Origin of the sequence: Streptomyces sp. NBC_01707 (assembly GCF_041438805.1) — a bacterium.
Taxonomy (GTDB): domain Bacteria; phylum Actinomycetota; class Actinomycetes; order Streptomycetales; family Streptomycetaceae; genus Streptomyces.
Genome location: NZ_CP109190.1, coordinates 3,442,334 through 3,500,004, shown reverse-complemented (window position 1 = coordinate 3,500,004; position 57,671 = coordinate 3,442,334). Strand labels below are relative to the sequence as shown.

Sequence of the window (57,671 nt, the reverse complement as noted above, 5' to 3'; positions counted from 1 at the left end):
GGGTCACAATTGGCCGCCCACAGTCAGGCAGCACGTCAGGTCCGTAGAGGAAGGTGTCCGAGTGTCCCGCCGCAGAATCGGCTTCTGGTACCGCCTGGCGGCGGTCATCGCAAAACCGCCGCTGGTGGTTCTGTTCAAGCGTGACTGGCGGGGAATGGAACACATCCCGGCCGACGGCGGATTCATCACTGCGGTCAACCACAACTCGTATCTGGACCCGCTTTCCTACGGCCACTTCCAGTACAACACCGGCCGGGTGCCGCGGCTTCTCGCCAAGGCGGGCCTCTTCAAGACCCCCTTTGTCGGAATGATGCTGCGTGGCACCGGACAGATCCCCGTGTACCGCGAGACGACCAACGCGCTGGACGCCTTCCGGGCCGCCGTCGACGCCATCGAGCGCGGTGAATGCGTCGCGTTCTACCCGGAGGGCACCCTCACCCGCGACCCCGACATGTGGCCGATGGCGGGCAAGACCGGTGCCGCCCGCGTCGCGTTGATGACGAAGGCCCCGGTCATCCCCGTCGCGCAGTGGGGCGCCAACCTCGCGATGCCGCCGTACGCCAAGGAGCAGAAGCTCCGGCTCTTCCCTCGCAAGACTCTCCAGGTGCAGGCCGGACCGCCCGTCGACCTCTCCCGGTTCTACGACAAGGAGCCGACGCCCGACGTCCTGCGTGAGGCGACCGAGGTCATCATGGCCGCGGTCACCGCCCAGCTCGAAGTCGTACGCGGCGAGAAGGCCCCCGCCGAGCTCTACGACCACCGCAAGGCGCGTGCCGAACAGCGGCGCAAGGCCGAAGGGAAGGGACCCAAGTGACGCACCCCGTAAAAGCAGCCGTCTTCGGAACCGGCTCATGGGGTACGGCCTTCGGTATGGTCCTCGCCGACGCGGGTGGCGAGGTCACTCTCTGGGGCCGTCGTGCCGAGGCCGTCGAGGCGATCAACACGACGCGTACCAACCCCGACTACCTGCCGGGAATTGAACTCCCCGAGTCCATCAGGGCCACCACCGACGCCGCGGAGGCGCTGCGCGGCGCCGACTTCGCCGTGCTCGCCGTGCCGTCGCAGACGCTGCGCGCCAACCTCGCCGACTGGACCCCGCATCTCGGACCGGACACCGTCCTCGTCTCGCTGATGAAGGGGGTCGAACTCGGCACCGCCGAGCGGATGAGCGAGGTCATCGAGGACGTCACCAAGGTCGGCGCGGACCGCATCGCCGTCATCAGCGGCCCCAACCTGGCCAAGGAGATCGCCGAACGCCGCCCTGCCGCGGCCGTCGTCGCCTGCCAGGACGAGTCGGTGGCCCGTCGCCTCCAGGCCGCCTGCCACACCCCGTACTTCCGCCCGTACACCCTCACCGATGTGGTCGGCTGCGAACTCGGCGGCGCGGTCAAGAACGTGATCGGTCTCGCCGTCGGCATCGCCGACGGGATGGGCCTCGGCGACAACGCCAAGGGCTCGCTCATCACCCGCGGCCTCGCCGAGACCACCCGGCTCGGCCTCGCCATGGGCGCCGACCCGCTGACGTTCTCCGGACTCGCGGGCCTGGGCGACCTGGTGGCGACCTGCTCCTCGCCGCTGTCGCGCAACCACACGTTCGGCACCAACCTCGGCCGCGGCATGACGCTGGAAGAGACCATCGCCGTCACCAAGCAGACCGCCGAGGGCGTCAAGTCCTGTGAATCGGTACTCGATCTGGCACGCCGGCACGGGATCGACATGCCCATCACGGAGACGGTCGTCTCCATCGTCCACGAGGGCAAGCCGCCGATGGTCGCACTCGGCGAGCTGATGTCGCGCAGCGCGAAGGCCGAGCGCCACTGAGCGGCTGCTCCGCACGCGGGTCGGCCCCGGGGACGCTGACGTGGCCAGTACCAGCAGGTACGCTCAACGCGATATGAGCAGCGAGAACCTCCCCCAGAGCCCGGAGCAGCAGCTCCGCAAGCCGCGTGTGGCCGTCGTGTTCGGCGGCCGCAGCTCCGAACACGGCATTTCGGTCGTCACCGCGGGTGCCGTCCTGAACGCCATCGACCGGACGAAGTACGACGTCCTGCCGATCGGCATCACGACGGACGGCCGCTGGGCGCTCACCGCCGACGAGCCCGAGCGGATGGCCATCACCGACCGGAAGATGCCGGACGTGGCACAACTGGCCGAGTCCAGCGAGGGCGGCGTGGTGCTCTCCGTCGACCCCGGCAGCCGCGAGGTGGTCTACAGCGAGCCCGGCTCGGTACCGAAGGCGCTCGGCGAGGTCGACGTCGTCTTCCCCGTCCTGCACGGCCCGTACGGTGAGGACGGCACCCTCCAGGGGCTCCTGGAGCTGTCCGGGGTGCCGTACGTGGGCGCCGGTGTGCTCGCCTCGGCGGTCGGCCAGGACAAGGAGTACATGAAGCGGGTGTTCACCTCGTTCGGGCTGCCCGTCGGTCCGTACGTCGTGATCCGCCCCCGTGAGTGGGACACCGACCGCTCCGGTGCCCGCAAGCGCATCGTGGACTTCGCCGGTGAGCACGGCTGGCCGCTCTTCATCAAGCCCGCCCGGGCAGGTTCGTCCATCGGCATCACCAAGGTCGACGACCTCTCCGGTCTCGACGAGGCGATCGAGGAAGCCCGCCGCCACGACCCCAAATTCCTGGTCGAGTCGCTGCTGCGGGGCCGCGAGATCGAGTGCGGGGTGCTGGAGTTCGAGGACGGACCGCGCGCCAGCGTGCCCGCCGAGATCCCGCCGGTCACGGCGCACGACTTCTACGACTTCGAGGCCAAGTACATCGACTCGGCGTCCGGGATCGTGCCCGCCCCGCTGACCGAGGAGCAGACGGCCGAGGTCCAGCGGCTCGCGGTCGAAGCCTTCGAGGCGGTGTCCTGCGAGGGCCTGGTACGCGCCGACTTCTTCCTCACCGAGGACGGCAGCTTCGTGATCAACGAGGTCAATACGCTGCCGGGCTTCACCCCGATCTCCATGTACCCGCGGATGTGGCAGGAGAGCGGCGTGAGCTACCAGGAGCTGGTGGACCGGCTGATCCAGGCGGCGTTGACCCGCCCGACCGGCCTGCGCTGAGAAGCACCGGGCCGGATGTGCGCACAGGCGCCGGTCCGGACTGCGCGGACACTCGCTAGATGCTGCTGGGAACCGTCTTCTTGACGGCCGCGGCGAACGCCGCCAGCGGGCTGATGTCATGCGCGTACGCCGTCGAGAGCGACACCTCGACATACGCCTTGCGATAGGTGGTGGTGAAGCGCGGACCGGCGTCCTCCGGCTGCTCCAGCAGCCAGTTGACGCCGTCCGCCTCGGCCCCCTTCGCCATCGGATCGTCCATCTTTGCGGGCCGGTCGACCCCGCAGCGCAGTACGATCGCCCCGTCCCCCCAGCCGGCGGTCAGCTCCGACTTCGGCCCGGGGTCGTTGCGCTCCTGTCCGGCGACGGTCTTCGGCAGCTCCTTGTGCAGTGCACGGCAGTAGGCTGCGGCTTCCGGCGTCGGGGTGGGAACCGTGATCGACGCATGGGTGTCCGTGGTGGAGCAGCCCGCCGCGGCCAGCAGCAGTACGGCAGCGGACGGGCCGAGGAACACGGGGCGGCGAAGCCGGGGGCGGATGGACGTCACCGGCCCAGCGTATAAGGGGGCTACAGATGAACGACCGGGCAGGTCAGGGTTCTGGTGATGCCTTCCACCTGCTGCACCTTGGCGACCACCATGCGTCCGAGTTCATCGACTGTGTCGGCCTGCGCGCGCACAATCACGTCGTAGGGGCCGGTGACGTCCTCTGCCTGGATCACTCCCGGGATTTTCGTGATGGTCTCGGCGACGGTCGACGCCTTGCCCACCTCGGTCTGAATAAGGATGTACGCCTGTACCACGGAACCTCCAGGGCGGCCACGAGGATCATGTGGGGGAAAGAGACGCCACGGTATCGCGTTGCCGCGGGCCGCGGGGAGACCTGCGGACCGGATGACCTCCCACCGCGTGGCGTACGGATGGCAGCGGTTGACGTATCTCTTGACAGTACCGACAGCAGTGACGGCTCGCGACCGCAAGTGCAGCGGTCCGGATGGGGGACAGGCATGCCGGCGACGACCGGAGCAGACTGCATCCGACGGCCGGGCCACGGTCCCGGCCCCCGGCCGCCGATCCAGGCCGGACGCCCGTCCGGCGCGATAGATGAGAGGTGAGACTCGGTGAAGGGAACCGTGGGCGAGTTGGGGGAGTTCGGGCTCATCAGGGAGCTCACTTCCCGCCTCACCACCACTCCGGCGGTACGGCTCGGACCCGGCGACGACGCCGCGGTCGTGGCCGCTCCCGACCGCAGGGTCGTGGCCAGTACCGACATCCTGTTGGAGGGACGGCACTTCCGTCGCGACTGGTCGACGGCGTACGACGTCGGACGCAAGGCCGCCGCGCAGAATCTCGCCGACATCGCCGCCATGGGCGCCGTGCCCACCGCGCTGCTGCTCGGCTTGGTCGTCCCCGCCGAACTCCCGGTCACCTGGGCGGGCGAGCTGATGGACGGCATCCGTGACGAATGCCAGGTCGCGGGGGCGGCCGTGGTCGGCGGTGACGTGGTCGGCGGTGAGACGATCACCGTCGCGATCACCGCACTCGGCGATCTGCGCAACCACGAACCGGTCACCCGGGCCGGCGCCCGCCCCGGCGACGTCGTCGCCGTCACCGGCTGGCTCGGCTGGTCCGCCGCCGGGTACGCGGTGCTCTCCCGCGGATTCCGGTCGCCGCGTGCCTTCGTAGAGGCACACCGGCGTCCCGAACCGCCGTACCACGCGGGCCCCGCGGCCGCCGGGCTCGGCGCCACCGCCATGACGGACGTCAGCGACGGACTCGTCGCCGACCTCGGGCACATCGCCGAGGCCAGCAAGGTCCGGATCGATCTGCGCTCCGGACTCATCGACATCCCGTCGCAGATGTCCGACATCGGCCAGGCGGTCGGCGTGGATCCGCTGCAGTGGGTGCTCACCGGGGGAGAGGACCACGCGATCGTCGCCACGTTCCCGGCGGACGTGAAGCTGCCCGCCCGCTGGAAGGTGATCGGCGAGGTCCTCAACCCGTCGGCGCTGCCCCAGGTGACGGTCGACGGAGCGCCCTGGACCAGCAAGGGCGGCTGGGACCACTTCGGTGGCATCGAGGACGCCCACTGAGGGCGGTCCCCCGCCGGGGGTGACGGGACACCTCTCGGGGGGCGCCCGGCAGCTCCGGCGCCCGGAGTAGATTTCGGGGTATGCCCATATCTGCATCCCCCGCCGCACCGCTCGTACCACCCCGTGTACTCACCGTCGCCGGATCCGATTCCGGCGGCGGTGCGGGCATTCAGGCCGATCTGAAGACGATGCTGGCGCACGGCGTGCACGGCATGAGCGTGATCACCGCAGTGACGGCGCAGAATTCGCTGGGTGTCCAGGGCGCGTGGGAGCTGCCCGTGGAGGCTGTCCGGGCCCAGTACCGCAGCGTCGTCGACGACATCGGGGTCCAGGCGGTGAAGACCGGCATGCTGGCGTCGGCCGCACTCGTGGAGACCGTCGCCGCACTTCTCGCGGCCACCGACGCCCCGGTCGTCGTCGACCCGGTCGGGGTCTCCAAGCACGGCGATCCGCTGCTGGCCGCCGAAGCCCTCGATTCCGTACGTCAGAAGCTCCTGCCTGTCGCGACGGTGGCGACCCCCAACCTGGACGAGGTGGCACAGCTCACCGGAGTGACCGTCACGGACGAGTCCGCAATGCGGCGGGCCGCCGGGGAGATCCTCGGATACGGACCGCGCTGGGTCGTCATCAAGGGCGGGCATCTGCCCGGCGAGCCGGTCGACCTGCTCACGGACGGCACCGACGAGCACTGGCTGCGTGCCCCCCGGCACGACAACCGGCACACCCATGGCACGGGTTGCACCCTCGCCTCCGCGATCGCCTGTGGGCTGGCCCGGGGGCAGGACGTACCGACGGCGGTACGGGCCGCGAAGGAGTACGTCACCGGGGCGATCGCGGCAGGCTTTCCGCTGGGCGCCGGGATCGGCCCCGTCGACCACGGGTGGCGGCTGTAGGGGCCCGGCGCACAGCAAAAAGCCGGTCCACCGAGGTGGACCGGCTTTTTGGGCAACCGGAAGGCTGCGCTACGACGGGAACGTCAGCGCGCGACCTTGCCGGCCTTGATGCACGAGGTGCAGACGTTGAGCCGCTTCGGCGTCCGACCGACCACGGCACGCACGCGCTGGATGTTGGGATTCCAGCGACGGGACGTACGGCGGTGCGAGTGCGAAATGTTGTTGCCGAAGCCCGGCCCCTTGCCGCAGACGTCGCAGTTGGCAGCCACGGGTCACTCCAAAGACTTCAGATGCACTTACAGTGAATTCCGGCGCGCCGGAATCATTTGACTGAAGTGGCGGTACCGGAGGAATGGCCCGACTCTCATCGGGCAACCGAAGCAGCATACAACGGCTGCGTCGGTAGAACGAAACTACCATGGGTTTCGCCGCCGTCCGGCCCGCCCCTGTCCCTGCCGGGCCCACCGGGCCGGACTACTCTGCGGTTCAGCCAGCCGCCCACGGTCGCTCTCCAGGAGGAACACCACGTGCCGCAGACCGCCGACGACATGGACGCCGTCGCGGTGCGTACCTGGTGCTCGCTCGCCCTGGAGGCACTGGGACGGGAGCGTGCGGCGATCGACGCGATCAATGTGTATCCCGTCGCGGACGGGGACACCGGGACCAACCTCTATCTGACGGTGGAGTCCGCGGCAGGAGCCGTCGAAGCGGTCTTCGCCGCCCACGAGACCGGCTCGTCCGTGCCCGCCGTCGCCGATGCCGTACGGGCCATGGCCCACGGGGCGCTGATCGGCGCCCGTGGGAACTCCGGCACGATCCTGGCGCAGCTGCTGCGCGGCATGGCAGGGGTGCTGGCGGACGGGCACGACGCGGACCATCTGCGGCTCGCGCTGGCCCGGGCCGCGACCGCAGCCAGGCAGGCCGTCGCCCACCCCGTCGAGGGCACCGTGCTGACGGTGGCCACCGCAGCAGCCGAGGCCGCCGCCCGCACGGCGGGCGACCCGAGTGCGCAGGCGGTCGTGCAGGCGGCGTACGAGGGTGCACGCACGGCACTGGACGAGACCCCCGGACAGCTGGCCGTCCTCGGACGGGCAGGTGTCGTGGACGCCGGAGGGCGGGGCCTGGTGACCGTCCTCGAGGCGCTCGTCGAAGCGGTCTCCGGGGAGACACCCGAACACGGGATCTGGGTGACCCCCGACATCGCCCCCGTGACCACCGCCGCGGCCGAGGACTGCGCGGCGGGCGGACCGCAGGACGGTTCCGCCTTCGAGGTGATCTATCTGCTGGAGGCCGGGGACGACGCGGTCGACCGGCTGCGGACCCGGCTCGACGGGCTCGGTGACTCGCTCGTCGTGGTCGGCGGGGACGGGCTGTGGAACGTCCACGTCCATGTCGACGACGCGGGTGCGGCGGTGGAGGCCGGGGTCGAGGCCGGCCGGCCGTACCGGATCCGCATCACCCACTTCGGCGCCGACCGGGTCCACCTGCCGCACGCCGAACCGGCGCAGCGCGGTGTCGTCGTCGTGGTCCCCGGCCCCGGGCTCTCCGGCCTCTGCTCCGAGGCCGGAGCGACCACCGTGCTCGCCCGGCCCGGGGAGCCGCCGGCCAGCGGCGAACTGGTCGACGCGATCCGCCGCGCGCACGCCCGCGAGGTGGTGTTCCTGCCGAACGACGCCGAGCTGCGCCACACGGCGGCTGCCGCCGCCGAACAGGCCCGTACCGAAGGCATCCGGGTCGCCCTCATCCCGACCCGGGCCGCCGTCCAGGGCATCGCCGCCCTCGCCGTCCACGAACCGGACCGCAGCTTCGACGAGGACGTGGTGGCGATGACCGCGGCGGCCGGTGCCACCCGCTACGGCGAACTGGCCGTCGCCGAACGGCAGTCCTGGACCATGGCGGGCATCTGCCAGGCCGGCGACATCCTCGGCCTGATCGAAGGCGATGTGGCGGTCATCGGCGAGGACGTCCCCGGCACGGCCCGGGCGGTGATCGACCGGATGCTGGCGGCGGGCGGCGAACTCGTCACCCTGGTGCTGGGCGAGGACGTGCCCGACGCCTTGGCCGACGCCCTGGAGGAGCATGTGCGGGAGGGCTATCTGGCGGTGGACACGGTGGTGTATCGCGGCGGCGGTCAGGGAACGCCGCTGTTGATCGGCGTGGAGTAGGGCGGACAAGGGCGGCGCCGCCCGTGGAGCGTCGTCCCGATCGCCGGACGGGCTAGAAGGGGGCGGCCAACTGCCCACCGGGCGTTGCGATCCGGTCCGTCCGCCGACGGCGCGGAGAACGGCCACCGGGCGGGTCCGGTCCCTGCTCGTGCGGCGCCCGGTCCACGTACCCGACCGCCGATTCCGCCTCCGCCCGCCTCGCACCACCGGTACCTGTACGGCCTGTCGCCCGGCGACAGCAGCAGCATGCCGGGCCTGCGGTGCCGTGAGGCGGCGGGACGTGCCGCACCACTCCTTCTTCGACCGGTGGCCACCCGCGGCGGTTCGGTGAAGGCGAGCAGCTTCCGTATTCCCGCTCGGGAGCGGGGAGCGGGGACCACTCCTCGCCGGCGCGAAGGCGTTGGCGGCCAGGGGATTCCGGTGGTGCGGGCGACTTCTGTCAGTGGTGTGGTGTGCAATGGATCGCGTGTCTGCGTTCGACGAACCCCTCAAGAAGCTGCTCGGCGGTGCCACCGCGAAGGTGATGGCCGAACACCTCGACCTGCACACGGTCGGTGATCTGCTGCACCACTACCCGCGGCGCTACGAGGAGCGCGGCAAGCTGACCGCGCTGGCCGACCTCCCGCTGGACGAGCATGTGACCGTCGTCGCCCAGGTCGCCGACGCCCGGATCATGATGTTCAACAACGGCAGGGGCAAACGCCTGGAGGTGACCCTCACCGACGGCAGCGGCCGGCTCCAGCTGGTCTTCTTCGGCCACGGCGTGCACAAGCCGCACAAGGAGCTGCTGCCCGGACGCCGGGCGATGTTCGCGGGGAAGGTGTCCGTCTTCAACCGGAAGATGCAGCTCGCCCACCCCACCTACCAGCTCCTCGACGCCACGGACGCCGACGAGGCCACGGAGGCGGTGGACGCCTTCGCCGGGAAGTTGCTGCCCATCTATCCGGCGTGCAAGCAGCTCGACTCCTGGCGGATCGCCAAGGCCGTCGACACCGTGCTGCCCAGCGCCCGGGACGCCGTCGACCCGCTGCCCTCGTCGCTGCGCGAGGGGCGTGGCTTCACCCCGCTGCCCGAGGCGTTGCTGAAGATCCACCGCCCGCAGACAAAGGCGGACATCGCCGACGCCAGGGACCGGCTGAAGTGGGACGAGGCGTTCGTCCTCCAGGTCGCGCTCGCCCGCCGCCGGTACGCGGACACCCAGCTTCCGGCGGTGGCGCGGATCCCCGCCCACGGCGGACTGCTCGACGCATTCGACGCCGAGCTGCCGTTCACCCTCACCGAGGGCCAGGAGAAGGTCTCCAAGGAGATCTTCGACGACCTGGCGACCGAGCACCCCATGCACCGGTTGCTGCAGGGCGAGGTCGGTTCCGGGAAGACGCTGGTCGCGCTGCGCGCCATGCTCGCCGTCGTCGACGCGGGCGGACAGGCCGCGATGCTCGCGCCCACCGAGGTGCTGGCCCAGCAGCACCACCGGTCCATCACGGAGATGATGGGCGAGCTGGCCGAGGGAGGCATGCTGGGCGGCTCCGACCTCGGTACGAAGGTGGTACTGCTCACCGGCTCCATGGGTACGGCGGCCCGCCGTCAGGCGCTGCTCGACCTGGTCACCGGTGAGGCCGGGATCGTGATCGGCACGCATGCGCTGATCGAGGACAAGGTGCAGTTCCACGACCTGGGACTGGTCGTCGTCGACGAGCAGCACCGCTTCGGTGTCGAGCAGCGCGACGCCCTGCGGTCCAAGGGCAAGCAGCCGCCGCACCTGCTGGTCATGACCGCCACACCCATCCCCCGTACCGTCGCCATGACCGTCTTCGGCGACCTGGAGACGTCCGTGCTCGACCAGCTGCCGGCCGGCCGCTCGCCGATCGCCAGCCATGTCGTCCCGGCCAAGGACAAGCCGCACTTCCTCACCCGGGCCTGGGAGCGGGTCCGCGAGGAGGTCGAGAACGGCCACCAGGCGTATGTCGTATGCCCCCGGATCGGTGACGACGCCGACGACGAGTCCGAGAAGAAGAAGGGCAAGAAGCAGCCGCCCGAGGACGACGGCGACAAGCGCCCGCCGCTCGCCGTGCTGGAGATCGCCGAGCAGCTCACCAAGGGCGCCCTCGCCGGACTGCGCATCGCGGTGCTGCACGGCAGGATGAACCCCGACGACAAGGACGACGTGATGCGTCGCTTCGCCGCGGGCCAGGTCGACGTCCTCGTCGCGACGACCGTCATCGAGGTCGGGGTGAACGTCCCCAACGCCACAGCGATGGTGATCATGGATGCCGACCGGTTCGGCGTCTCCCAGCTCCACCAGTTGCGCGGCCGTGTCGGCCGTGGCTCCGCCGCCGGCCTCTGCCTGCTGGTCAGCGAGGCGCACGAGGCGAGCCCCGCCCGGGCCCGCCTGTCCTCCGTCGCCGCCACCCTCGACGGCTTCGAACTGTCCCGGATCGACCTCGAACAGCGTCGTGAGGGCGATGTCCTCGGCCAGGCCCAGTCCGGTGTCCGCTCGTCCCTGCGGATGCTCACCGTCATCGACGACGAGGAGGTCATCGCCGCCGCCCGCGAGGAGGCCGTCGCCGTCGTCGTCGCCGACCCGGAGCTGACGGACCTGCCCGAGCTGCGCACCGCCCTGGACGCGCTGCTCGACAAGGAGCGCGAGGAGTACCTCGACAAGGGCTGAGAGCAAGGGCTGAACGCAGGGGGGAATCGGCAGCCGGGCACAGGACGGACGTCAACGGCTGAGGACGGGGGAGACCCAGGTGTTCGCCGGGGCCCCCGGGCCCGAACGGGACCGAAGCCATATCGTGGGACGCACGGCGCCCGCCCCACCCCGGCGGGCCACCCCGACCCGAGGATTCAGACACCCATGACCCGCGTGATCGCCGGCTCGGCCGGCGGACGCCGCCTGGCCGTCCCGCCCGGCACCGGCACCCGCCCCACTTCCGACCGCGCGCGCGAGGGCCTCTTCTCCACCTGGGAGGCGCTCCTCGGCACCCTGGAGGGCATCCGTATCGCGGATCTGTACGCGGGCTCCGGCGCCGTCGGCCTCGAAGCGCTCTCCCGCGGAGCGGTCCACGCCCTGCTCGTCGAGGCGGACACCAAGGCCGCCCGCACGGTCCGGGACAACGTCCGTACGCTCGGCCTGCCCGGCGCCGAGGTCCGTACCGGCAAAGCCGAACAGATCGTGACAGGGCCGGCGCCCGCGGACCCGTACGACGTGGTCTTCCTGGATCCGCCGTACGTCGTCACCGACGACGATCTTGGCGAGATACTGCTCACACTCCGTGCCCAGGGCTGGCTCACGGACGATGCCCTCGTCACCGTGGAACGGAGCACCAGAGGCGGAGAATTCAACTGGCCCAAGGGATTCGAGCCACTGCGGGCCCGTCGCTACGGCGAGGGAACGCTTTGGTACGGTCGCGCCGCCTCTACGTGCGAAGACGCACGATGACCGCACCGGAGAGCGAGGGACTCAAGTTGCGCCGCGCCGTCTGTCCGGGGTCGTTCGACCCCATCACCAATGGACACCTCGACATCATTGGCCGCGCCTCGAAGCTGTACGACGTCGTACACGTCGCGGTGATGATCAATCAGTCCAAGAAGGGCCTGTTCACGGTCGACGAGCGGATCGAGCTGATCCGCCAGGTCACCGCCGACTTCGGCAACGTCCAGGTCGAGTCCTTCCACGGCCTCCTGGTCGACTTCTGCAAGCAGCGCGACATCCCGGCCATCGTGAAGGGCCTGCGGGCCGTCAGCGACTTCGACTACGAGCTGCAGATGGCCCAGATGAACAACGGCCTCTCCGGCGTCGAAACGCTCTTCGTGCCGACCAACCCCACCTACAGCTTCCTGTCGTCCTCCCTGGTCAAGGAGGTCGCGACCTGGGGTGGCGACGTCTCCCACCTGCTGCCGCCGCTGGTCCACCGGGCCCTCGTGGACCGGCTCGCCCAGGAGTGAACCACTGACAGCCCGTCACCAGGTGTCGGACGGGCGCCGACTGGCCGTACAGTCGTCCCGTCCGTCTCCAATCAGCAGTAGAGAGTGGCGAGCACACGGTGGACGTGCAGAAGAAGCTCGACGAGATCGTCGAAGCGGTCGGGAACGCCCGGTCCATGCCCATGTCGGCGTCGTGCGTGGTCAACCGCGCCGACCTGCTCGCGATGCTCGAAGAGGTACGTGAGGCCCTCCCCGGCTCGCTCGCCCACGCCCAGGAGCTCCTCGGCGGCCGGGAGCAGCTGGTCGAGCAGGCCCGCCAGGAGGCCGAGCGGATCATCGAGTCCGCCCACGCCCAGCGCGGCTCACTGATCTCCGACACCGAGATCGCCCGGCAGTCCCAGTCCGAGGCGGACCGCATCCTCGACGAGGCCCGCCGGGAGGCCGACGAGGTCCGCGCCGAGGCCGACGAGTACGTCGACAGCAAGCTCGCCAACTTCGAGGTCGTCCTCACCAAGACGATCGGCTCCGTCGACCGTGGCCGCGAGAAGCTCCTCGGCCGCGGCCAGGCCTTCGACGAGCAGGGGTACGAGGACCCGGACTTCGCCGAGGCCCCGGAGCGCAGCACCGACCCGGCAACGCTGCAGCGCCGCGCCGACGAATACGTCGACACCAAGCTCGGCGCCTTCGAGGCCGTGCTGGCCAAGACCCTGGAGGCGGTCGGCCGCGGCCGGCAGAAGCTGCACGGCCGGGTCGCCACCGACGAGCTCGGCGCGCACATGGCAGCCCAGGACGCCGCGGGCAGCCAGGGCCACACCAGCGACGAGGACCACTGGGCCGGTCTCGCCGAACTCGCCACCCCGGAGCCGCAGCCGGTGCCCCAGCAGGTCCAGCCGCACTTCCCGGCGCAGGCGCAGCCGAGCTACGCGGAGACGTACGCGTACCAGGAGCAGCCCCAGCAGGACATGTACGGCTATCAGCAGCAGCCCGACCCGTACGCCGCCTATCAGCAGCAGGGCTACGACCAGGGGCACGCGCAGCTGCAGGCTCAGGGCTACGACCAGGGCCAGACGCAGGGCTACGACCAGGGCCAGACACAGGGGTACGACAGCTGGCAACACCAGCCCCTCCCGCAGCAGGGGCTTCACCAGCAGGGCGAGAGCGCCCTCGACGAGACCAGCCTGTTCGACACCAGCATGATCGACCTCGACCAGCTCCGCCGGTACGAGCAGGAGCGCTGACCGATTCCGCCCGGTTCGGGTCCGGAATCGGACCCGATTGGGAGCAGGGTGACGCGTCCAGTATCCTGGTTCTTCGGTCGCGCGTATGACTGCGATCCAGGCTGCCCGCTTCGACTCCGAACCGGTCGGCCCCTCCCACGGTGCGCGATGCGCCATGCATACGATTTCGAAAGCAGGAAAAGCCCTGAACGGCCACCTCGACCACCGAAACCCTCTCGTGTTCGATACGCACGAGCTGGGTCGGCGTCCCGGTGCCCTCCTGCGGCTGACCCGCTCGGTGGACGCCCCCAGGGACCTCGGTATCGACGGGGTCATCGGTGTGCCGGAGGGCGCACCGGTGGAACTGGACCTCCGCCTCGAATCGGTCATGGAAGGGGTGCTTGTCACAGGCACCGCCCGTGCGTCGGCCGAGGGGGAGTGCGTAAGGTGTCTGGAGCCGCTGCGCCAAGAGGTCGCAGCGGATTTCCAGGAGATGTTCTCGTACCCTGACGCCGATGACCGGGGCCGCGTCAAAGCGGAACCGGCCGACGACGCCGAGGACGACGAGGACAGGCTCTTCATCGAGGACGGCCTGTTCGACCTCGAGCCAGTGCTGCGCGATGCGGTGGTGCTCGCACTGCCGATGCAGCCGGTGTGCCGGGAGTCCTGTGCCGGTCTGTGTTCCGAATGCGGAATCAGGCTGGACGAGAACCCCGGTCACCACCACGATGCCGTCGACATTCGTTGGGCGGCATTGCAAGGACTCGCCGAGACCGTTTCGGACGGCGAGAAGGACAACATGGGCGGCGCCGAAGCGGGCGTCGACGAGAAGCAGGAGAAGTAGCCGTGGCTGTTCCGAAGCGGAAGATGTCGCGCAGCAACACGCGCCACCGCCGGTCGCAGTGGAAGGCTGCGGTCCCCACCCTGGTTTCGTGCGAGCGTTGCCAGGAGCCGAAGCTGCAGCACATCGCGTGCCCGAGCTGCGGCACGTACAACAAGCGCCAGGTCCTCGAGGTCTGAGCGGCTGGTGAGAGGCCCGATGTCTGAGTTGTCCCACGCCAAGAAGCAGGCAGACAACGTCAACACAGCCTCGTCCCACACGCTTCTGGAAGGGCGGCTCGGGTATCACCTCGAGTCCGCCCTTCTGGTGCGTGCGCTGACCCACCGCTCGTACGCATACGAGAACGGCGGTCTGCCCACCAACGAGCGGCTCGAATTCCTCGGGGATTCGGTGCTCGGCCTGGTGGTCACGGACACGCTGTACCGCACCCACCCCGACCTGCCCGAAGGCCAGCTGGCCAAGTTGCGGGCCGCGGTGGTCAACTCGCGTGCACTTGCTGAGGTGGGCCGCGGCCTCGAACTCGGCTCCTTCATCCGGCTCGGCCGGGGCGAAGAGGGCACGGGCGGCAGGGACAAGGCGTCCATCCTCGCCGACACCCTTGAAGCGGTGATCGGCGCGGTCTATCTCGACCAGGGCCTCAGTGCGGCCTCGGAGCTGGTCCACCGGCTCTTCGACCCGCTGATCGACAGGTCCTCCAACCTCGGCGCCGGCCTGGACTGGAAGACCAGCCTCCAGGAACTCACCGCGAGCGAGAGCCTCGGAGTCCCCGAGTACCTCGTCACGGAGACCGGCCCGGACCACGAGAAGACCTTTACTGCTGCTGCTCGCGTCGGTGGTGTCTCGTACGGCACCGGCACCGGCCGTAGCAAGAAGGAAGCGGAGCAGCAGGCGGCCGAGTCCGCCTGGCGCGAGATCAGCGCCGCCGCGGAGGAACGGGAGGCTGCGGCCAAGGCCGCCGCCGACGGAGGGGCCGCCGACACCCCTGCCGACCCGTCGCCGTCCACGGACGTCGCTCCGGCCTGACGCGTCGACCCCTCGGTGCCCTGTGCACCGGGGGGTTTTCCGTGTCCGGAATCAAAGTCAGGTACGTAACCTTGTTCCGAAGGAACTGAAGGAGTTGCACCGTGCCCGAGCTGCCCGAGGTCGAAGTCGTACGGCGTGGTCTCGATCGCTGGATATCCGGCCGCACGGTCGCCGACGTCGAGGTCCTGCACCCGCGCGCGGTCCGCCGTCACGTCGCGGGGTCCACGGACTTCGCGGCCCGGCTCGGCGGCAGCCGCTTCGGCAGGGCGATGCGTCGCGGCAAGTACCTCTGGGTGCCGCTGGACGAGGCGTCCTCGTCGCTCCTCGGCCACCTCGGCATGAGCGGCCAGCTGCTCGTCCAGCCGCAGGACGCACCCGACGAGAAGCACCTGCGGATCCGGATCCGCTTCGACGACACCCTCGGCACCGAGCTGCGCTTCGTCGATCAGCGGACCTTCGGCGGGCTGTCGCTCCACGAGAACACCGCCGACGGGCTGCCCGACACCATCGCGCACATCGCCCGCGACCCACTGGACCCGGCGTTCGACGACGCCGCGTTCCACACCGCGCTGCGGCTGCGCCGTACGACGGTCAAGCGCGCGCTGCTCGACCAGTCGCTGATCAGCGGCGTCGGCAACATCTACGCGGACGAGGCACTCTGGCGCACGAAGCTGCACTACGACCGGCCCACCGCGACGCTGACCCGGCCCAGGTCTGCCGAACTGCTCGGTCATGTCCGTGACGTGATGACCGCGGCGCTGGACCAGGGCGGCACCAGCTTCGACAGCCTCTACGTCAATGTGAACGGCGAGTCGGGCTACTTCGACCGGTCGCTCGACGCCTACGGGCGCGAGGGCGAGCCCTGCCACCGCTGCGGTACGCCGATGCGCCGCCGTGCGTGGATGAACCGCTCCAGCTACTTCTGCCCGCGCTGCCAGCGGCCGCCGCGGCTCTGAGCGACGTCCGGCCGATCAAGCCGGAGCCCTCTCAGCTCTCGCGGGCCTCGTCGTAACGGTTGCGGGCGTCCAGCACCTCGGGCATCCGCCCCTCGACGAGCTGGATCAGCCCGCGCAGCCGGTCGGCGACCTCGCGCCCCAATGGCGTCAGCTCGTAGTCGACACGCGGCGGGTTGGTGGGCTGCGCCTCCCGGTGGACGAGTCCGTCCCGCTCCAGAGCGTGAAGCGTCTGGGAGAGCATCTTCTCGCTCACCCCGTCGACCCTGCGCCGCAGCTCGTTGAAGCGGGAACCGGAATCGTGGAGCGCGGTGAGCGTCAGACTGCCCCAACGTCCGGTGACATGCTCCAGCGTGCCGCGCGAGGGGCACTGCCGGGAGAACACGTCGAACGGCAGGCTGTCGGCGCCGTCCCGACGCGTGTTCTCGTCCATGAAAACAGCTTACGCCCGCACAGTGCTCACTTCAGGAGTGCGCTGTGCGGACGTAAGTGGCCATGCGTTCACCTCCTGAGCGGCCGATCGTGCGCGCGGCCGGCGCAGTCACAGTGGTTCAAATCAACTGCCGATATGGGTAGTTGTCGTGCCGTCTCGACTCGTCGACGCACACGCTGAGGCCGTCGTGAGCGAGATGAGGTCTGACCTGCGCGATGCCGACTTTGACGTCTGCCGGCCGTCGTCTCCGCCAGCAGCCGCAGTTCCCCGTGAGTCCCGACCTCATCCGGCGCGATTGTGGCACCGGTGCACCGCACAGACCTGCGCATGGGAGGCAGGCCGCACCGTCCGTGGCGCCACGCGTTCACGTGTCCAGCCTGACCAAAGAAGTTGAACGCGTTCAGAAATGCTGACAGGATAACGAGCACGTGCTCGACGACTGGTCGAACCGCAGTCGTTCGTGCGTCCCGCGGAAAGTGTTGGGGTGGCGTGTGTTGCGTTTTAGCCGGGCAGTCCTGGCCCTCGTTCCCGTCGCGTTCGCCCTCGTCGCATGTGGCAGGCTGGCCTTCCCGCCAGTCCCTGACGGTAAGCCGACCGAGCTACCCCGATCCCGGACAGCGACCACGTGGACCGATACCCATGGCGGCACACTGGAGTTGAAGCCGGACGGAACGTTCACTGCCGATGACGTCTGCGGCAATTTTTTCGACCTCGATGTCGACGACCTGAAGAACGGACCCAGGTCGGGATCAGGCACCTGGCGCGACTCTGACTGGAAGGGACAGACCAGCGTCGACATGTCGTTCAAAGCCGATGGCGTGAGTTTCGGCTACGACGCCCTCCGAGACGGCAAGACACTGAAGCTCTGGACTTACGTCGGTGACCCCGACGAAGGCCGTCCGCTCTGCATCCTGACCCCGCGGTGAGGCTGAATCGGATCCTGGCCGGCCGACTTGGTTTCAAGAAGGCGGCGGTCAGCTGACCGGCCTGGTGGAGCGCGCCACTGTACGAACGCCCGGGCGCCATGGGCCGCGTCTGCTCGGTTCTGCCTGGGTCGATGGTGGTCGGGAGAGGAGCCCTCAACGCCCACCACGAACCGGCGCGGGATCTTCGCGCACGTCTCGACGGTTTTCACGGCCGCGGTGGAAGATCGACTCATCCGTGCCAACACGTGCAGCGCACGGTCGGCGAAGGCTCCACGACTCGACCCGCGCAAGGTCAAGCCGAGGACTGCCGATCGGGTCAGGGTAGTGCGGGCGGCTATGCCTGAGCGGTATCGGGCGCTGGTGGACCCCGCTGCTGGCTGCGGCCTTCACCAAGGTGAGGTGTTCGGCCTGGCTGTCGACGCAGGCGAGAGCATCAAGGCTCTCAGTGAATGTCTCGGCCACCATGATTCCGGCTTCGCGCTGCGGACCTACGCGCATCTGATGCCGTCGAGCGAGACCCCGTACACGGTCGGCCGTAGACACAGTTCGGGCCGCCTCGGTTGCCGATAACGGCCCCGAGACGGCCCGAGAAAGCTGATGGGTCACCGACCTGCGGAAATCTCAGAAGCCGAAGTCCTGCGTCCACCAGGGGCCGCCGGAGCCGTAGTGGACTCCGACGCCGAGTGTCTTGTAGTCGCAGTTGAGAATGTTTGCTCGGTGGCCTTCGCTGTTCATCCAGGACGTCATCACGGCCTGTGCGTCGGCCTGGCCGCGGGCGATGTTCTCGCCGCCGAGCCCCGTCACGCCGGCCTTGGTGGCACGGTCCCAGGGGGTCTGGCCGTCCGGGTCGGTGTGGCTGAAGAAGCCGCGGGCCGCCATGTCGTCACTGAAGTCCTGGGCAAGCGAGGCGAGCGAGGCGCTGGCCGTCACCGGGCTGCAGCCGACCTTCGCGCGCTCCTCGTTGACCAGGGCGAGCACGGCCGCCTGTGCGGAGGTGTCGGCAGGTGGGGATGAGGCCGGGCGGGTCGGAGCGGCGGAAGACGTCCTCGGCGTCGCCGAGGCCTTGGCCGTCGGGGTCTTGGTCGCCGGGGCGGCGCCGGTCCTGTCGGCCGCCGAGGGAGCGGCGCTCTCTTCGGTCTTCTGCGCCTGCTTCGTCTGCTCGGCCTTCTCCGAAGGCGAGGTGGACGGCGTCGCGGAGGAACTGGGGGAGCCCGACCCCTCGGGCCCCTGGGAACGCCCCGTACCGCGGCTGGCCGAGGCCGACGACGTGCCGCGGTCGGCCGGCGCGGTGGTGGAACCGCCCTGCGTCAGCAGGTCCGGTGCCCCGTCCGCGCGGACCTGGTCGGCGGCCGTGCCGCCGCTCACGTGGTAGCCCGCGCCGCCCGGCAGCAGTCCGGAGGCCACGGCCACGGCTCCGACGGCCATGGCCGCGGAGACGCCGACCAGTCCGGTACGCAGATGCATGGCGGACCGCTTCCTGCGGCGGGCGCCCCGGTGGCGGCGGGTGTCCGCGGCCTTGTACGGGTCGGCGGCCGGACCTGCTTCGGGACCTGCGGCGGAGCGTCGATGGCGGCCCATCTGCTGTCCCCTTCTGGCGATCTGGACGCCACTCCGGGCGTCAACATGCCTCACCCGAACAGGTGAGGCTATTGCGACGGGACTGTACGCCATGGCCTATGGGGCCGAAGTGCCCGTTGAGCAATTGGCCGGTTAGCGTTCTGGCATGAACGAAGACGTGCGACTCACTGCTTGGGTACGCGGCCGAGTACAGCAAGTAGGGTTCCGCTGGTTCACCAGGGCAAATGCTTTGGAGATCGGGGGTCTCACCGGATTCGCCCTCAATCTCGACGACGGTCGGGTGCAGGTGGTCGCCGAAGGACAACGTGAGAATTGCCACCGTCTGCTGGAGTGGCTGCGGTCCGACGACACACCCGGCCGCGTGGACGGAGTCACTGAGATCTGGGACACCCCGCGCGGCGGTTACGAGGGATTTGCCATCCGCTGATCGTGATCCGGATATCGACCGAATTCGGGGCCGTGTTCGGACCGTGTTCGAGGGGCGGCGAGGGGTGACGGTGTGCCCCACCGATCCCCGTACACATGAAATGACCTGCGGAAGGACCGGGTGGTTGCCAAGAATCGGTTGGCATGCCAGGCTGCCGCAGTAAGGATGATCTCCACGCCCTTCAGGGCGCCGCAGGAGAGTCGCGCCGCATGATCGTCAAGCCGCGCATCCCAGGGACGCCCGCCTCTACAGGGTGTGATCGTGTTGACCGTCAAACTTTTTGGTGAGACGCTGAAAACCCCGCGCACCTTAGCTGTTTGGCAGAGCTGGTTGGCAGCAGAACCGCAGTGATGACAGAGCGCTGCCGAGCACCGCGGGTGCGATTCCCTCACGACCCACACCGCATCGGTCGGTCACTCAGTGTGGAGGACCATCCATCATGGCAAAGGCGCTTCTCGGTTACGTCGGCGGTTCCGACCCGCGACTCCTCGCCGAGATGCGACGGCTCCAACAGCGCGTCCAGGATCTTGAATCCGAGCTCGTACGGATTCAGGACGAGAACGACGCGCTCAACGCCGCCGCCCAGCACCAAGAGTCGCTGCTCGACAGCATCGACATCGACGTACCCCAGGCGGAGCCGGCGCTGACCTGACCGAAGGCCCACAGGGGCCGGTCGGGCTGCTTGCGTCAGCCGTCTGAGTTCATCACCGGATCGTCACCGGATCACTGAAGATCATCACTCTGATCTGTCGCGCTATTGATCCGCCGCGTTCTTGATCCGTTACGCAGCACAGCAGCAAGATTTAAAGGGGCGCCTCGGCGTCCCTTCTTTCTTTGTCGCGGACCTGCGCCGGACCGCCCCCGGACGTACACCCCTTCCCTTACCGTCTGATGTGCCCTGCACCTTCATCAGCGAAACCGAGAGCGAAAGGTAGAGTCCGGCGGCGTGCATCTCAAGGCCCTGACCCTGCGTGGTTTCAAATCGTTCGCCTCCGCCACGACCCTGCGGTTCGAACCGGGGATCACCTGTGTCGTCGGTCCCAACGGTTCCGGCAAGTCCAATGTGGTGGATGCGCTCTCCTGGGTCATGGGTGAGCAGGGCGCCAAATCCCTGCGCGGCGGCAAGATGGAGGACGTGATCTTCGCCGGCACCACCGGGCGGCCTCCGCTCGGACGCGCCGAAGTGTCGCTGACCATCGACAATGCGGATGGCGCACTGCCCATCGAATACGCCGAAGTGACGATCACTCGGATCATGTTCCGCAACGGCGGCAGCGAATACCAGATCAACGGCGACACCTGCCGACTCCTCGACATCCAGGAACTGCTCTCGGACTCCGGTATCGGCCGGGAGATGCACGTCATCGTCGGGCAGGGCCAGCTGGACTCCGTACTCCATGCCGATCCGATGGGGCGGCGCGCGTTCATCGAGGAAGCCGCAGGCGTGCTCAAGCACCGCAAGCGGAAGGAGAAGGCGCTGCGGAAACTGGACGCGATGGGGGCCAACCTGGCCCGCGTCCAGGATCTGACGGACGAACTGCGGCGGCAGTTGAAACCGTTGGGCCGGCAGGCGGCCGTGGCCCGGCGGGCCGCCGTCATCCAGGCGGATCTGCGCGACGCCCGGCTGCGGCTGCTCGCCGACGACCTGGTGCGGCTGCGCAACGCGCTGCGCAGCGAGATCGCCGACGAGGCCGCGCTGAAGCAGCGCCGGGAAGCGGCGGAGGCGGAGCTCAAGGCGGCTCTGGCACGCGAGGCGGAGCTGGAGGACGAGGTACGTCGGCTGGCGCCGCGGCTGCAGCGCGCCCAGCAGACCTGGTACGAGCTCTCGCAGCTGGCCGAACGCGTACGGGGCACGATCTCGCTCGCCGACGCCCGGGTGAAGAGTGCCACCGCCGCACCGGAGGAGGAGCGGCGCGGGCGCGATCCGGAGGACATGGAGCGCGAGGCCGCCCGGATCCGTGAGCAGGAGGCGGAGCTGGAGGCCGCGCTGGAGGCGGCGGAACACGCGCTGGAGGACACCGCCGCGCACCGGGCCGAACTGGAAAGGGAGTTGGTCGCCGAAGAACGCCGGCTCAAGGACGCGGCCCGGGCCATCGCGGACCGGCGCGAAGGTCTGGCGCGGCTGACCGGTCAGGTCAATGCGGCCCGGAGCCGGGCCGGTTCGGCGCAGGCGGAGATCGACCGGCTGGCCGCCTCGCGCGACGAGGCGCAGGAGCGGGCGGTCGCGGCGCAGGAGGAGTACGAGCAGCTGAAGGCCGAGGTGGCGGGCCTGGACGCGGGTGACGCGGAGCTGGGCGAGCGCCACGACACCGCCAGACGGGAGCTGGCGGAGGCGGATGCGGCCCTTTCGGCCGCCCGGGAGGCCGCCACCGGCGCGGAACGCAAGCGGGCAGCGGTAGCGGCCCGCCACGAGGCACTGTCCCTGGGTCTGCGCCGCAAGGACGGCACGGGGGTGCTGCTCGCCTCGAAGGACAGCCTGTCGGGTCTGCTCGGCCCGGCCGCGGAACTCCTGACGGTGGCCCCGGGCCACGAGGTGGCGGTGGCGGCGGCACTGGGCGCTGCGGCGGACGCGGTGGCCGTGACGGATCCGGCCACGGCAGCGAACGCGATCCGCCTGCTGCGCAAGCAGGACGCGGGGCGGGCGGCGTTGCTGCTGGGGGGTGCTGGGCCCGCGGATGTGATCGACGCGGGAGGAGTTCCGGGGCAGGGGCCCGGGCCCGGTGCCGGGCCGGGTGCGCCGGTGGACGCGGATGCCCGGCGTCTGCCCGGGCAGGTCGCGGTGCCCACCGCGCAGGACACGGAGACGGGGGCCGGGTTCGTACCCGGCCCGGGCGGTGAGCAGGAGGCGGTCCCGACCGACGCCGCCCGGCTGCCCGGCCAGGGCGTAGGCCACGGCCCCGTGGCAGACGCCCCGGCACACCGGATCGCCGGACATCCCGAGGCGTCCGGTCCGCTGCTCCGCGCGGTGGCCCAGGATGCCCCGCCCGCTGTCGCCGATCTTGTCCAGGGGCCGGCCGGCCTGATGGACGCCGTGCGTGGGCTCGTGCGGGGCATGGTGGTCGTCCCCACACTGGAGGACGCCGAGGATCTCGTTGCCGCGCATCCCGAGCTGACCGCCGTGACCGGCGAGGGAGATGTTCTGGGGGCCCACTTCGCGCACGGCGGGTCCGCCGGCGCGCCCAGCCTTCTCGAAGTGCAGGCGTCCGTCGACGAGGCTGCCGCCGAGCTGGCGGAACTGGCCGTTCGGTGCACCGGGTTGGCCGAGGCCCAGCGACTCGCGGGGGAGCGGCGCAGCGCCTGCGCCGAACTCGTCGAGGAGCTGGCGGAGCGGCGCAGGGCCGCCGAGCGCGAGAAGTCAGGGGTGGCCCAGCAGCTCGGGCGGCTCGCCGGGCAGGCACGCGGCGCCGCGGGTGAGGCCGAGCGGTCGGCCGCCTCCGCGGCTCGCGCCCAGGACGCCCTGGAACGGGCGACCGAGGAGGCCGAGGAGCTGGCCGAGCGGCTGCTCGTGGCCGAGGAGATGCCGGTCGAGGAGGAACCCGACCATTCCGTGCGCGATCGGCTCGCCGCCGACGGGGCCAACGCACGCCAGACCGAGATGGAGGCCCGCCTCCAGGTCCGTACCCACGAGGAACGCGTCAAGGGGCTCGCCGGACGCGCCGACTCCCTCGACCGCGGTGCCCGTGCTGAACGCGAGGCCCGCGCCCGTGCCGAGCAGCGCCGCACCCGGCTGCGCCACGAGGCCGCGGTCGCCTCCGCCGTCGCGTCCGGCGCCCGTCAGCTTCTCGCCCACGTCGAGGTGTCCGTCGTACGGGCCGAGGAGGAGCGGGTCGCGGCCGAGGCGGCGAAGGCGGAGCGTGAACGGGAGTTGACCGCCGAGCGCGGCCACGGCCGTGAGCTCAAGGGCGAGCTCGACAAGCTGACCGACTCCGTCCACCGCGGCGAGGTGCTGGGCGCCGAGAAGCGGCTGCGGATAGAGCAGCTGGAGGCGAAGGCACTCGAGGAGCTGGGTGTGGAGCCGGCCGGGCTGGTCGGCGAGTACGGCCCCGACCAGCTGGTACCGCCGTCGCCGGCCGCGGAGGGCGAGGAGTTGCCGGAGGACCCGGAGCATCCGCGCAACCAGCCGAGGCCGTTCGTCAGGGCCGAGCAGGAGAAGCGGCTGAAGTCCGCCGAACGGGCGTACCAGCAACTCGGGAAGGTGAATCCGCTCGCCCTCGAGGAGTTCTCGGCGTTGGAGGAGCGGCACAAGTTCCTCTCCGAGCAGCTCGAGGACCTGAAGAAGACCCGCGCCGATCTGATGCAGGTGATCAAGGAGGTCGACGAGCGGGTCGAGCAGGTGTTCACGGAGGCGTACCGGGACACGGCCCGCGAGTTCGAGGGCGTCTTCTCACGGCTCTTCCCGGGTGGTGAGGGCCGGCTCGTCCTGACCGATCCGGACAACATGCTGGCGACCGGTGTCGATGTCGAGGCCCGCCCGCCGGGCAAGAAGGTCAAGCGGCTCTCCCTGCTGTCGGGTGGTGAGCGGTCCCTGACGGCCGTCGCGTTGCTGGTCTCGATCTTCAAGGCGAGGCCGAGCCCGTTCTATGTGATGGACGAGGTCGAGGCAGCGCTCGACGACACGAATCTGCAGCGGCTGATCCGGATCATGGAGGAGCTCCAGGAGAGCTCGCAGCTCATCGTGATCACGCATCAGAAGCGGACGATGGAGGTCGCCGACGCGCTGTACGGCGTGTCGATGCAGGGTGACGGGGTCTCCAAGGTCATCAGCCAGCGACTGCGCTGAACCTTTACTCGTTCTTCAAATCTTCAACGCACCTTTTGGGCGGTCCTGGGTAGAAGCCGACCATGCTCGTTTTTGACTTCGAAACTTGAACACATACTCTCTGAGACGTCGTTTTTAAGTTCAAGTGGTGGCGGCTGAAGAGTTGTGCGCCACTTGAGAAGAGTTTCCCCCCACGCCTGACGACTCGCCCCCACGCCTGACGACGCGGCCAGGTACCAGGAGTTCATGTGACCAGCACCTCGCAGACACCGGGATCCGGAGCCCGAGCAGCCCATCCGGAACACCTCGGCCATGTCATCTTCATCACGGCGGCCGCTGCGATGGGCGGCTTCCTCTTCGGCTACGACAGTGCCGTGATCAACGGCGCCGTCGAGGCGATCCGGGACCGCTACGACATCGGCTCCGCAACGCTTGCCGAGGTCATCGCCATCGCGCTGATCGGCTGTGCCATCGGCGCCGCCACGGCGGGCCGTATCGCCGACCGGATCGGCCGCATCAAGTGCATGCGGATCGCCTCGGTGCTGTTCACCATCAGCGCCATCGGCTCCGCGCTGCCGTTCGCCCTCTGGGATCTCGCCCTCTGGCGGATCATCGGCGGCTTCGCCATCGGCATGGCCTCGGTCATCGGCCCGGCCTACATCGCCGAGGTGTCGCCGGCCGCCTACCGAGGCAGGCTCGGCTCCTTCCAGCAGGCGGCGATCGTCATCGGCATCGCCATCTCGCAGCTGGTGAACTTCGGCATCCTGCAGATGGCCGACGGCAAGCAGCGCGGCACGATCGGCGGCCTGGAAGCCTGGCAGTGGATGCTCGGTGTGATGGTCGTTCCCGCGCTCCTGTACGGGCTGCTGTCGTTCGCGATCCCCGAATCGCCGCGGTTCCTGATCTCGGTCGGCAAGAAGGACCGGGCCCGGGAGATCCTCGGTGAGGTCGAGGGCCGGAACGTCGATCTGGACGCCCGCGTCCTGGAGATCGAGACGGCCATGCACCGCGAGCACAAGTCCACCTTCAAGGACCTGCTCGGCAGCCGCTTCGGCTTCCTGCCGATCGTCTGGGTCGGTATCGGCCTCTCGATCTTCCAGCAGCTCGTCGGCATCAACGTGGCGTTCTACTACTCGGCGACGCTGTGGCAGTCCGTCGGTATCGACCCGACCGACTCGTTCTTCTGGTCGTTCACCACATCGATCGTCAACATCATCGGTACCGTGATCGCGATGGTCCTGGTCGACCGTATCGGCCGCAAACCGCTCGCGCTGGCCGGCTCCGTCGGTATGGCGATCGCTCTGGCCTTCGAGGCCTGGGCCTTCTCCGCCGATCTGGTCAACGGCAAACTCCCGACCGCCCAGGGCGTCGTCGCCCTCATCGCGGCCCATGTCTTCGTGCTCTTCTTCGCTCTGTCGTGGGGTGTCGTGGTCTGGGTCTTCCTCGGCGAGATGTTCCCGAACAGGATCCGCGCCGCCGCGCTCGGTGTCGCCGCCTCCGCCCAGTGGATCGCCAACTGGGCGATCACCGCGAGCTTCCCGAGTCTGGCCGACTGGAACCTGTCGGGCACCTACATCATCTACACATGCTTCGCCGTGCTCTCGATCCCCTTCGTACTCAAGTTCGTGAAGGAGACCAAGGGCAAGGCGTTGGAGGAGATGGGCTAATCCCCGCTGCCCCTCTCCTCGACCACGCGTCCCCGGCCCGCGCCCGCGAGCCGGGGACGCGCGCATCCGCCTACGTCATCGTGCGAGCGCGTCGCAGAACAGACGCAGGCTGCGCCACCCCTCCTCGACCGGCATCCCACCGCACAGCGGATGCAGCACCAGGCTGTCCGCCTCCAGTGCCGCCAGCTGCTGCGGGGTGACGACCCGGTAGACGCCTTCGTCCCGTAGCTGCGCCACCGTCGTGGCCGCCGAGCGCACGGCCGAGCGGATGTCCTTCGACTGCCAGGAGGCGTACGTCCGTGCCTCGTGCAGGAAGTGCTGACCGTACTCGGCCCAGGTCCGATCGGGGTCCTCCGAGACATGAAGCAACGGCGTCTCGACCGCCGGCATCATGCAGAACCCCTCCGTGCCGTGGACCGCGCGTTGCTCGTGGTAGTACGCCTCCAGCTCGGGCAGATGGGCGCTCGGGAAGAAGGGCAGCCCCAGCCGGGCCGCCCGCCGCGCCGCGGCCCGCGAGCTGCCCCCCACCAGCAGCAGCGGATGCGGCTGGGTGTACGGGCGCGGAGTGACCTGGACCGTACGGCCGCGGTACGGGAACGGTTCGCCGGTCCACGCCCGCAACAAGGTCTCCAGCAGCTCGTCCTGGAGCCGGCCGCGCCTGCCCCACTCGACGCCCGCCTGTTCGTACTCCTCGGGCCGGTATCCGATGCCCGCGACCGTCACCAGCCGGCCCCCGCTCAGCAGATCGAGGACCGCCATGTCCTCCGCAAGCCGCAGCGGGTCGTGCAGCGGGCCGATCATCGCCGAGACGGTGACCGCGATCCGCTTCGTGGCGCCGAAGACCGATCCTGCGAAGACGAAGGGGGAGGGCAGCCAGGAGTCGGCGGCACCGTGGTGTTCCTCGGTCTGCACGGTGTCGACACCGTGCAGGTCGGCGTAGGCGGCCATCTCCAGCGCCGCACGGTAGCGGGCCGAGAGGGAGTCGGGGGTGGCGGCGGGATCGACGAGATTGAACCGGACCACTGTGAAGGCCATGACGGGTGTCCCCTTTTCACCGGGTGGGCTGGGGCCTCTCGTTCGGATCATGCTGGCGGCGGGGGCCGGCACGCGGATCTGCCGCGTTGTCGTGGGTCTTCCCCGAGCTCTCGGCTTCGATCGAGCAGGGGAGACCCCATGCGCTCCGCGTGGGCTCCTTCCTCCGCCTTGCAGCCGCACGCACCACGGTGACATCAGCCGCTGCGCGGCGGGCCGCTCCCTGACAGCCTGATCCGAACGAAGACCCTGGGCGCGCCGGGACAGTAGCTGACATGGCGTCAGAAGTGTAGGGGTGCGCCGTCACCGCAACCCGGCCGGGCGCGGCAGCAGGGCGTACAGGGTGCCGGAGACGGCGATGGTGGCCGCCCAGCCCAGGCCGTGGCGCCCGATCCAGGTGGTGGCGAGCGGGCCGGTGAACCACTCCACACCGGTCAGCAGCAGCCCGACCACCAGCCCTGAACCCCACGCGGCCACGGCGGGTACGGAGAAGCCGCCGGTGTACCAGTAGGCCCCGGCCGGAGAGGTGTCCAGCAGGGCCGCCGCATCGTAGGTGCGCCCCCGCAGCAGATCCACGCCGAAGACACCGATCCAGGCGGAGAACGTCACCGCGAGCAACGTCAGAAAAGAGACGAACGGACCGATGAAGCTGCTCGTCGCCAGCATCAGAAACCCGCCGAGAAGAACACTGATGGCCGCATTCACCCCGACCGCCCAGGTTCGCGGGATCATGAATCCCAGCGTCTGCGCGGTGAAACCGGCCGAATACATCGACATCGCGTTGATCAGCACCATTCCCGCCACGGCAATCAGCAGATAAGGCACCGAGATCCAGTCCGGCAGCAGTGTGCCGATGAAGGAGACCGGATCGCTGCTGGTGGCCAGGCCCGGAGTGGCCACCGCCATCACCGCACCCATCAGCACCAGCGGCAGCGAGACCAGCACCGCACCGCCCACGGTCGCCCCGACCACCGCCCGACGGGGAGTGGCGCGCGGCAGGTAGCGGGTGAAGTCCGGGGCGGACGGCACCCAGCTGATGCCGCCGGCCGCCAGCGTGCCGATCCCGGCGATCATCGGCGCAGTCGGTCCGGCCGGTCGGTCCAGTACGGCCCGCCAGTCGGTCCCGACCCCCAGATGGATCAGCACGAGGACACTGAACCCGCCGAATAGATACGCCGACCAGATGGAGCACGCCCGCAGTGCCCCCGCCCCGATCCCGGACACCAGAAAGCTGATCGCCACGAAGGCCACCAGCACCGCCATGCCCAGCGTCGTGGTGGAGCGGACGGAGAACAGCAGATCGAGCACGGCCAGCAGGGCGTACGCGCCGGTGACCGCGTTCACCGTTTCCCAGCCCCAGCGGGCGATCCAGATCAGCGCACCGGGCAGCAGATTGCCGCGCTGTCCGAAGACGGCCCGGGAGAGCGCCATGCCCGGCGCACCGCCCCGCTGCCCGGCGACCGAGACGAGGCCGACGAGTCCGTAACTGACGGCGGGCGCTGTGATCGCGACGATCAGTACCTGCCAGAGATTCAGGCCGCTGAAGACGACGAGCCCGGCGCCCACGGTGAGCAGCAGGACGGTCATGTTGGCGGCGGCCCAGGTGGGGAAGAGGGTGCGGACCCGACCGGTGCGCTCGCTGTCGGGGACGGGTTCCAGGCCGCGGGTCTCCACGAACGGGATCGTACCTTTACCGCCAAAAGGTGCATAACGTCTCGTCGGATTCCGGGGTGATCCTCCGGTGCCGCCCGCGAGTGCGGCCGTGACTGATACTGGGTGGGTTATGGAATTCGTCATCCTTGCTGTAGTCATCGCCGCCCTGGTCGTGGCCGGCCTGGTCAGCGGGCTCGTGGTCAGCGGCCGCAAGAAGAAGCAGCTGCCCCCGGCACCGTCGAGCACGCCGACCCTCACTCCTCCCGCCGAACCCCATGTCGGCGAGGAAGCCGAGACACCGCGCGAGGAACCGCGCCGCACCATCGAGGAGGTCGGTCCCCCCGACGCCCAGGCTCCCGTCGCGGAAGCCCCGGCAGTCGCCGAGCCGGAGGCACCCGCTGTCCCCGCGCTCGAGATCCCCGAGCCCACCGCCGGCCGCCTCGTACGGCTGCGCGCCCGGCTCGCCCGCTCGCAGAGCACCCTCGGCAAGGGGCTCCTCACGCTCCTGTCCCGCGACAATCTGGACGAGGGCACCTGGGAGGAGATCGAGGACACCCTGCTCACCGCCGATGTCGGCGTCGCACCCACCCAGGAGCTGGTGGAGCGGCTGCGCGAGCGCGTCCGCGTCCTCGGCACCCGTACCCCGGAGGGGCTCCGCACACTGCTGCGCGAGGAGCTCCTCGCCCTGCTCGGCACCGACTTCGACCGTGCGGTCAAGACGGAGAGCGGCGTCGACACCCCCGGCGTCGTCATGGTCGTCGGTGTCAACGGCACCGGCAAGACCACCACCACGGGCAAGCTGGCCCGGGTCCTCGTCGCCGACGGCCGCAGTGTCGTGCTCGGCGCCGCCGACACGTTCCGTGCCGCCGCCGCCGACCAGCTCCAGACCTGGGGCGAGCGCGTCGGTGCCCGCACCGTCCGCGGACCCGAGGGCGGCGACCCGGCGTCGATCGCCTTCGACGCGGTGAAGGAAGGCATTGCCGAGGGTGCCGACGTCGTGCTCATCGACACCGCCGGCCGGCTGCACACCAAGACCGGGCTCATGGACGAGCTCGGCAAGGTCAAGCGCGTCGTCGAGAAGCACGGCCCGCTCGACGAGATCCTGCTCGTCCTCGACGCCACGACCGGGCAGAACGGCCTGGTTCAGGCCCGGGTGTTCGCCGAGGTCGTGGACATCACCGGCATCGTCCTCACCAAGCTGGACGGCACCGCCAAGGGCGGCATCGTCATCGCCGTCCAGCGCGAGCTGGGCGTACCGGTGAAGCTGGTGGGTCTGGGCGAGGGGCCGGACGATCTGGCTCCGTTCGAGCCGGAGGCGTTCGTCGACGCGCTGATCGGCGACTGACGCCCGCGGGTCCGCCCGCTCGCCGTCGTCCTCAATTGCCGGACGGGTTCGCCTTCGAGCCCGTCCGGCAATGGGGTTTCAGGCCCCGGGAGCGATGACAGATGTAGGCCAGCGTGCCCAGCAGCAGCCGCGCCTGCGGCGGCCTGCCCGACGTGTCGAGCACCGGCGGACGCAGCCAGCGGGCCGGACCGAGACCGCCCTCGTCGGACGGCGGGGCGGTGATGTGGCAGCCGGGGCCCAGCGCCCGCAGATCCAGATCCGCGTCGTCCCAGCCCATCCGGTACAGCAGCTGCGGAAGTTCGGCGGCGGCGCCCGGCGCGACGAAGAACTGGGCCCGCCCGGACGGGGTCACCGCCACCGGGCCGAGCGGCAGACCCATCCGCTCCAGTCGCACCAGCGCCCGGCGCCCGGCCGGTTCGGCGACATCGAGGACGTCGAACGTGCGCCCCACCGGCAGCAGCATCGACGCGCCCGGCACCTCGGCCCACGCGCTCGCCGCCATGGCCAGCGTGGCGCCGGCGGGCACCTCGTCGGCGAAGTCCAGAGGATGCGCGCCCGGGGCGGCGCAGCCGTTGTCGCCGCACGAGCAGCGGCCGGCCGCGGCCCGGGCTCCCGGCGCGACGGCCCAGCCCCACAGCCCTGTGTACTCGGCCACCGCGGTGCACTCGGCCGTGCGACCTCGACGCCGTGCGCCGGATCGCATCTCACGGATGCCGCCGATCGTGAAGCCCATGCCCCCTCCAACGGGTCCGGCTCGCCGGTGGTTACGACGCGGAGTGCGGTCGTTACATTCCGTCGCCCCGTCGACCGGGCAGCGCGCGCACGAACGCCGGGTGGTGCGACACGGTCCGCGCGCCCCTGTGTGCGTCACTGCGTCTGCTACTGATCGCCGTCTGTCAAGTGAATCGCGCCCGACGGTGAACGCGTTCATTCGATGGGGTGGCGAATGGTGGCGTTTCTGTAATCCCGCTCGCCGGGCGGGTGATCGTAGGATTACCGTCGGTACACGAACCATGGAAGTATGTGCGCCGATGGGTATGCCGGAGGCAAGTCGATTTCCTGTTCGATGGTGCGCAACCGCCGTACGGACGGCTTGGGCCCACGGCATTCTGATAGTGGTTCGCGCGACACGTATTCAGCGGGATGGGGGCGTTCCAGTGAGTGGCAGCGGCGCAGGCGATTCGAATGCCGGTAAGCGCCCCAACGGGCAATTGGGATCATGGTTCGTGCGCAGCGGCTGGTCGAAGGGCGAGCTGGCACGGCAGGTGAACCGCAGGGCGCGCCAGATGGGCGCCCACCACATCAGCACGGACACCTCCCGGGTCCGGCGCTGGCTCGACGGTGAACAGCCGCGTGAGCCGATTCCGCGCATCCTCTCCGAGCTCTTCTCGGAGCGCTTCGGCACCGTCGTCGCCGTCGAGGACCTCGGGCTGCGCTCCGCCCATCAGTCACCGTCGGTGGCCGGTGTCGACCTGCCCTGGGCGGGCCCGCAGACCGTCGCGCTGCTCAGCGAGTTCTCCCGCAGCGACCTGATGCTCGCCCGTCGCGGCTTCCTCGGCACCTCGCTCGCCCTCGCCGCGGGTCCGGCCCTCATCGAACCCATGCAGCGGTGGCTGGTTCCGGTCGCCGCCGCGGCCCCGGCCGACCCGGAGCCGTCCGCGGCGGACCGGCGTCCCTCCCGCCTCTCCAGCCCCGAGCTCGACCTGCTGGAGTCCACCACCGTGATGTTCCGCCAGTGGGACGCCCAGTGTGGCGGTGGCCTGCGACGCAAGGCCGTCGTGGGACAACTCCACGAGGTCACCGACCTGTTGCAGGAACCACAGCCCGCGGCCACCGCCAAGCGGCTCTTCCGGTGCGCGGCCGAACTCGCCGAGCTGGCGGGCTGGATGAGCTACGACGTCGGACTCCAGCCCACCGCCCAGAAGTACTTCGTCCTCGCGCTGCACGCCGCCAAGGAGGCCGGCGACAAACCGCTCGGCAGTTACGTCCTGTCCAGCATGAGCCGCCAGATGATCCATCTGGGACGGCCCGACGACGCCCTCGAACTCATCCATCTCGCCCAGTACGGCAGCCGGGACTGCGCCACCCCGCGCACCCAGGCCATGCTGTATGCGATGGAGGCCCGCGCCTACGCCAACATGGGCCAGCCCAGCAAGTGCAAGCGGGCCGTCCGGATGGCCGAGGACACCTTCCTCGACGCCGGGATCGACGGCGAGCCCGAGCCCGACTGGATCCGCTTCTTCTCCGAGGCCGAACTCAACGGCGAGAATTCCCACTCGTACCGTGACCTCGCCTATGTCGCCGGCCGGAGTCCCACGTACGCCTCGCTCGCCGAGCCGATCATGGAGAAGGCCGTCGAGCTCTTCGGTGAGGACGACGAGCACCAGCGGTCGTACGCACTGAACCTGGTCGGTCTCGCCACGGTGCACCTCCTCAAGCGCGAACCCGAACAGTCCACGCTGCTGGCCGAAAAGGCCCTGCGGGTAGCCAAGAAGGTCCGCTCCGAGCGCGTCAACACCCGGCTGCGCAAGACCGTCGACACCGCTGCCAGGGACTTCGGAGACATTCCCGAGGTCGCCAGGCTCACCGATCTGCTCACCGAACAGCTGCCCGAGACCGCCGAGGCGATCTGACCGGGCACCCAGCACTCCGGCCACGACGAGCACCCCGACAGACCGATCTCGGCTCCCCCTTGCCAGGTCAGTGGGTGATCGGCGTGGCCGGTTCGCGTTCCCGTTCCCGTACTCCAGAGTCGTAACCGCACCGTATGCGGCCCCGGCCGCAGGGTGGGCCCGGCCCCGGATACGCCACTCACGATTCATGGGGACGTAACACGACACACCTCTTCGTCACTGCGGCGAAACATCGTGCGGCATCGGCGGAAACCGCGCTGGGCGAACCTCATGGCGCATAACCGGCCCGCACCTTTTCCACAGTGGTCCCGCAAGTGGTCCCGCAGGTTTTGCCCGCACGCGGCCGCACCGACGACGAGGAGACGCCGATGCCCCCAGGCATCACGACGCTTGCTGCAGACGCCCCGACGCTGTCTGCCGCCAACACCGGGTTCATGCTCATCTGCTCGGCCCTGGTGATGATCATGACCCCGGGTCTGGCCTTCTTCTACGGAGGCATGGTCCGCGTCAAGAGCACCCTCAACATGCTGATGATGAGCTTCATCAGCCTCGGGATCGTCACGATCCTGTGGGTGCTGTACGGATTCAGTCTCGCCTTCGGTACCGACATCGGCTCGTTCATCGGCTGGAGCTCGGACTTCGCGGGCCTCAGCGGGATCGGTATCACCCAGCTCTGGGACGGCTACACGATCCCGGTCTATGTCTTCGCCGTCTTCCAGCTGATGTTCGCGATCATCACTCCGGCCCTGATCAGCGGTGCCCTCGCCGACCGCGTCAAGTTCACCTCCTGGGCGCTGTTCATCACCCTGTGGGTGACCGTCGTCTACTTCCCGGTCGCGCACTGGGTCTGGGGCGCCGGCGGCTGGCTCTTCGAGCTCGGCGTCATCGACTTCGCCGGTGGTACGGCCGTCCACATCAACGCCGGTGCGGCAGCCCTCGGCGTGATCCTCGTCATCGGCAAGCGGGTCGGCTTCAAGAAGGACCCGATGCGGCCGCACAGCCTGCCGCTCGTCATGCTCGGCGCCGGTCTCCTGTGGTTCGGCTGGTTCGGCTTCAACGCCGGCTCGTGGCTCGGCAACGACGACGGCGTCGGCGCGGTGATGTTCGTCAACACGCAGGTTGCCACCGCCGCCGCGATGCTCGCCTGGCTCGGGTACGAGAAGCTCCGCCACGGCTCCTTCACCACCCTCGGCGCCGCCTCCGGCGCGGTCGCCGGCCTCGTCGCCATCACCCCGTCCGGCGGCGCGATCAGCCCGCTCGGCGCCATCGCCGTCGGTGCGATCGCCGGTGTGCTCTGCGCCATGGCGGTCGGCCTCAAGTACAAGTTCGGCTACGACGACTCCCTCGACGTCGTCGGCGTCCACCTCGTCGGCGGTGTCGCGGGCTCCCTGCTCATCGGCTTCTTCGCCACCGGCGGCGTCCAGTCCGACGCCAAGGGCCTCTTCTACGGTGGCGGTCTCGACCAGCTCGGCAAGCAGGCCGTCGGTGTCTTCGCGGTCCTCGCGTACTCCCTCGTCGTCTCCGCGGTCCTCGCCTTCCTCCTCGACAGGACGATCGGCATGCGGGTCGACGAGGACGACGAGATCTCCGGCATCGACCAGGTCGAGCACGCCGAGACCGCGTACGACTTCAGCGGCGCCGGCGGCGGTGCGGCCCCGCGCACCACGGGCTCCGCACCGATTTCGGACTCGACGGCAGCAGCGCAGACCAAGAAGGTGGACGCATGAAGCTCATCACGGCGGTCGTGAAGCCGCACCGGCTCGACGAGATCAAGGAGGCCCTGCAGGCCTTCGGCATCCAGGGCCTCACGGTCACGGAGGCCAGCGGATACGGTCGCCAGCGCGGCCACACCGAGGTCTACCGGGGTGCCGAGTACACCGTGGACCTCGTCCCCAAGATCCGCATCGAGGTACTGGTCGACGACGAGGACGCCGAACAGCTCGTCGATGTCGTGGTGAAGGCCGCCCGAACCGGCAAGATCGGAGACGGCAAGGTCTGGAGCGTCCCCGTCGAGACAGCCGTACGGGTCCGCACGGGTGAACGCGGCCCGGACGCACTCTGACCGACGGTCTCGCAAACTGAAAGGCAGCTGGGTGACGAGCACTGAAGTGACCACCGATTCCGAAGACTCGGGACCCAGCGGCTACGCGGCGGCCCGACTGCGCCTCCTCCAGGAGAAGGCGCAGTCCGGGCCGCCGCGCCGTGCGGCTCTCGCCTCACTCACCGACGACTGGCTGACCGCCCTGTTCACCACCGCCGTCGAGGCGACCGGCGTCCGCGGCGCAGCCCTCGTGGCCGTCGGCGGCTACGGCCGCGGCGAACTCTCCCCGCGCAGCGACCTCGACCTCCTGCTGCTCCACGACGGCAATGCCGACGCCGGCGCCATCGCCTCCCTCGCCGACCGCATCTGGTACCCCGTCTGGGACCTCGGCCTCGCGCTCGATCACTCCGTACGCACCCCCGCCGAAGCCAGGAAGACGGCGGAAGAGGACCTCAAGGTGCAGCTCGGACTGCTCGACGCCCGGCCCGTCGCCGGAGACCTCGGCCTGGTCGCCGCGATGCGCACCACGATCCTCGCCGACTGGCGCAACCTCGCCCCCAAACGCCTCCCGGCCCTCGACGAACTCTGCCGCGAGCGGGCCGAACGCCAGGGCGAGCTCCAGTTCCTCCTCGAACCCGACCTCAAGGAGGCCCGCGGCGGACTGCGCGACGCCACCGCCCTGCGCGCCGTCGCCGCCTCCTGGGTCGCCGACGCGCCCCGCGAAGGCCTCGCCGAGGCCCGCCGCGTACTCCTCGACGCCCGCGACGCCCTGCACCTGACCACCGGCCGCGCCACCGACCGCCTCGCCCTCCAGGAACAGGACCAGGTCGCCACCGCCCTCGGCCTCCTCGACGCCGACGCATTGCTGCGTCAGGTGTACGAGGCCGCGCGCACCGTCTCGTACGCCACCGACGTCACCTGGCGCGAGGTCAACCGCGTGCTCCGCGCCCGGTCCGTGCGCCCACGGCTGCGCGCCATGCTGGGCGGTGGCAAGGCGGCCGCCCCGGAGCGCACCCCGCTCGCCGACGGCGTCGTCGAGGCCGACGGCGAAGTCGTCCTCGCCCGCACCGCCCGCCCCGAACGCGACCCGGTGCTCGTGCTGCGCGCGGCCGCCGCGGCCGCCCAGTCGGAACTGCCGATCTCCCGGCATGTCGTACGCCACCTCGCCACCGCCGCGCGCCCGCTGCCCGTGCCCTGGCCCGCCGAGGCCCGTGAGGAACTCGTCACCCTGCTCGGCGCGGGCGAGGCCACCATCCCCGTCTGGGAAGCCCTCGAAGCGGAAGGCCTGATCACCCGGCTGCTGCCCGACTGGGAACGCGTCCACTGCCGGCCCCAGCGCAACCCCGTCCACACCTGGACCGTCGACCGCCACCTCGTCGAGGCGGCCGTCCGGGCCTCCTCCCTCACCCGCCGCGTCGGCCGTCCCGACCTCCTTCTCGTCGCCGCCCTGCTGCACGACATCGGCAAGGGCTGGCCGGGCGACCACTCCGTCGCCGGCGAGGTCATCGCCCGCGACCTCGCCGCCCGGATCGGCTTCGACCAGCACGACGTGGGCGTCATCGCCACCCTCGTACGTCACCATCTGCTGCTCGTCGAGACCGCCACCCGCCGCGACCTCGACGACCCGGCGACCGTCCGGTCCGTCGCCACCGCTGTCGGGACCACGTCCACGCTGGAACTCCTGCACGCCCTCACGGAGGCCGACGCGCTGGCCACCGGGCCCGCAGCCTGGTCCACCTGGCGCGCCTCCCTCGTCACCGACCTGGTCAAGCGCGTCGCCGCCGTCCTCGCGGGCGAGACCTCGGACGAACCCGAACCGGCCGAGCCCAGCGCCGAGCAGGAACGCCTCGCCATCGAGGCACTGCGTACCGGCGAACCCGTCCTCGCCCTGCACGCCCAGGCGGAACCCGCGGACGGTGACGGCGAGCCGGAACCCGTCGGAGTCGAACTCCTCATCGCCGTCCCCGACCGCCCCGGCGTCCTGCCCGCCGCCGCCGGAGTGCTCGCCCTGCACCGCCTCACCGTCCGCGCTGCCGACCTGCGGGCCGTCGAGCTCCCCACCGAGCTGGGCGAGTGCGTCGACGTCCTGCTGCTCAGCTGGCGGGTGGCGGCCGAATACGGCTCCCTGCCACAGGCCACCCGGCTCCGCGCCGATCTCGTACGCGCCCTGGACGGCTCCCTCGACATCCGGGCCCGCCTCGCCGAACGCGAAGCCGCCTATCCGCGGCGCCGTGGGGTGAAGGCTCCGCCGCCCCGGGTGACGGTCGCACCGGCCGGCTCCCGGCTGGCCACGGTGATCGAGGTCAGGGCCCAGGACGCCCCGGGACTGCTGCACCGGATCGGCCGGGCGCTGGAGCAGAGCGCGGTGCGGGTGCGCAGCGCGCACGTGTCGACGCTGGGGGCGAACGCGGTGGACGCGTTCTATGTCACAGGGGCGGACGGCGAGCCGTTGGCCGATGTACGGGCCGCGGAGCTGGCCGTGGAGGTGCAGCGGGCCCTGAGCTGAGCGCCCGCGATCACGTGGAGAGGCCCTCGTCCTCACGAGTATGCGGGCGAGGGCTTCGTGTTTCCCGGCGTCCGGATACCCTGGGGGACGACTGACCTGCACCCGACCCCGACCCTGAGGACCGACGAGCGCCGTGTTCGATACTCTCTCCGACCGCCTTGCCGCGACTTTCAAGAACCTCCGGGGCAAGGGCCGCTTGTCCGAGGCGGACATCGACGCCACGGCACGCGAGATCCGTATCGCCCTGCTCGAGGCCGATGTCGCGCTGCCCGTGGTCCGCGCCTTCATCGCCAACGTCAAGGAGCGGGCGCGCGGCGTCGAGGTCTCCCAGGCGCTGAACCCTGCCCAGCAGGTCGTCAAGATTGTCAACGAGGAGCTCGTCGGCATCCTCGGCGGTGAGACCCGGCGGCTGCGGTTCGCCAAGAACCCGCCCACCGTGATCATGCTCGCCGGTCTGCAGGGTGCCGGTAAGACCACCCTTGCCGGAAAGCTCGGCGTCTGGCTCAAGGGCCAGGGCCACTCGCCGCTGCTCGTCGCCTGTGACCTCCAGCGCCCCAACGCCGTCAACCAGCTGAGCGTCGTCGCCGACCGCGCCGGTGTCGCGGTGTACGCCCCGCAGCCGGGCAACGGCGTCGGTGACCCGGTCCAGGTCGCCAAGGACTCCATCGAGCACGCCCGCTCCAAGCAGTTCGACGTGGTGATCGTCGACACCGCGGGCCGCCTCGGTATCGACCAGGAGCTGATGCAGCAGGCCGCGGACATCCGCGACGCCGTCAGCCCCGACGAGATCCTCTTCGTCGTCGACGCGATGATCGGCCAGGACGCGGTCAACACCGCCGAGGCCTTCCGCGACGGTGTGGGCTTCGACGGTGTGGTGCTCTCCAAGCTCGACGGCGACGCCCGCGGTGGTGCAGCCCTGTCGATCGCCCATGTCACGGGCAAGCAGATCATGTTCGCGTCGAACGGTGAGAAGCTCGAGGACTTCGACGCCTTCCACCCCGACCGCATGGCGTCGCGCATCCTCGACATGGGTGACCTGCTCACCCTGATCGAGCAGGCGGAGAAGACCTTCACCCAGGAAGAGGCCGCCAAAATGGCCTCCAAGCTGGCGTCGAGCAAGGGCAAGGACTTCACGCTCGACGACTTCCTGGCGCAGATGGAGCAGGTCAGGAAGATGGGCTCCATCTCCAAGCTGCTCGGGATGCTGCCCGGCATGGGGCAGATCAAGGACCAGATCAACAGCATCGACGAGCGGGACGTGGACCGTACCGCCGCGATCATCAAGTCGATGACGCCGCACGAGCGTCACGAGCCGACGATCATCAACGGCTCGCGCCGGGCCCGTATCGCCAAGGGTTCGGGTGTCGAGGTGTCCGCCGTGAAGAACCTGGTGGAGCGGTTCTTCGAGGCGCGCAAGATGATGTCGAAGATGGCGCAGGGCGGCGGCATGCCGGGGATGCCGGGGATGCCCGGCATGGGTGGCGGTCCCGGTCGCCAGAAGAAGCAGATCAAGCAGGCCAAGGGCAAGCGCAAGAGCGGCAACCCGATGAAGCGCAAGGCCGAGGAGCAGGCCGCGGCGGCCCGCCGCGAGCAGGCTGCGGCCCAGGGCGGCGCGTTCGGTCTGCCGGCCCAGGAGGACAAGAACTTCGAGCTGCCGGACGAGTTCAAGAAGTTCATGGGCTGACGCTTCACGCTCTGGGCCCGTACGTGAAAGGGGCGCCCGCCTTCCCGGCGGGCGCCCCTTTCGTGTGTGCCGCGCGGGCTCAGGCCGCGCGGCGCCCCGGCCGCAGCGTCGTCCCGTTGGCCAGCCCCGCCGGGTCGAGCGCCAGCGATACGGCGGCGGTGGCGCCGACGTCCGCCAGGCTGCCCGCGACCGGCAGCAGCTCCACCCCGTCCGCACCGGGCCGGTGGATCAGCACGGGGACGTACTCCCTGGTGTGGTACGCGTGCCCGATCGTCGGGTCGTTGCCGTGGTCGGCGGTGACGATCAGCCGGTCGCCGGGGGCGTCGAGCAGCGCAAGGAGCGCGGCGAGCCCCGCGTCGACCTGCTCCAGCAGACGGCCGTACCGTTCGGCGTCCTGCTGGTGTCCCGCCAGGTCGGTCTCCTGGACATTGGCGACGACGAGCGCGTCGCCGGGGGCGCGTACCGCTTCGAGGGTGTGGGCGATGACGTCCGCGGTCTGCACTGCCGGGTGCCGCTCGGCCGCGTCGCAGGCCAGGATGTCGGCGGCCTTGCCCACCAGGGTGACCGGGATTCCGGCGCGGGCGGCCAGGTCGGGCAGCTGACGGGTGTGGTCGATGCCGGCGCCGAGGTGCTGCACGGCGAGGCCGCCGTTGCGGTAGAAGCCGCTGGCGGGGGTGTCGAGGCCCACGGTGCCCGCGTCGCCGAGGCGTACGAATTGCGTGAGCGGGCCGTCCGCGTGACCGCCGACCGCGATGACCCGGGCGACCGGCGCGACCGCGCGTACCGTACGGGCGATGGCGAGGATCCCGCCGGGCCCGTCGAAGGGGAGGTCCTCCAGGCGGCCGGAGGCGTTCCAGTTGATGCCGGGGTCGGCTTCCAGGTTGTCGTGCACGAGCACCGCGTCGTCGACGACGAGAAGCGGCCGGCCGTCCAGCGGTGCGACGCGGTGCCCGGCCGCTTCCAGAGCCGTGGTCACCTCGTCCAGATGGTCGCCGAGCCGGGCCACCGTCACCCGGCTGAAGTCCGCACCCATCATCGTCTGGTGGCCGGCGAACGTGTCGGCGCCGGGATAGCCCAGGGCGGCCCGGCCCGCGGCGACGGGCAGATGGGTGCGGCGAGCGAGATCCGGATGCGGGTGGACGAGGCCGAGCCCCAGCGAGCTGAGCACCGGCAGCCGCAGCGGACGGCCGAAGGCCTCGCGGCAGTGGTCGAGCACATGCCCGCAGGTGTCGGCGGTGAGATCGCCGGGGCGCAGGGTGCCCGCGTCGGGCATGGCGCCGATGCCGAATCCGTCGACGACGACGATGACGGTCTTGGCCATGGTGTGCTCCTTACAGGGCCCGGCCCTGGGCGTCGTGGAGCCCGCGCAGCCGCGGGGTACCGGACGAGAGTCCGGAGACGACGGCGACGGTCGAGCGGGTGACGAAGATCTGGGTACGGAAGGCGAGCAGCGCGGTGTCGCCGAGCCGGACGTCCTGGCCGACGGCGGGGGTGTCGAGCAGCCGGTAGTAGTCGATGTTCTCGGCGGGAGCGCCCTGCACGCCGAGGCGTACGCCGGTTCGCGGCAGCAGGGCGCTGCCGATGTGGGAGCGGGCGTAGAAACCGCCGCCGTGGAGGGCGGGGCGGCCGTCGTCGAGGGTGTGGGCGATCTCGCTCACGTACACATAGGCGGGCTTCTCGGGCTGGCCCGGGTCCAGTGCGTGCAGCGGGGTCGTGCCGGTGAGGGCGTGGCCGGGCTCGCCGTGGGTGGCGCCGTGGGCGGCGAGCAGCGGCAGCGAGGCCATCGAGGTGGCGCTAGGGGCGCTCAGCTTGAGGTCCTCGTGCCCGCGGGCGGCCAGGAGCTCGCGGGCCTTCAGGGCGAGCGTGAAGTTGGGGGTGGCGTACGGGGTTCCGGTCGCCGGGTCGCACAGGACACACGGGAAGGCCGTGACGCCGGCGATCCGGATGCCGGGCAGCCGCTCGGCCGCCTCGGCGAACGCGTCCAGGCGCGGAAGCGGCACCCCGCCCTCCTGGCCCGGGTAGACGGTGCCCTCGGCGCCTTCGAGCCGTACGAGAATGTCCTGCACCAGGCCCAGCCGCTCGGCGGCCTCGGAGACGGCCCGGGCATTGGCCAGGTCGAAGACGGTGACGGCCTCCGGGCGCCAGGCCAGCATCTCGGGCAGGGCGCGGCGGGGGATCTGGACGAGGTGGCCGAGGTTCCCGGCCCGGGCGCCCGTCGCGTGCAGGGTGCGGGCCTCAGCCGGGTCGATGGCGGCGTACTTGGGGATGTGCCGGGCGACGGCCCTGATCAGTTCGGGGTTGCGGCCGAACTGTTTGACGACGAACCAGAGGGAGAGGCCGAGCCGCTGGGCCTCGGCGGCGAGGAGTTCGGCGTTGGCCTCGACGGTGTCGAGGTCCATCACATAGGTGTCGGGCGGGATCTCACCGCGCCGGTGGAGGTCCGCCGCGGCTTCGACGAGCTCGGGGTTGCGGGCGAGCACGGTGTCGAGAAACACGGTCAGCCGTCCTTCGGGTCGTTCGTTTCGGCAGGCCGGTCGCCCAGTGCGGCGAGCGAGCGGCGCAGGATGTCGACGACGAGATCCGCTCCCGCCCGCATGGGGTTGATGCGTACCGTCCAGTCGGCCAGCTCGGGTGCGTCGTCCAGCGCGGAGCTGGACATCCGGTAGAACAACGGCGCGATCTCGTAACGCGAGTTGGAGCCGACGGGGTAGGGCGCGGCCCCGAAGCGTGCGGCGACGGCGGGCAGTTCCTTCGCCACCGGCCGGTCCAGGCGGACCAGCAGACAGCGGTCCTGGGCGTTGGCGATCCGGACCTCGGCGACGCCGGCCACTTCACCGGCCGCCAGCCGCTCGGCGACCTCGGCACCGACCTGGGACTGGACGGCCCACATGACCGGTACGTGGGTCAGGGCGCGCAGGGCGTCGAGCGCCTGGTGGCCCTGGACCTGGCCGCCGCCGGAGTAGTTGTCGCGCCGGATGTGCCCGACGAGGTCGCGGGCCCCGACGACGACACCGATGCCTTCGGGACCGTGCAGCTTGAACAGCGAGAAGCAGGAGGCGTCGGCGCCCAGTTCCACCCCCGCGGCGGGGGTGCGCATCACGGCGTAGTTGTCGTCGACGAGCGTGCGCACGCCGGCGGCCCGGCAGGCGGCGAGGACCTCGGCGGGGTCGTACGAGTCGGAGAGCCGCTGCCGGGTGTGCTGGACGTACGCCCACCGGAACCGGCCGGACGCCAGGGCCTCGCGCAGTGCGGCACGGTCGTTGAAGTCGACCTCGACGGTCCGCACGCCGATGCCGCGCAGGGTGACCTCGGTGGTGCGGTAGACGGGGGCCCGGTGGATGAGCAGCGGATCCCCGGCCCGTACGGCGGCGTTGAGCGCCGCGCGGATCGCACCGGTGCCCGCACCCTGCACGAACGCGGCGTCCTCGGCGCCGAAGAAGTCTGCCAGGACCGCCTCGACGCGGGCGGTGGTCCGGGGACGGCCGAGACCGGGGACGACGCCGGCGTCGGCTTCGAAGAGCTGGGGTCCCTCGAAGTGGGCGGCGGTCGCCTCCAGCAGCCGGAACTGCCGGGCGATCGCGTCGTCCAGTGCCACGGTCGCGAGGGGGAATGTCTGCGGTAGTGCCGGGTTCATGATCAGATCTCTTCCACGCCGGCGCCGGTGAGAAAGCGCAGCGGATTGCAGCGGGTCATCAGGTCGATCAGGCCGTCGTCGACGCCGGCGGCGCGGGCCTTGGGCAGGAAGCTCCGGAAGAGATGCCCGTACCCCTGGCCGCCCTCCGTGCGCAGATAGCCGTGGCGTGAGATGTCGCAGCTCAACAGCACCCGCTCGGCGTGCCCGGCCTCCAGCAGGGCGAGCAGCAGCCGCAGCCTGGTGTCGTCGCTCTGATAGCTGTCCTTGCCGACGGTGTCGAACGCGACGTACGCACCGGTCGCCGCGATCTCCCGGTGCACTGCCGGATCGTCGAGAAGGTCCTGGTGACCGATGCTGACGCGGTGCGGCTCCACGCCCTCGGTGGTGAGGAGCTCCAGCTGGGCGAGGCCGCCACGGCCGAGCTGCGCATGGGTGGCGACGGACAGCCCGGTTTCGGCCGCGGCCCGCGCGGCGGCGCGCAGCACCTTCGTCTCGGCAGCGGTGGGTGTGTCCCCGTGGCTGCCGATCTCTCCGAGGACGCCGGGGCGGATCCCGGTGGAGCCGATGCCCGTGTCGATCTCGCGGACGAGGGTGGCGGTGAGCTCGTCGACGTCGGCGGCGGCGATCTCGGGGGTGTGGAACGGCTCGTAGTACCACCCGGTGGCGGCGACGACGGCGACCTGCGCGTCCCGGGCGATCCGGGCCAGGGCGGCGGCGTCCCGGCCCATGCCGCGGCAGGTCAGCTCGACGACGAGAGCGAGGCCGAACTCCTCCCGGAGAGCGGCCAGTTCGGCGGTGACGGCCGTGGCATGCCGGTCCGGGTGGAGGACGGCCGCGCCGTCGCCCCGGTGGTCGAGGTCGAGGACGAGGTGCTCATGGGCGAGGGCGGGGCCGCGCACCGAGCCGGGGGCGAGATCGCCGACGACCGTACGGAGCACGGGCTGCGGGGCGGTGGTGTGCATCGTGGGGGGTTCCTTCCTGGCGTACGTGACCCGGCCTCAGCCCTTGATCGGGGTGAACAGGTCGAGCCAGTACAGGACGTTGAGGAGGATTCCGCCGACGATCACCGCCGCCGGCGCGGCGGCCATCCGCACCACCGGCCGGCCCATCGCGTCGTTGAGCAGGTAGAGCCCGCCGACGACGAGGATTCCGAGTCCGCCGCCCATGGCGTTGGCGGCCATCAGCGAACCGAAGAGGATCGCGAGCTGCAACGTGTCGCCGATCGCGCTGCGCAGGTGCTCCGAGGAGTCTCGGACGCTGGGCAGCTTGCCGAGGACCTTGCCGATGGAGGAGAGGGCCAGCACCTCGAGGGCGAACACGACGGCGCCGACGATCGCAGCGAGGAACGGGTTCGGCATCAGATAGCCGATCGGATACACCAGCGTGAACCCGGCGATGCCGTACGCGCCCGATGCGAGCGCGGTCGTCGCGATGAGCGGGATGAAGCCGAAGACCCGGTAGAAGTCGACCTGGGCGGCTTCCGTGTACTGCCCCTTGGCGATCAGGAAGCTGGTCGCCTCACCGCCGCCGAATATGTGCATCTGAGCCAGCACACAGACTCCGGCTCCCAGCACCATGAAGAGCGGCAGATGCCTGCGCAGCCGGGCCGCGCTCGCGCTGAACAGGGAGGCCATCGGGTCGTCGTCCAGGACGATCCCGGTGACGCCCGCAGCCTTGTCGGCCTTGCGCTGCTTCATGTCCTTGGCGACGGCCAGGGCGATCAGCATGAGCACGCCCACGGCCATGGCCAGCGCCCCGGCGAACATCTTCGGCCAGAGCTTCATGGTGAGGACGACCAGCGCGAGTTCGAGACCTCCCGCGACACCGCCCCACTTGCGGCCGAACTGCTTGGTGATCGCGAGCACCGGGAACAGCGTGAAGAGGAACAGGATCGGCGTCGACATCTGCTGCATCGCGGTGATGAAGTCGACCGGCAGATCGTGTGCCACGTCGTTCGCGCCGTTCAGGCCGAAGACGACGACCGCGCCCCACGCGCCGCCGAGGATCGGCGCGAGCCACTTCTTCGGAGCCAGCATGCCGAGGATGTCGGTGGGCAGGAAGACGAGCCACGGGTTCAGCACTCCGGTGGAGAGCGCCATGGGTGCGCCGAGTCCGAAGATGAACCCGGCGGACAGCCCGAAGGAGACCGCCGTCGTGGCGCTGCGCGTGGTGCGCCCCTGGATGAAGTCCAGCAGGAACGGGCGGACGCCGTCGTTGAAGACGGCCAGCGCCATGTGCGAGATGTACGCGGTCAGCGCACAGAGGGCTATCACGGTCAGCTGCTGGGCCAGTGTGAAATCGAGGCCGGCTCCGGCGGCGAGTGTGCTGCTCACAGGGTCACTCCTTCGTGCCCGGGGTGTTCAGGAAGAGGTGGCCGGGATCAGCCGCGGGCGGCGATGGCGCGCGCCATGAGGGGGGCGATGACGTCGATCTGGTCCATCGAGAATCCGAAGGCCTTCTTGCCGTCGGCGAGGAGGGCGGCGACCTCGTCCTCGGTGGGGACGCCGCGCCCGAAGGTGTGGCAGGCGGCCGAGCCCATCAGGCCGACGAGCACGCCGAGGGAGGCGCCGGCGCCGGTGTGGCAGGTGCCGAGGTAGTAGTCGGCCTGTCCGACGCGCAGCTTCATCGCGGCGTCCATGTCGCTGGAGGCGACGACGTCGATGCCGTCGATCGCGAGTCGCTTGATCGTGTCGGTGACCTCGGCCTTGCCGACACCGCCGGTGAGGATCTTTGTCATGGCTGGTCCTTCTCTGTCTGGGGCTGGGCGGGGTGGGATCAGGAGGCCGGGGCGGCCGGTGAGTGCTGGGCAAGCACGGCGAGGTGCATGCCGAGGAAATTGATCTCCGAGTCGGGGAGCGTCGCGCCGAGCTCCTGCTCGGCGCGCGCGGAGATGGCGCGGGCGCGCGCGACGGCGTGGGGATGCCCGGCCAGTTCGGCGGCGACCTGGTCATCGGTGAGGAACTGCTCGATCGGTTCGCCGTCGAGGAGCCGGGTGAGGGCCATCATCAGGTGACTGGTCAGCATTCCGGCGCTGGCCTCGGTGACGGTGTGTCCGTCGGCTTCGAGGGCGGCCAGCTCGGCGGCGACGAAGTCGGCCACTTCGGGCTCGACCTGGCCGCCTTCGCGGAAGAGCTGGATCCGCAGTGCGAGCTGGTCGTCCATGACGATCCTCCTATAATCAACAGAAACCAGGATTTTGTATTTTCAGGTCGCCCGAGGCCACGCGTGGCCGGGGTCGGTCTCACCGGATCCGCCGGATCAGTACGAGGGCACGCGCTCGCCCTTCAGTACCTCGGTCTGCAGCCGCGTCACCAGCGAGAGATCGAGCGACTCGCGGACGGCGGCAAGGGCCTTCGCTCCGCCGGTCCGGCCGATGATCGCCGCGCTGGAGTTGCGCAGCGACAGCTCGCGGGTGACCTCGTCGCCGAGCGGAAGCACGTCGACCCCGAGCCCGATCCGGTCCTGCACCTCGTCCAGGTTCCAGACGGTGGCGTCGACCTCGTCACGGGCGAAGAGGTCGGGCAGTTGCATGTACGAGGCTTCGCGCCACTCGATGTCCTCGCGGCCTGCGAAGACCCGCTCGACCAGCATCCGCAGATCCTCGGAGGCGTGGTCGACCGCCACCCGCAGTCCGGGGGAGTCGAGTTCTGCGCCGTGCCGCAGCAGCATGCCGTGAGCGCCGACATAGGTGGCGGGACCGAGCTCGGCGACCAGCTCCACCGGATGCTCGGCGATCAGCTGGTCGGCTGCGAAGCGGGAGAGGACGACCAGGTCGACCTTGCCTTCGAGGAGTGCGGCGGTGCGCGCACCGGCGCCGCGCATGAAGGTGATGGCGAACGGTGCGCCCGCGGTTTCGAAGGCGCCGCGCAGCCCGGTCGCCAGACCCTCGTACCGGCGTGAGTACGGCAGGGGCATCGCGGCGAGCAGGGTGCCGAGGCCGGAGAGCCGCCAGAGCACGGAGCGGTCCGAGCGGACGAGGAAGGTGCCGAGATGGCCGCGGGCGGTCGTCTCGATGGCGCCGGATTCCTCAAGCAACTGCAACGCCGCCTGCACGGTGCCGTTTCCGCAGCCCAGCTCCTCGGCGAAGTCGCGTACCCGGGGCATGCGGGTGTCCGCCTCGTGGTTGAGGAGCAGGACGGCGAGCTGCCGGGCGGCGAGGCCGTTGCGGGTGAGGAAGCGTTCGTCGGTGACGTTCACAGATGGAACAGTAAACAGGATTCTGGATATTGACAAGGGTTCACGCGTCCGCGCGCCGATGTCCCCCCATGGGCCCACCGGACGGGCCCTTCGAGGCTCCGGTGCTTAATGTCGCCTCAAGGTCGTCGGCAGAGGAGCGCGCGTGACCAGTCCTGTACCGCCACGCGATCGGACCGACCAGCCGTGGCGCTCCGAGGGCGCCCCACCACCTCCTCCGCCGCGCCGGAAGATGCCGGGCGGCTGGGGCGGACTGCTGCTGACCGCGCTTGCCGTCTATCTGATCACCAACGTGGTGCTCTCCTTCTTCAACGGCAGGAACGAACCGACCATCGCCTACACGGAATTCAGCAAGCAGGTCACGGCCGGCAACGTCTCCAAGATCTACTCCAAGGGTGACGCCATCCAGGGGCAGCTGAGGAAGGAGGCGAAGGTCCCCGGCAGCGACAGGACGTACACCAAGTTCGTCACCCAGCGGCCTGCCTTCGCCGACGACAACCTCTGGGCCGAGCTGATCAAGGACGATGTCACCGTCACCGCGGAACCGGTCGTCCAGCAGCGCAGTTTCCTCGCCAATCTGCTGATCTCCCTGGCTCCGATCCTGCTGCTCGTCCTGCTCTGGGTCTTCATCGCCCGCCGGATGTCCGGCGGGCTCGGCGGCGTCGGCGCACTGGGCCGCAAGGCCCCGCCCAGACCGGTCGAACTGGAAGGCGCCAAACGCACCACTTTCGAGGACGTGGCCGGGATCGACGAGGTCGAGGGCGAACTCAACGATGTCGTCGACTTCCTGAAGAACCCGCAGGAGTACCGGAAGATGGGCGCCCGGATGCCCGGGGGAGTGCTGCTCGCCGGCCCGCCCGGCACCGGCAAGACGCTGCTCGCGCGGGCCGTCGCCGGCGAGGCCGGGGTGCCGTTCTTCTCCGCCTCCGCCTCCGAGTTCATCGAGATGATCGTCGGCGTCGGCGCGAGCCGGGTACGGGAACTCTTCGCCGAGGCCCGCAAGGTCGCCCCCGCCATCGTCTTCATCGACGAGATCGACACCATCGGCCGGGCCCGCGGCGGCGGCTCCGGCATGGGTGGCCATGACGAGCGCGAACAGACGCTGAACCAGATCCTCACCGAGATGGACGGCTTCTCCGGATCGGAGGGCGTCGTCGTCCTTGCCGCGACCAACCGGGCCGATGTCCTCGACCCGGCGCTCACCAGGCCCGGCCGCTTCGACCGGATCGTCCAGGTGAGCCCACCGGACCGGGGCGGCCGGGAGGCGATCTTGGAGATCCATACCCGGCAGATCCCGCTCTCCGAGGACGTGAGCCTCGGCCAGGTGGCCCGCACGACCCCCGGCATGACCGGTGCGGACCTCGCCAACCTCGCCAACGAGGCCGCCCTGCTCGCCGTCAAGCGCAAGAAGTCCGAGGTCAACCAGGCGGACCTGTCGGACGCACTGGAGAAGGTCCAGCTCGGAGCCGAACGGCCGCTGGTCATGCCGGAGGAGGAGCGCCGCAGGACCGCGTACCACGAGAGCGGCCATGCCCTCCTCGGGATGCTCCAGCCCGGCGCCGACCCCGTCCGCAAGGTCACCATCGTGCCCCGCGGCCGGGCCCTCGGCGTCACCCTCTCGACGCCGGAGGCCGACAAGTACGCGTACACCGAGGACTATCTCCGCGGCCGCATCATCGGCGCCCTGGGCGGCATGGCCGCGGAACAGCTGGTCTACGGAGTGGTCACCACGGGCTCGGAGAGCGACCTGGAACAGGTCACCGGCCTGGCGCGCGGAATGGTCGGGCGCTGGGGGATGAGCGAAAGGGTCGGCAGGCTGACGGCGATCCCGAGCGATGCCCAGCAGGCGTACGGACTCTCGGCCGCGCCCGCCACTCTGGACGTGGTGGACCACGAGATGCGGCGCATCGTCGACGAGTGCTACATCGAGGCGCAGCGGCTGCTGCGCGAGCACCGGGAGAAACTGGACGCGCTGGCGGCCGCGCTGCTGCAGAACGAGACGCTGGACGAGGAGGCGGCCTATCGGGCGGCGGGCGTCGCGCGCCTGGCCAAGCACTGAGAGCCGCCCGGCCGGGCGCGGAACCTACTGCGGAACGCCCTTCCAGGGAGCGTGGCGTTCTTCTAGGGAGTGGTGCAGACGAGATAGCGGAAGACATTCGGCATCCAGACCGTGCCGTCCCGGCGCCGGTGCGGATGCAGTGCCTCCGCGACCTCCTTCTCCACCTGGGACCGGTCCGTCGCCCGTACCGCGGCGTCGAACAGCCGGGTCGACAGCAGTCCGCGTACCGCGCTGTCCATGTCCGCGTACCCGAACGGGCACGCCACCCGCCCCGAGCCGTTCGGATTGAGCCCGACCCGGAACGCGACCTCCTCCAGATCGTCCCGGCGCGCCGGGCGCCAGCCTCCCGCGCGGGGCGCACGCACCTCGTCACCGAGCCGCGTCGCCACCCGTAGCACCGCCGCGGTCGCACACCGTTCGGGCGGACCCCATCCGGTCAGCACCACCGAGCTGCCCCGGGCGACCAGCGGAACAGCGGACTCCAGCTCCGGTTTCAGCCCTTCGGAGTCGCCCGCCGAGCAACCGATCGGGGTGAACACGGTGAGCAGGTTGTACGGGGGGCCTTCGGGCTGGGCGGCGGCGGACGGATCACCGTCGAGGAGCACCGGCAGGCCGTCCCGGGCCCGCTCGGGTCCGGGATCGGGCAGCAGCCGTTCGCGGGCCAGAGCAAGACGTTCACGGTCGGTGTCGACGCCGGTGACGTGTGCCGCACGGGCGGCGGCCATCAGCAGCGCGAGCCCGGAGCCGCAGCCGAGGGAGAGCATCCGCGTACCGGCTCCGATTTCGAGCCGCTCGTACACCGCTTCGTACAACGGTGCGAGCATGCGCTCCTGGATCTCGGCCCAGTCACGGGCACGGGTTCCGGGGTCCACCGGGGCGGATGCATCCGCCTGCCTGTGGTGCCGGACGAGCGTTGGTGTCATGAAAGCGCCCCAATCCGCCGAGAAGTCGGTCGTACCCGAGTGGACGGCCCCCGTGTGTCTGCGCGCCCGCACTCCCCCGTAAGTCAGAGAACTCCGCATCCGCGGCTTCGTCCAGGGGTCGGAGGGCAATGGTTGCGAGCTACGGTCGTGCGCCCCGGGGGACACGTCGTGCGCCCCCGGATACAGGCCACGAAGGCCGGTCCCGTCACTCCGTGCGGAGTGAGATGTCGCCGTACGATGCGCGCCATGGCAAAGGCACCCGTTCTCACACCCCAGGCCGAGGACTTTCCCCGCTGGTACCAGGATCTGATCAACAAGGCCGAACTCGCGGACAACGGTCCGGTGCGCGGCACCATGGTCATCCGACCGTACGGATACGGCCTGTGGGAGCGGATGCAGCAGGAGATGGATGCCCGCATCAAGGTTGCGGGCGCCCAGAACGCCTACTTCCCACTCTTCATCCCCCAGTCTTACCTGACACGCGAGGCGGAGCACGTCGAGGGCTTCGCACCCGAGCTCGCCATCGTCACCCACGGCGGTGGCAAGGACCTCGAAGAGCCTGTGGTGGTGCGGCCGACGTCCGAAACGATCATCAATGAGTACTTCTCGAAATGGGTCCAGAGCTACCGGGATCTGCCCCTCCTGATCAACCAGTGGGCCAACGTCGTCCGCTGGGAGATGCGCCCGCGGGTCTTTCTCCGTACGACGGAGTTCCTCTGGCAGGAGGGCCACACCGCCCACGCCACGTACGAGGACGCCCGGGAGTACGCCGCCCGCATCCACCGGGACGTCTACGCGGACTTCATGACCGAGGTCCTCGGCATCGATGTGGTGCTCGGCCGGAAGACCCCCAGGGAGCGGTTCGCGGGCGCCGTCAACACGCTCACCCTCGAAGCGATGATGGGCGACGGCAAGGCCCTGCAGATGGGGACGAGCCATGAGCTCGGCACCAATTTCGCCAAGGCCTTCCACACCGAGTACCTGTCGAAGGAGGGCAGGCAGGAGCTCGTCTGGCAGACCTCCTGGGGCACCTCGACCCGGATGGTCGGCGGCCTGATCATGTCGCACGGCGACGACCAGGGGCTCCGCGTCCCGCCGCGGCTGGCCGCCGTCCAGGCGGTCGTCCTCGCGATCAAGGGGGACGAGGCGGTGGTCACCGCGGTCCGCTCCATCGGCGACCGGCTGCGCGCCGCCGGCATCAGGGTGCACGTCGACGACCGCACGGAGACCCCCTTCGGCCGACGCGTGGTCGACTGGGAGCTCAAGGGCGTACCCGTGCGGATCGAGGTCGGCCCGCGCGACCTGGAGAACGGCACGGCGATGCTGGCGCGCCGCATCCCCGGCGGGAAGGAGCCGGTCCCGATCGAGGCGCTGGCAGACCTGCTGCCGGTCGTTCTGGAGGAGGACCAGGCCACCCTGCTGCGTGAGTCCCGGACCCGCCGCACCTCCCGTACCAGCGAGGCGTCCACCGTCGAGGAGGCCGCAGAAGCGGCGGCCGCGGGCGGCTGGGCCCGCATTCCGTGGGACGTCCTCGGCCCGGCGGGGGAGGCCCGGCTCGCGGAGCAGGGGGTCTCGGTACGGTGTCTGGTGGCAGAGGACGGGTCGGTGCCGCAGTCCGACGACGCCCCGGGTACTGTCGCCGTCGTGGCCCGCGCCTACTGATGCCCGACGGTGTTCCCCGAACCGTCCGGACCCGGCGCGCAGGCCCTGTCTACGCGCCGGAGCGTACGCGTCACGGCGTACGCGTCACTACGTACCGGCTTCGTGTGAGCTGCGAGGGTTCTCCGCAGATCAGCGCACCTGCCCTCGTCAGGACGCATGAATGGCAACTGACTGGTACGTGCAAAATATTTGGGATGGCCCGGAATCGGAACACCGGGGCACTCAGGCTCGTTGTCACGACGTGAGCACGACACCACCTGTACTTGCCGCAGAGCTGGCGCAGGCGTGGGCCGACATTCAGCGGTACCACCCCGAGCTGCCCGATCTTGCCGCGCCCGAGTCCCTGATCGGAGAGTCCTCGTCCGCCTGTGGCGCCGAGCTCTCCTTCGAGCGACTGCTGCATGAGGCAGTCCATGGCATCGCCGCCGCCCGAGGTGTCCGTGACACCTCCCGCGCCGGCCGCTACCACAACAGACGATTCCTCGCGATCGCCGAGGAGCTGGGTCTCGACCATGCCGAGGAGCCGCACCCCAGCAGTGGCTTCTCGCTGGTCACGCTCAATCCCGAGGCCAAGCGCCGGTACCGTCCGACGATCGAGCGGCTGCAGCGCGCCCTCAAGGCGCACACGGTCGCCACCGCAGCCGACACCAAACGCTCCTTCCGCGGGCCGGCCGCACGGCACGGCTCCTCCGGAGGTGGCGTGCGCGTCAAGGCCGTCTGCGACTGCGGACGCAACGTCCGGGTCGTACCGTCGGTCCTCGCCCAGGCGCCGATCGTCTGCGGTGGCTGCGGAAAGCCCTTCCGCATCCCGGAAGCGGCGGTCGCGGTGGGGTGACCCGATGTGGTGTGGCACAATGGCTAGCTGTACTCGACAGCCGCACAGGAACCCTCTCGCCTCCGGCTGACGCGTCCATCGGGCACCCGAGTACCGCAACCCCACGTGGCATCTTCGTTGTGCCCAACCACGTCATAGACCAGGAGACACCACTTCCGTGGCAGTCAAGATCAAGCTGAAGCGTCTGGGCAAGATCCGTTCGCCTCACTACCGCATCGTCGTCGCCGACTCCCGTACCCGCCGTGACGGCCGGGCCATCGAGGAGATCGGCCTGTACCACCCGGTGCAGAACCCCTCGCGCATCGAGGTCAACTCGGAGCGTGCGCAGTACTGGCTGTCCGTCGGCGCCCAGCCGACCGAGCCGGTTCTCGCGATCCTGAAGCTCACCGGTGACTGGCAGGCCCACAAGGGTCTCCCCGCCCCCGCGCCGCTGCTGCAGCCGGAGCCCAAGGCCGACAAGCGCGCCCTGTTCGAGGCCCTGGCCAAGGACACCGGCGAGGAGTCCAAGGGCGAGGCCATCACGCAGAAGGCGAAGAAGGCCGACAAGAAGGCGGACGAGGCTGCTGACGCCGCCGCGCCCGCCGAGTCGACCGAGGCCTGAGCATGCTCGAGGAGGCTCTCGAGCACCTCGTGAAGGGCATCGTCGACAACCCCGACGATGTGCAGGTCGCCTCGCGCAACCTGCGCCGTGGTCGTGTGCTCGAGGTCCGGGTCCATCCCGATGACCTCGGCAAGGTGATCGGCCGCAACGGCCGCACCGCACGCGCGCTGCGAACTGTCGTGGGCGCCATCGGCGGCCGTGGCATCCGCGTCGACCTCGTCGATGTGGACCAGGTTCGCTGACAGAGTTGAACACCGGCACGGGCCGGGGAGGGCCATGCGCCCGCCCCGGCCCGTCGTCGTATGACAGGAGAGACACAAGGTGCAGCTGGTAGTTGCGCGGATCGGCCGCGCCCACGGCATCAAGGGTGAGGTCACCGTCGAGGTGCGTACGGACGAGCCGGAGCTCAGGCTCGGCCCCGGGGCCCGCCTGACCACCGACCCGGCAGCGAACGGACCGCTGACGATCGAGACCGGACGGGTGCACAGCGGCAGGCTGCTGCTGCGTTTCGAGGGCGTACGGGACCGCACGGCGGCCGAGGCCCTCCGGAACACCCTGCTGATCGCCGACGTGGACCCGGCGGAACTCCCGGAGGACCCCGAGGAGTTCTACGACCACCAGCTCATCGACCTCGATGTGGTGCTCGCCGACGGCACCGAGATCGGCCGGATCACCGAGATCTCGCATCTGCCGTCCCAGGACCTCTTCATCGTGGAGCGCCCGGACGGCAGCGAGGTGATGATCCCGTTCGTCGAGGAGATCGTCACCGAGATCGATCTGGAGGAGCAGCGGGCGGTCATCACCCCGCCGCCCGGCCTGATCGACGACAGTCAGGCAGTGATCGTCTCCTCGCGCGACGAAGAGGCCTCCGAGCCGGGGAACGACGCCTGATGCGGCTCGACGTCGTCACGATCTTCCCCGAGTACCTGGAACCGCTGAACGTCTCGCTCGTCGGCAAGGCCCGCGCCCGAGGCCGCCTCGATGTGCACGTGCACGATCTGCGGGACTGGACGTACGACCGGCACAACACGGTGGACGACACGCCCTACGGCGGCGGTCCCGGCATGGTGATGAAGACCGGGCCGTGGGGTGACGCCCTGGACGAGACCCTGGCGAACGGGTACGAGGCCGGGGCGCACTCCCCGGTGCTCGTGGTACCCACACCCAGCGGCCGTCCGTTCACCCAGGAACTCGCCGTGGAGCTCTCCGAGCGGCCATGGCTGATCTTCACCCCGGCCCGCTACGAGGGCATCGACCGCCGGGTGATGGACGAGTACGCGACCCGCATGCCGGTCGTCGAGGTCTCCATCGGGGACTATGTGCTGGCCGGCGGGGAAGCCGCCGTGCTGGTCGTCACGGAGGCGGTGGCCCGGCTGCTGCCCGGTGTGCTCGGCAACGCCGAGTCGCACCGCGACGACTCCTTCGCGCCCGGCGCCATGGCCGATCTGCTGGAGGGCCCGGTCTTCACCAAGCCGCCCGAGTGGCGTGGCAGAGGCATCCCGGACGTCCTGCTCAGCGGCCACCACGGGAAGATCGCACGCTGGCGGCGGGACGAGGCGTTCCGTCGTACCGCGGTCAACCGGCCCGATCTCATCGAGCGTTGCGAGGCGAGCGCCTTCGACAAGAAGGACCGCGAGATCCTCTCCATCCTCGGCTGGTCGCCGGAGCCCGGCGGCCGATTTTGGCGCAGGCCCGAAGGCATGGAACAATAAGCCGCTGCTGTACGTCCGGTGTGCGCCCCTGCCACAGGGGGAACGACGCCCGCCCGACGCGATCAGCACCCAGATTCCTTACGATCTCCCGTCGATGACCTGTGGCATCGGCGAAGAAAGCAGACAACATGGCTTCCCTGCTCGATGGCGTCAATGCCGCCTCCCTGCGTACGGACGTCCCGGCGTTCCGCCCCGGTGACACCGTCAACGTCCACGTGCGAGTGATCGAGGGCAACCGCTCCCGTATCCAGCAGTTCAAGGGCGTAGTCATCCGCCGCCAGGGCTCCGGCGTCAGCGAGACCTTCACGGTCCGCAAGGTCTCCTTCAGCGTCGGCGTCGAGCGCACCTTCCCGGTGCACAGCCCGATCTTCGAGAAGATCGAGCTCGTCACCCGTGGTGACGTCCGTCGCGCCAAGCTGTACTACCTCCGTGAGCTGCGCGGCAAGGCCGCGAAGATCAAGGAGAAGCGCGACAGGTGAGCTAGCTCCCAGGTCCATGGCATGGCCGGATAAACTCTGGCTGCGATGGACACGGAAGCAAAGCCCACGGAGCGCGACCGCTCCTCCGCACCCGAAGCAGGGTCGGAGGAGAGGTCGCGCTCTTCGCGTATCCCGGACCGGTCCGCCACGATGTCGTGGCGTCGGGCAGCCGCGCTCGGTGCCGTCTGTGCGGTCTTCCTGCTGCTGTTCAGCACGTATGTGCTGCAGCCCTTCCTCATCCCCAGTGGCTCGATGGAGTCCACGCTGCGGGTGGGGGACCGGGTGCTCGTGAACAAACTGGCGTACCGTTTCGGCTCCGTACCGCAGCGGGGCGACGTGGTGGTCTTCGACGGCACCGGATCCTTCGTGCAGGAGAAGCCCGTGGAGAACCCCGTCACCGCGCTGGCACACGGTGTGGCGGCATCCCTGGGGCTGGCGGAGCCCGCCGAGACCGACTTCGTGAAGCGGGTGGTGGGCGTGGGCGGCGACCGGGTGGTCTGCTGCGACAAGCGGGGCAGGGTCGAGGTGAACGGCAGGCCGGTGGACGAGGAGTACCTGTATCCGGGCGACGCCCCGTCCGGGGCGGCGTTCGACATCGTCGTCCCCGACGGCAGGCTGTGGATGATGGGCGACCACCGCAGCAACTCCCGTGACTCCCGCGACCATCTGGGCGAGCCGGGCGGCGGCATGGTGCCGGTCGACCGGGTGATCGGCCGGGTGGACTGGATCGGCTGGCCGCTGGGCCGGCTGGGCCCTGTGCCGGAAACCGGTGCCTTCGACGGCGTACGGATACCGGTCGGGACCCATGGGTAACCGCGGGCGCGACAGCCGCGCCTCGGACCCCGGCACTCCGCTGCCGACCGGCAGCAGGCCGACAGCATCGCGGTCGCTGCCCACCCGGGCGGAGCGGCGCAAGCTGGCCCGCAAGGTCAAACGGCGGCGGCGCAGGTCGGCCGTGAAGGAGATACCCCTCCTGATCACCGTGGCGCTGCTCATAGCGCTCGTTCTCAAGACCTTCCTGGTGCAGGCCTTCGTGATCCCGTCCGGATCGATGGAGCAGACCATCCGGATCGGCGACCGGGTACTCGTCGACAAGCTGACGCCGTGGTTCGGTGCAAAGCCCCGGCGCGGCGACGTCGTCGTCTTCAAGGATCCGGGCGGCTGGCTCCGGCAGGAGAACGTCGACAAGAAGGATCCGCCCGTCGTCGTCAAACAGGTGAAGGAAGGGCTGACCTTCATCGGGCTGCTGCCGTCCGACGACGAACAGGATCTGATCAAGCGTGTGGTCGCCGTCGGTGGCGACACCGTCAAGTGCTGCGACAAGGACGGCAAGGTCACCGTCAACGGCGTTGCGCTCAATGAGCCCTATCTGCACCCGGGTAATCCGCCCTCCACACTCAAATTCGAGGTAAAGGTTCCGGCCGGCCGAATCTTCGTGATGGGCGACCATCGCTCGAATTCGGCCGATTCGCGCTTCCATCTGGACGAGCCCGATCACGGCACTGTCTCGGAGAATGAGGTCGTGGGGCGGGCCGTCGTCATCGCCTGGCCCTTCGGCCACTGGCGGAGGCTGGAGGAGCCGCAGACATTTGCCTCGGTGCCGGACGCGCGCGCCGGGACAGCGGCTGCGTACGGACCGTCGAATAGTGTGTCGTCCCAGGATCTCAATGGAATGGTCCGGCTCCCGACCCCTGCGGAACTCCCGCTCGTTATGGGAGTGGTGGGCCTGCGCCGAATGGGTCGCGGGCGGTGGCACGGAGTGAGGAGTGGATGTGGGGGATTTGGCGGTCGGCGCACGATCCGGACACGACGAACCCGAGGACCGGGCGGAGCATCCGGAGAACGGTGAATCCTCCGAGGTGGCGGGCCGGACGGAGAGTGACGGCGACTCCCCGGACAGCGGCGGTACGGCTCCCGGGAAGCCACGCTCCTTCTGGAAGGAGCTGCCCCTGCTCATCGGTATCGCGCTGATTCTGGCGCTGCTGATCAAGACGTTCCTGGTGCAGGCGTTCTCGATTCCCTCGGACTCGATGCAGGACACGCTCCAGCGCGGCGACCGGGTGCTGGTCGACAAGCTGACCCCGTGGTTCGGCTCGGAGCCGCAGCGGGGCGAGGTCGTGGTCTTCCACGACCCGGGCGGCTGGCTGGAGAGCGCCCAGACGCCGGCGCCGAATGTGGCGCAGAAGTTCCTCAGCTTCATCGGACTGATGCCGTCCGCCGAGGAGAAGGACCTGATCAAGCGGGTCATCGCGATCGGCGGCGACACGGTGGAGTGCAAGGAGAACGGGCCGGTCACGGTCAACGGCGTGGCGCTGGACGAGACGTCGTTCATCTACCCGGGCAACACCCCCTGCAATGACGAGCCGTTCGGCCCGATCAAGGTGCCCGAGGGCCGCATCTGGGTGATGGGCGACCACCGACAGAACTCCCTCGACTCCCGCTACCACCAGGAGCTGCCCGGTCAGGGCACGGTCTCCACGGACGAGGTCGTCGGCCGGGCCATCGTGGTCGCATGGCCGATCAACCGCTGGGCGACTCTGCCGATCCCGGGCACATTCGACCAGCCGGGGATCAATGCGGCGACGGGGCTGGTGCCGGGAGCACTAGGTGTAGCCGGAGCGCTGCCCCTCGTGTTGTGGCGCCGTAAGAGGCTGACCAACGGGCGTACCGCCGGGTAGGGTGCCGACTCGGATCAGCGATTGTCGATCTCCGAGGTGGGGGACGCTGGGATG

General features: G+C 70.0%; 54 protein-coding genes (1 of these 54 cut by a window edge). 37 read left to right on the top strand and 17 right to left on the bottom strand.

All coding sequences use genetic code 11. The annotated features are described in order from the left end of the window. Positions 1-61: 61 nt before the first annotated feature. The 3 genes from OG963_RS15720 to OG963_RS15710 all read left to right on the top strand — a co-directional run bounded on the left by OG963_RS15720 (position 62) and on the right by OG963_RS15710 (position 3,052). Positions 62-814 carry a 1-acyl-sn-glycerol-3-phosphate acyltransferase gene (locus OG963_RS15720; RefSeq protein ID WP_030928673.1) on the top strand — a complete coding sequence of 251 codons (753 nt, stop codon included), beginning with the start codon at positions 62-64 and terminating at the stop codon, positions 812-814. Then, complete coding sequence (locus tag OG963_RS15715; RefSeq protein WP_371799179.1) at positions 811-1,821, top strand: NAD(P)H-dependent glycerol-3-phosphate dehydrogenase; 1,011 nt, start codon at positions 811-813, stop codon at positions 1,819-1,821. Before OG963_RS15720 ends, OG963_RS15715 begins: the two co-directional genes overlap by 4 nt. 73 nt (positions 1,822-1,894) lie before the next feature. Continuing rightward, positions 1,895-3,052, top strand: a complete 1,158-nt coding sequence (locus tag OG963_RS15710; protein ID WP_093778666.1) for a D-alanine--D-alanine ligase family protein — start codon at positions 1,895-1,897, stop codon at positions 3,050-3,052. A 55-nt stretch (positions 3,053-3,107) separates the two neighbouring features. Here OG963_RS15710 and OG963_RS15705 read toward each other — a convergent pair whose 3' ends face one another. Beyond that, on the bottom strand, positions 3,108-3,596 hold the full coding sequence (locus OG963_RS15705) for a DUF3515 domain-containing protein (protein ID WP_256223390.1): 489 nt from the start codon (positions 3,594-3,596) through the stop codon (positions 3,108-3,110). A 20-nt stretch (positions 3,597-3,616) separates the two neighbouring features. Further along, a complete protein-coding gene (locus OG963_RS15700) occupies positions 3,617-3,850 on the bottom strand; it encodes an Lrp/AsnC family transcriptional regulator (RefSeq protein WP_030928667.1) in 234 nt (77 codons plus the stop codon). 318 nt (positions 3,851-4,168) lie between these two features. Here OG963_RS15700 and OG963_RS15695 point away from each other — a divergent pair, with 318 nt between their 5' ends. Continuing rightward, on the top strand, positions 4,169-5,140 hold the full coding sequence (locus OG963_RS15695) for a thiamine-phosphate kinase (RefSeq protein ID WP_093778662.1): 972 nt from the start codon (positions 4,169-4,171) through the stop codon (positions 5,138-5,140). An 80-nt stretch (positions 5,141-5,220) separates the two neighbouring features. Then, the gene (gene thiD, locus OG963_RS15690) at positions 5,221-6,033 is read left to right on the top strand and encodes a bifunctional hydroxymethylpyrimidine kinase/phosphomethylpyrimidine kinase (protein ID WP_093778660.1); all 813 of its coding nucleotides are present in this window, start codon (positions 5,221-5,223) and stop codon (positions 6,031-6,033) included. A gap of 83 nt (positions 6,034-6,116) precedes the next feature. Here the strand turns inward: thiD and rpmB are convergent, their stop codons facing one another. Next, on the bottom strand, positions 6,117-6,302 hold the full coding sequence (gene rpmB / locus OG963_RS15685) for a 50S ribosomal protein L28 (RefSeq protein WP_030928661.1): 186 nt from the start codon (positions 6,300-6,302) through the stop codon (positions 6,117-6,119). A gap of 258 nt (positions 6,303-6,560) precedes the next feature. Here rpmB and OG963_RS15680 point away from each other — a divergent pair, with 258 nt between their 5' ends. From OG963_RS15680 to mutM, 9 genes are all read left to right on the top strand, one after another. Continuing rightward, positions 6,561-8,198: a DAK2 domain-containing protein gene (locus tag OG963_RS15680; RefSeq protein WP_371799178.1), complete on the top strand. Its 1,638-nt coding sequence runs from the start codon at positions 6,561-6,563 to the stop codon at positions 8,196-8,198. 457 nt (positions 8,199-8,655) lie between these two features. After that, complete coding sequence (gene recG, locus OG963_RS15675; protein ID WP_176902375.1) at positions 8,656-10,866, top strand: ATP-dependent DNA helicase RecG; 2,211 nt, start codon at positions 8,656-8,658, stop codon at positions 10,864-10,866. Positions 10,867-11,052: 186 nt separating this feature from the next. Next, positions 11,053-11,637: a 16S rRNA (guanine(966)-N(2))-methyltransferase RsmD gene (gene rsmD / locus OG963_RS15670; protein ID WP_030928654.1), complete on the top strand. Its 585-nt coding sequence runs from the start codon at positions 11,053-11,055 to the stop codon at positions 11,635-11,637. 26 nt (positions 11,638-11,663) lie between these two features. Further along, complete coding sequence (coaD, locus tag OG963_RS15665; protein ID WP_199822945.1) at positions 11,664-12,143, top strand: pantetheine-phosphate adenylyltransferase; 480 nt, start codon at positions 11,664-11,666, stop codon at positions 12,141-12,143. A gap of 98 nt (positions 12,144-12,241) precedes the next feature. After that, on the top strand, positions 12,242-13,360 hold the full coding sequence (locus OG963_RS15660; RefSeq protein ID WP_093778652.1) for a cell division initiation protein: 1,119 nt from the start codon (positions 12,242-12,244) through the stop codon (positions 13,358-13,360). Positions 13,361-13,514: 154 nt separating this feature from the next. Next, complete coding sequence (locus OG963_RS15655) at positions 13,515-14,183, top strand: DUF177 domain-containing protein (protein WP_037823080.1); 669 nt, start codon at positions 13,515-13,517, stop codon at positions 14,181-14,183. A gap of 2 nt (positions 14,184-14,185) precedes the next feature. After that, the gene (gene rpmF / locus OG963_RS15650; protein WP_003965982.1) at positions 14,186-14,359 is read left to right on the top strand and encodes a 50S ribosomal protein L32; all 174 of its coding nucleotides are present in this window, start codon (positions 14,186-14,188) and stop codon (positions 14,357-14,359) included. A gap of 19 nt (positions 14,360-14,378) precedes the next feature. After that, positions 14,379-15,203 (top strand): ribonuclease III, encoded by an 825-nt coding sequence (gene rnc, locus OG963_RS15645; protein WP_030928644.1) that lies wholly within the window; start codon positions 14,379-14,381, stop codon positions 15,201-15,203. A gap of 101 nt (positions 15,204-15,304) precedes the next feature. Continuing rightward, the gene (mutM, locus tag OG963_RS15640; protein WP_093778650.1) at positions 15,305-16,159 is read left to right on the top strand and encodes a bifunctional DNA-formamidopyrimidine glycosylase/DNA-(apurinic or apyrimidinic site) lyase; all 855 of its coding nucleotides are present in this window, start codon (positions 15,305-15,307) and stop codon (positions 16,157-16,159) included. A 31-nt stretch (positions 16,160-16,190) separates the two neighbouring features. Here the strand turns inward: mutM and OG963_RS15635 are convergent, their stop codons facing one another. Continuing rightward, positions 16,191-16,589: a helix-turn-helix domain-containing protein gene (locus tag OG963_RS15635; protein WP_093778648.1), complete on the bottom strand. Its 399-nt coding sequence runs from the start codon at positions 16,587-16,589 to the stop codon at positions 16,191-16,193. Between the two features lie 428 nt (positions 16,590-17,017). Here OG963_RS15635 and OG963_RS15630 point away from each other — a divergent pair, with 428 nt between their 5' ends. Further along, the gene (locus OG963_RS15630) at positions 17,018-17,515 is read left to right on the top strand and encodes a hypothetical protein (RefSeq protein WP_319738532.1); all 498 of its coding nucleotides are present in this window, start codon (positions 17,018-17,020) and stop codon (positions 17,513-17,515) included. Positions 17,516-18,136: 621 nt separating this feature from the next. Here the strand turns inward: OG963_RS15630 and OG963_RS15625 are convergent. Beyond that, on the bottom strand, positions 18,137-19,093 hold the full coding sequence (locus OG963_RS15625; RefSeq protein WP_093778644.1) for a CAP domain-containing protein: 957 nt from the start codon (positions 19,091-19,093) through the stop codon (positions 18,137-18,139). A gap of 145 nt (positions 19,094-19,238) precedes the next feature. Between OG963_RS15625 and OG963_RS15620 the strand changes: the two genes are divergently transcribed. From OG963_RS15620 to OG963_RS15605, 4 genes are all read left to right on the top strand, one after another. Continuing rightward, entirely contained in the window at positions 19,239-19,520 is a 282-nt protein-coding gene (locus OG963_RS15620) for an acylphosphatase (protein ID WP_093778642.1), read from the top strand. 439 nt (positions 19,521-19,959) lie between these two features. Further along, positions 19,960-20,172, top strand: a complete 213-nt coding sequence (locus tag OG963_RS15615; RefSeq protein WP_018551753.1) for a hypothetical protein — start codon at positions 19,960-19,962, stop codon at positions 20,170-20,172. 294 nt (positions 20,173-20,466) lie between these two features. Further along, positions 20,467-24,300 carry an AAA family ATPase gene (locus OG963_RS15610; protein WP_093778640.1) on the top strand — a complete coding sequence of 1,278 codons (3,834 nt, stop codon included), beginning with the start codon at positions 20,467-20,469 and terminating at the stop codon, positions 24,298-24,300. Positions 24,301-24,527: 227 nt separating this feature from the next. Continuing rightward, on the top strand, positions 24,528-25,946 hold the full coding sequence (locus OG963_RS15605; protein ID WP_093778638.1) for a sugar porter family MFS transporter: 1,419 nt from the start codon (positions 24,528-24,530) through the stop codon (positions 25,944-25,946). Between the two features lie 75 nt (positions 25,947-26,021). Here the strand turns inward: OG963_RS15605 and OG963_RS15600 are convergent, their stop codons facing one another. Both OG963_RS15600 and OG963_RS15595 read right to left on the bottom strand, forming a co-directional pair. Continuing rightward, positions 26,022-26,981: an LLM class flavin-dependent oxidoreductase gene (locus OG963_RS15600; RefSeq protein WP_371799177.1), complete on the bottom strand. Its 960-nt coding sequence runs from the start codon at positions 26,979-26,981 to the stop codon at positions 26,022-26,024. A 300-nt stretch (positions 26,982-27,281) separates the two neighbouring features. Further along, positions 27,282-28,652 carry a cytosine permease gene (locus OG963_RS15595; protein WP_093778636.1) on the bottom strand — a complete coding sequence of 457 codons (1,371 nt, stop codon included), beginning with the start codon at positions 28,650-28,652 and terminating at the stop codon, positions 27,282-27,284. A 109-nt stretch (positions 28,653-28,761) separates the two neighbouring features. Between OG963_RS15595 and ftsY the strand changes: the two genes are divergently transcribed. Then, on the top strand, positions 28,762-29,976 hold the full coding sequence (ftsY, locus tag OG963_RS15590; protein WP_371799176.1) for a signal recognition particle-docking protein FtsY: 1,215 nt from the start codon (positions 28,762-28,764) through the stop codon (positions 29,974-29,976). A 31-nt stretch (positions 29,977-30,007) separates the two neighbouring features. Here ftsY and OG963_RS15585 read toward each other — a convergent pair whose 3' ends face one another. Continuing rightward, entirely contained in the window at positions 30,008-30,709 is a 702-nt protein-coding gene (locus tag OG963_RS15585) for a bifunctional DNA primase/polymerase (protein ID WP_093778634.1), read from the bottom strand. A gap of 424 nt (positions 30,710-31,133) precedes the next feature. Between OG963_RS15585 and OG963_RS15580 the strand changes: the two genes are divergently transcribed. From OG963_RS15580 to ffh, 5 genes are all read left to right on the top strand, one after another. After that, positions 31,134-32,609, top strand: a complete 1,476-nt coding sequence (locus OG963_RS15580) for a hypothetical protein (protein ID WP_093778632.1) — start codon at positions 31,134-31,136, stop codon at positions 32,607-32,609. A 368-nt stretch (positions 32,610-32,977) separates the two neighbouring features. Further along, a complete protein-coding gene (locus tag OG963_RS15575) occupies positions 32,978-34,336 on the top strand; it encodes an ammonium transporter (protein WP_030928608.1) in 1,359 nt (452 codons plus the stop codon). After that, the gene (locus OG963_RS15570; RefSeq protein WP_030928605.1) at positions 34,333-34,671 is read left to right on the top strand and encodes a P-II family nitrogen regulator; all 339 of its coding nucleotides are present in this window, start codon (positions 34,333-34,335) and stop codon (positions 34,669-34,671) included. The genes OG963_RS15575 and OG963_RS15570 overlap by 4 nt, the downstream gene beginning before the upstream one ends. 31 nt (positions 34,672-34,702) lie before the next feature. Further along, positions 34,703-37,156 carry a [protein-PII] uridylyltransferase gene (locus OG963_RS15565; RefSeq protein ID WP_030928602.1) on the top strand — a complete coding sequence of 818 codons (2,454 nt, stop codon included), beginning with the start codon at positions 34,703-34,705 and terminating at the stop codon, positions 37,154-37,156. A 133-nt stretch (positions 37,157-37,289) separates the two neighbouring features. Further along, positions 37,290-38,840, top strand: a complete 1,551-nt coding sequence (gene ffh / locus OG963_RS15560; RefSeq protein WP_030928600.1) for a signal recognition particle protein — start codon at positions 37,290-37,292, stop codon at positions 38,838-38,840. A 79-nt stretch (positions 38,841-38,919) separates the two neighbouring features. Here the strand turns inward: ffh and OG963_RS15555 are convergent, their stop codons facing one another. The 8 genes from OG963_RS15555 to yhfZ form a co-directional block, all read right to left on the bottom strand. After that, the gene (locus OG963_RS15555) at positions 38,920-40,161 is read right to left on the bottom strand and encodes a phosphopentomutase (RefSeq protein WP_371799175.1); all 1,242 of its coding nucleotides are present in this window, start codon (positions 40,159-40,161) and stop codon (positions 38,920-38,922) included. Between the two features lie 10 nt (positions 40,162-40,171). Beyond that, the gene (locus tag OG963_RS15550; RefSeq protein WP_093778626.1) at positions 40,172-41,335 is read right to left on the bottom strand and encodes an alanine racemase; all 1,164 of its coding nucleotides are present in this window, start codon (positions 41,333-41,335) and stop codon (positions 40,172-40,174) included. Positions 41,336-41,337: 2 nt separating this feature from the next. Next, on the bottom strand, positions 41,338-42,474 hold the full coding sequence (locus OG963_RS15545; RefSeq protein WP_371799174.1) for an aminotransferase class V-fold PLP-dependent enzyme: 1,137 nt from the start codon (positions 42,472-42,474) through the stop codon (positions 41,338-41,340). 2 nt (positions 42,475-42,476) lie between these two features. Then, positions 42,477-43,436, bottom strand: a complete 960-nt coding sequence (locus OG963_RS15540) for a phosphotriesterase (protein ID WP_093778624.1) — start codon at positions 43,434-43,436, stop codon at positions 42,477-42,479. Positions 43,437-43,472: 36 nt separating this feature from the next. Next, a complete protein-coding gene (locus tag OG963_RS15535) occupies positions 43,473-44,807 on the bottom strand; it encodes a YhfT family protein (protein WP_093778622.1) in 1,335 nt (444 codons plus the stop codon). Positions 44,808-44,854: 47 nt separating this feature from the next. Further along, the gene (locus tag OG963_RS15530; protein WP_030928585.1) at positions 44,855-45,211 is read right to left on the bottom strand and encodes a DUF2620 domain-containing protein; all 357 of its coding nucleotides are present in this window, start codon (positions 45,209-45,211) and stop codon (positions 44,855-44,857) included. A gap of 38 nt (positions 45,212-45,249) precedes the next feature. Continuing rightward, entirely contained in the window at positions 45,250-45,636 is a 387-nt protein-coding gene (locus OG963_RS15525; RefSeq protein ID WP_093778620.1) for a PRD domain-containing protein, read from the bottom strand. A 96-nt stretch (positions 45,637-45,732) separates the two neighbouring features. Continuing rightward, positions 45,733-46,671: a GntR family transcriptional regulator YhfZ gene (gene yhfZ / locus OG963_RS15520; RefSeq protein WP_093778618.1), complete on the bottom strand. Its 939-nt coding sequence runs from the start codon at positions 46,669-46,671 to the stop codon at positions 45,733-45,735. Between the two features lie 142 nt (positions 46,672-46,813). Between yhfZ and ftsH the strand changes: the two genes are divergently transcribed. After that, positions 46,814-48,727, top strand: a complete 1,914-nt coding sequence (gene ftsH / locus OG963_RS15515; RefSeq protein ID WP_093778616.1) for an ATP-dependent zinc metalloprotease FtsH — start codon at positions 46,814-46,816, stop codon at positions 48,725-48,727. 62 nt (positions 48,728-48,789) lie between these two features. Here the strand turns inward: ftsH and OG963_RS15510 are convergent, their stop codons facing one another. Beyond that, positions 48,790-49,650 (bottom strand): methyltransferase domain-containing protein, encoded by an 861-nt coding sequence (locus OG963_RS15510; RefSeq protein ID WP_093778614.1) that lies wholly within the window; start codon positions 49,648-49,650, stop codon positions 48,790-48,792. A gap of 246 nt (positions 49,651-49,896) precedes the next feature. On the opposite strand from OG963_RS15510, the gene proS reads away from it, so the two are divergent. The 11 genes from proS to lepB (OG963_RS15455) all read left to right on the top strand — a co-directional run. Continuing rightward, entirely contained in the window at positions 49,897-51,312 is a 1,416-nt protein-coding gene (proS, locus tag OG963_RS15505; RefSeq protein WP_093778700.1) for a proline--tRNA ligase, read from the top strand. A gap of 241 nt (positions 51,313-51,553) precedes the next feature. Continuing rightward, complete coding sequence (locus tag OG963_RS15500) at positions 51,554-52,147, top strand: hypothetical protein (RefSeq protein ID WP_030928573.1); 594 nt, start codon at positions 51,554-51,556, stop codon at positions 52,145-52,147. 157 nt (positions 52,148-52,304) lie between these two features. Then, entirely contained in the window at positions 52,305-52,748 is a 444-nt protein-coding gene (gene rpsP, locus OG963_RS15495; protein ID WP_030928571.1) for a 30S ribosomal protein S16, read from the top strand. Positions 52,749-52,750: 2 nt separating this feature from the next. After that, positions 52,751-52,990 (top strand): RNA-binding protein, encoded by a 240-nt coding sequence (locus tag OG963_RS15490; RefSeq protein ID WP_005311361.1) that lies wholly within the window; start codon positions 52,751-52,753, stop codon positions 52,988-52,990. Positions 52,991-53,069: 79 nt separating this feature from the next. After that, positions 53,070-53,639, top strand: a complete 570-nt coding sequence (rimM, locus tag OG963_RS15485; RefSeq protein WP_093778612.1) for a ribosome maturation factor RimM — start codon at positions 53,070-53,072, stop codon at positions 53,637-53,639. Beyond that, positions 53,639-54,460, top strand: a complete 822-nt coding sequence (gene trmD / locus OG963_RS15480; protein ID WP_093778610.1) for a tRNA (guanosine(37)-N1)-methyltransferase TrmD — start codon at positions 53,639-53,641, stop codon at positions 54,458-54,460. Before rimM ends, trmD begins: the two co-directional genes overlap by 1 nt. A 128-nt stretch (positions 54,461-54,588) precedes the next feature. Further along, positions 54,589-54,939, top strand: coding sequence for a 50S ribosomal protein L19 (gene rplS, locus OG963_RS15475; protein WP_030928567.1), 351 nt, complete (start codon positions 54,589-54,591; stop codon positions 54,937-54,939). A 45-nt stretch (positions 54,940-54,984) separates the two neighbouring features. Further along, positions 54,985-55,752, top strand: coding sequence for a signal peptidase I (gene lepB / locus OG963_RS15470; protein WP_093778608.1), 768 nt, complete (start codon positions 54,985-54,987; stop codon positions 55,750-55,752). After that, entirely contained in the window at positions 55,745-56,788 is a 1,044-nt protein-coding gene (gene lepB, locus OG963_RS15465; RefSeq protein WP_093778606.1) for a signal peptidase I, read from the top strand. Before lepB (OG963_RS15470) ends, lepB (OG963_RS15465) begins: the two co-directional genes overlap by 8 nt. Beyond that, positions 56,721-57,617: a signal peptidase I gene (gene lepB, locus OG963_RS15460; protein ID WP_030928560.1), complete on the top strand. Its 897-nt coding sequence runs from the start codon at positions 56,721-56,723 to the stop codon at positions 57,615-57,617. Before lepB (OG963_RS15465) ends, lepB (OG963_RS15460) begins: the two co-directional genes overlap by 68 nt. A 51-nt stretch (positions 57,618-57,668) precedes the next feature. After that, positions 57,669-57,671 carry the 5' portion of a signal peptidase I gene (gene lepB / locus OG963_RS15455; protein ID WP_093778604.1) on the top strand. Its footprint extends 750 nt past the window's final position, so the window shows 3 of its 753 coding nt (coding positions 1-3); its start codon is at positions 57,669-57,671; its stop codon lies off the right edge, out of view.

Coding starts and splice junctions, on each gene's coding strand:
- OG963_RS15710 (WP_093778666.1), top strand. CDS start 1,895: ATGAGCAGCGAGAACCTCCCCCAGAGCCCGGAGCAGCAGCTCCGCAAG.
- thiD (WP_093778660.1), top strand. CDS start 5,221: ATGCCCATATCTGCATCCCCCGCCGCACCGCTCGTACCACCCCGTGTA.
- recG (WP_176902375.1), top strand. CDS start 8,656: ATGGATCGCGTGTCTGCGTTCGACGAACCCCTCAAGAAGCTGCTCGGC.
- rsmD (WP_030928654.1), top strand. CDS start 11,053: ATGACCCGCGTGATCGCCGGCTCGGCCGGCGGACGCCGCCTGGCCGTC.
- OG963_RS15655 (WP_037823080.1), top strand. CDS start 13,515: ATGCATACGATTTCGAAAGCAGGAAAAGCCCTGAACGGCCACCTCGAC.
- rnc (WP_030928644.1), top strand. CDS start 14,379: ATGTCTGAGTTGTCCCACGCCAAGAAGCAGGCAGACAACGTCAACACA.
- OG963_RS15635 (WP_093778648.1), bottom strand. CDS start 16,589: ATGGACGAGAACACGCGTCGGGACGGCGCCGACAGCCTGCCGTTCGAC.
- OG963_RS15625 (WP_093778644.1), bottom strand. CDS start 19,093: ATGGGCCGCCATCGACGCTCCGCCGCAGGTCCCGAAGCAGGTCCGGCC.
- OG963_RS15620 (WP_093778642.1), top strand. CDS start 19,239: ATGAACGAAGACGTGCGACTCACTGCTTGGGTACGCGGCCGAGTACAG.
- OG963_RS15615 (WP_018551753.1), top strand. CDS start 19,960: ATGGCAAAGGCGCTTCTCGGTTACGTCGGCGGTTCCGACCCGCGACTC.
- OG963_RS15600 (WP_371799177.1), bottom strand. CDS start 26,981: ATGGCCTTCACAGTGGTCCGGTTCAATCTCGTCGATCCCGCCGCCACC.
- ftsY (WP_371799176.1), top strand. CDS start 28,762: ATGGAATTCGTCATCCTTGCTGTAGTCATCGCCGCCCTGGTCGTGGCC.
- OG963_RS15585 (WP_093778634.1), bottom strand. CDS start 30,709: ATGGGCTTCACGATCGGCGGCATCCGTGAGATGCGATCCGGCGCACGG.
- OG963_RS15575 (WP_030928608.1), top strand. CDS start 32,978: ATGCCCCCAGGCATCACGACGCTTGCTGCAGACGCCCCGACGCTGTCT.
- OG963_RS15570 (WP_030928605.1), top strand. CDS start 34,333: ATGAAGCTCATCACGGCGGTCGTGAAGCCGCACCGGCTCGACGAGATC.
- OG963_RS15555 (WP_371799175.1), bottom strand. CDS start 40,161: ATGGCCAAGACCGTCATCGTCGTCGTCGACGGATTCGGCATCGGCGCC.
- OG963_RS15545 (WP_371799174.1), bottom strand. CDS start 42,474: ATGAACCCGGCACTACCGCAGACATTCCCCCTCGCGACCGTGGCACTG.
- OG963_RS15540 (WP_093778624.1), bottom strand. CDS start 43,436: ATGCACACCACCGCCCCGCAGCCCGTGCTCCGTACGGTCGTCGGCGAT.
- OG963_RS15530 (WP_030928585.1), bottom strand. CDS start 45,211: ATGACAAAGATCCTCACCGGCGGTGTCGGCAAGGCCGAGGTCACCGAC.
- OG963_RS15525 (WP_093778620.1), bottom strand. CDS start 45,636: ATGGACGACCAGCTCGCACTGCGGATCCAGCTCTTCCGCGAAGGCGGC.
- OG963_RS15510 (WP_093778614.1), bottom strand. CDS start 49,650: ATGACACCAACGCTCGTCCGGCACCACAGGCAGGCGGATGCATCCGCC.
- proS (WP_093778700.1), top strand. CDS start 49,897: ATGGCAAAGGCACCCGTTCTCACACCCCAGGCCGAGGACTTTCCCCGC.
- OG963_RS15490 (WP_005311361.1), top strand. CDS start 52,751: ATGCTCGAGGAGGCTCTCGAGCACCTCGTGAAGGGCATCGTCGACAAC.
- trmD (WP_093778610.1), top strand. CDS start 53,639: ATGCGGCTCGACGTCGTCACGATCTTCCCCGAGTACCTGGAACCGCTG.
- rplS (WP_030928567.1), top strand. CDS start 54,589: ATGGCTTCCCTGCTCGATGGCGTCAATGCCGCCTCCCTGCGTACGGAC.
- lepB (WP_093778608.1), top strand. CDS start 54,985: ATGGACACGGAAGCAAAGCCCACGGAGCGCGACCGCTCCTCCGCACCC.
- lepB (WP_093778606.1), top strand. CDS start 55,745: ATGGGTAACCGCGGGCGCGACAGCCGCGCCTCGGACCCCGGCACTCCG.